Consider the following 56,676-nt stretch of genomic DNA (forward strand, 5'->3'; position numbering starts at 1 on the left):
CGGCCAGGAACAGCTCGCGGCGCGGCGGCGCCCCCGGCCCGCGCGCCCAGCCGCGGACGAAGCCCTCGTGGCCCAGCACGACCTCGACCGGCAGCAGCCCGGTGCGCAGCGTCAGGCGCGGGCCGTAGAGATCGGCGAGGAGCCGGTCGAGCAGCTCCGCCCGCTGGGCGACGGCCCGCTCCAGCCCGCTCCACTCGTCGGCGGCGAGCAGCAGGGGCACGGGGTCCAGCGCCCACGGCTGCTCGTCGTCGACGCCGGGCGGGCGGTACCCGACGCCGTCCTCGGCGAGGAGCCTGCGGGTGTGGGCGTCACGGGCGGCGAGACCGGCCGGGCCCGCGCGCCCCAGCTCGCCCGCGAGCGGGGACCACGCCCCGCGGACGGCCCCGTGCCCGTCGAGCATCTCGTCGTGCCCGCCCGGTGCGTAGCCGGTGTCGGCGTGCCCGCCGGCCCGGATCGTCACCGGCCCATCCTGCGCCATCCGCGGCGCGCGCGGGAGGTGCGACGGCTCGACCGGCCCGGCGCCGCCGCCGACTAGCCTGGTGGGGTGCAGCCACCGACCGTCCTCGTCGTCGACTACGGCGCCCAGTACGCCCAGCTCATCGCCCGCCGCGTGCGGGAGGCGCAGGTGTACTCCGAGATCGTGCCGGGGGACACGTCGGTCGAGGAGATCGTGGCCCGCAAGCCCGCCGCGCTGATCCTGTCGGGCGGGCCGTCGAGCGTGTACGCCGAGGGGGCGCCCGCCGTCGACCCGGAGCTGTTCACCGCGGGCATCCCGGTGCTCGGGCTCTGCTACGGCTTCCAGGCGATGGCCCGGGCACTCGGCGGGGAGGTGGCCCCGGACGGCACGCGCGAGTACGGGCGCACCGAGCTGACGGTCACCGACCCGGGCACGCTGCACGGCGGGCTGCCGACCACGCACCCGGTGTGGATGAGCCACGGCGACTCCGTGGTGCGGGCGCCGGAGGGCTTCACGGTCACGGCGTCGAGCGAGCGGGCGGCCGTCGCGGCGTTCGAGGACACCGGGCGGCGCCTCGCCGGCGTGCAGTACCACCCCGAGGTCGGGCACTCGCCGTACGGGCAGCAGGTGCTGAGCCGGTTCCTGCACGAGATCGCCGGCATCGCGCCCGGCTGGACCACCTCGTCGATCATCGACGACACGGTCGCCGCGGTCCGCGCCCAGGTCGGCGACGGCCGCGCCATCTGCGGGCTGTCGGGCGGCGTCGACTCCGCGGTGGCCGCCGCACTCGTGCAGCGGGCCATCGGCGACCAGCTGACCTGTGTGTTCGTCGACCACGGCCTGCTGCGCGCGGGGGAGCGGGAGCAGGTCGAGCGCGACTTCGTCGCCGCGACCGGCGCGAAGCTGCACACCGTCGACGTGGCCGACCGGTTCCTCGCCGCGCTCGCGGGCGTCACCGACCCCGAGACCAAGCGCAAGACGATCGGCCGGGAGTTCATCCGGGTGTTCGAGGCCGCGACGACCGAGGTGGCCGCGGAGGAGCACGTCGGGTTCCTGGTGCAGGGCACGCTCTACCCGGACGTCGTGGAGTCCGGCGGCGGCTCGGGCACCGCCACGATCAAGAGCCACCACAACGTCGGCGGGTTGCCCGACGACATCGAGTTCGCGCTGGTGGAGCCGCTGCGCGCGCTGTTCAAGGACGAGGTCCGCCGCGTCGGGCGCGAGCTGGGCCTGCCCGAGGCGATCGTCGGCCGCCAGCCGTTCCCGGGGCCGGGCCTGGGCATCCGGATCATCGGCGAGGTCACCCACGACCGGCTGGAGACCCTGCGCGCCGCCGACGCGATCGCCCGCGAGGAGCTCACCGCCGCCGGGCTCGACGACACGATCTGGCAGTGCCCGGTCGTGCTGCTGGCCGACGTGCGCAGCGTCGGCGTCCAGGGCGACGGGCGGACCTACGGGCACCCGATCGTGCTGCGGCCGGTCAGCTCCGAGGACGCGATGACCGCCGACTGGACCCGCCTGCCCTACGAGGTGCTGGAGCGCATCTCCACCCGCATCACCAACGAGGTGGCCGAGGTCAACCGCGTGGTCCTCGACGTGACGAGCAAGCCGCCGGGCACCATCGAGTGGGAGTGACGGTCACACGGGAATGACGGCGGGCGGTTCCGGGTCCCCCGACCCGTCACCGCCCGCCGTCCGCCGCCCGGCCCCGGTACGCTCCCCAGCTCCCGGGACGGGCCGTCCTACCCCCGCCGCGTCAGGCTCCCCACCAGGAGTACCAGGCCGACGACCGCCGCGCCGCCCGCGAGGAGCCAACGGGGGTCGATCGCCGGGAGTTCGCCGACGAACGCGAACACCGACAGGACGAGCGCGAGGACGCCGGTCACCAGCGTCAGGGCGTCGGGCCGGCGACGGCCCGTCTGCAGCTCAGCCACGGAGCACCTCCACGTCACCGGCGTTCGCGTTCACGGCGATCTCCAGCGGGCGCCCGCCCGCGACGCCGTCGGCACCCAGGTCGCTGACGTCGAGCCGGACGTCGAGCCCGTCGCGCACCTCCTCGCCGTAGCGGATCGAGCCGACCCCGAGCGCGCCGGTGAGCGTCAGGTCCGCATCGGCGGGAACGGTGATCGTGACGTCCCCCGCGCCGAGCCGGACCTCCGTGCGGACCGGGTCCCCCGGCCCGGAGAGGTCGAGCCCGCTCAGGTCGAGGTCGACGTCGCCGGCCGACCGGGTGTACACCGGCGCGAGCTGGGCCGGGGTCGTCGGGTTCGCGACCAGGTCGCCGACGCCGCCCGCGGGCCAGTCGAACGACGCCGTCGCGAGCGAGCCCCAGGTCAGCAGCCCGACGAGCACCGCGACGGGGACCAGGCCGCGCCCGGCCCGCAGGAACGAGCCGACGACGAGCCCGAGCCCGAGCACCGCGAGCACCACCCCGAGCAGCACCGGGGTGTTCGCGAGGGTCAGTACCCCCAGCGCGAGCATCAGCAGGGCGGTGGCCCCGCCCGCCAGCAGCGCGACGCCGAGCGTCACCGCCGTCACCGGCGGGCGGCGCCGCTCGGGGACGGGCGGCGGACCCCCGGGTTCGGGCAGGTCCCAGGCGAAGGGGGCGGCCCCGAGGGGGTCCCAGGCCGGCGGGGCGTCGCCCTTGACGAGCGAGACGGTGCCGGGCTCCTCCACCGGCGCCGCGACCGGGGCCGCGGTGACGGGGGCGCGGTCGCCGCGGCTGCGGTGCAGCAGGAACAGCAGCCCCAGCGCGACGACCAGCGGCAGGATCCCGAAGCCCTGCCCGTCGAACAGGGACCCGACGCCGATCGCGCCGACCACGGCCAGCCCCACCAGCGCGGCGCCGCGCGGCCCGCCCCGCGAGACCGGCGCGTCGGTGCCGTCGGGCAGGGCGATCCAGCCGGCGACGTAGAGCAGGACGCCGACGCCCGAGAACGCGGCGACGACGAACGCCACGCGGATCAGCACCGGATCCACGTCGTAGCGGCGCGCGATGCCCGCGGCCACGCCGGCGACCTGCCGGCCCTCCCGCGGCCGTGCCGGCCGCGTGTCCCACATGTCGCGGAGGCTCGTCCGCAGCTCTGTCCCGTCCATGTCCACCACCCTGCTCGCCGGTGACCCCCGAATCATGGGGGATGACCCCGGCCCACCCCCGAGTTTCCCCCGATGACCACCCACCCGGTGCGTGTGACGATGGTGCGGTGAACACGCCGACCCCTCCGCTCGTCCGCCGTCGCAGCGGGCGCATCGTCGCGGGCGTCGCGGGCGGGGTGGCCGACCACCTCGGCGTCCCGGTCACCTGGGTCCGCGCCGCCTTCATCGCCCTCGGGGCCATGTGGTGGGCGGGCGCGCTGGCCTACGGGCTGCTCTGGGTCTTCGTCCGGCAGGAGAGCGCCGAGGTCACCCGCGCCACGCCGCGCCGCGAGCGCCAGCAGGCCCTCGGCCTCGCCGCGCTCGGCGTCGCGGGGGCGCTGGTGGCTGCCGCGCTCGGCAACGACCTGGTCGGCTGGATCGCCGGTCCGCTCGGGGTGGCCGCGGTCGGGGCGGCCCTGGTGTGGCGCGAGGCCGACGAGGGGCAGCGCCGCCGCTGGACCCGCACCGGGGGCCGCACCGCGCTGTGGCGGACCGTCGCCGGTGCGCTGTTCGTCGCCGCCGGGATCGCGGTGTTCCTGTTCGGCCAGCTCCAGCTCGGGCAGGTGCAGTTCGCGCTGCTCGCGGTGCTGGCCACGCTCGTCGGCGTCGGGGTGCTGACGGTCCCGTGGTGGGTGCGGCTGGTCCGCGAGCTCACCGAGGAGCGCCGCGAGCGGATCGTGGAGACCGAGCGCGCCGAGATCGCCGCGCACCTGCACGACTCGGTGCTGCAGACCCTGGCGCTGATCCAGCGCCAGTCCGACCAGCCCCGCGAGGTGGCCCGGCTGGCCCGCGGGCAGGAGCGCGAGCTGCGGACCTGGCTCTACGGGGCGGGCGGCTACGGCATCCCCGCGTCCGACGCCGGCCTCACCGCCGCGCTGGCCGCCGCGGCCGCCGAGGTGGAGGACACCTACGCCGTCACCGTGGCCCCCGTCGTCGTCGGCGGCGACCGGCCACTCGACGAGCACCTGCGCGCGCTCGTGCTCGCCGGGCGCGAGGCGATGGTCAACGCGGCCAAGCATGCCGGGGTCGCCGAGGTGTCGGTCTACTGCGAGGTGGAGGACGACGAGGTCAACCTGTTCGTCCGCGACCGCGGATCCGGCTTCGACCCCGCCGACGTGCCCGACGACCGGCACGGCCTGGCCGACTCGGTGCACGGCAGGATGGACCGGCACGGCGGTACCGTCCGCCTGCGCAGCACGCCGGGCGAGGGCACCGAGGTGCACCTGGCGATGCGGGCACGCACCCACGAGGAGGCGGCGACATGACCGAGCCGGAGAACACGATCAAGGTCGTCCTGGTCGACGACCACGCCCTGTTCCGCTCCGGGGTGCGCGCCGAGCTCGACCGCGCGGTCCCCGACGTCTCGGTCGTCGGCGAGGCCGGGTCGGTCGACGAGGCGGTGGCCGCGATCCGCCACCTCCGCCCCGACGTCGTGCTGCTCGACGTCCACATGCCCGACGGCGGCGGCGCGGAGGTGCTGCGCCAGCTGCGTCCCGAGCTGCCGGACGTCGTGTTCCTGGCGCTGTCGGTGTCCGACGCGGCCGAGGACGTCATCGCGGTGATCCGGGCCGGCGCCCGCGGCTACGTCACGAAGACCATCTCCGGGCGGGAGCTGGCCGACGCCGTGCGCCGCGTGCACGGCGGCGACCCGGTGTTCTCGCCGCGGCTGGCCGGGTTCGTGCTCGACGTGTTCTCCCAGAAGCCCGGAGCGGCCCCGCCCGGCGACCCGGAGCTCGACCTGCTCACCCGCCGCGAGCGCGACGTCCTGCGCCTGCTGGCCCGCGGGTACGCCTACAAGGAGATCGCCGGGGAGCTGTTCATCTCGGTGAAGACGGTGGAGACGCACGTGTCGTCGGTGCTGCGCAAGACGCAGCTGTCCAACCGCTACGAACTCTCGCGCTGGGCCTCGGACCGCAGGCTGGTCTGACCGCTCAGAGCAGGCCGCTGGCCAGCCCGCCGACGAGGCTGGGGCTGCCGCCGCCGAGCGCGTCGCCGACGCCGCTGACGGCCCCGCCGAGCCCGCCGACGACGCCGCCGACCGGCCCGCCCACGGTCTCGCCGACACCCTCCACGGCGCCGCCCAGACCCGACCGCTCCCCGGTGGGCGCGGGGTCGGCGTCGCCGCCCTGGTCGCCGGAGCCGGACCCGCCGCCGGTGGACGACCCCGCGGAGGTGTCGCCACCCGTGCTGCTGCCGCCGCCACCGGCGGTGCCCGAGGACCCCGAGGAGGCGGCCGTGCCGCCGGTGCCGGAGGCGGCGGGCGCGGCCGACGCGCCGGACGGGGCGGTGGCGCCGGACGCGGCGCGGGGGAACGCGACGTCGGTCCAGGCCATCGGCGCGGCCTCACCCGGGTCGAGCGGGTCGGTCTGCGCGGTGTTGTCGACGACGGTGGGGATCGCGCGGTCCTGGCCCTGCGGGAGGTCGAGGCGCCCCTCGCCCGCGTAGCCGCCGCCGGAGGACCGGGAGTCGTCGGCGGTGTCGGTGACCGAGGAGTCGGTCATGACGGCCGCACCGAAGACCGAACCCGCGGCGACCAGCGTGCCGGCCGCGATCGCGCTGCGGCGCACGAACGCGCCGGACCCGCGCCGGGGTGCGTCGTCGTCGGGGTCGTGCCCGCCGCGGGCGCGGACCGGGCGGTCGACGGCGTGCGGGGCCCGGCCCTCCCGGCGCAGCAGGGTGCCCACGGAGACGGGGGCGGTGGACGGCTCGGCCTCGATCAGGGGGTCCGGCGCGTAGCGGTGGAGCAGATCGGCGACCGAGACGACGCCGGTGGGCGGGGTCAGGGTTCCGGCGCGGGACACCATCTGGGGCACGGCGGCGTCGTCCTCCCTTGGAGTGAACGGGTTGCGGACTGTCTACCGGATGCCGCAGTCACGGGCCAAGTGCTACTCGCCCGCTCACCGTCGTTCACCCGTTCAGAGCAGTGCCACTCGTCGAAGGTGACGGACCGCTCATCCCGTTGCCGTGCTCAGACCTGCCCGCGGAACCGGCCCCGGGTCTGGTCGAGCGCGCCCTTGGCGAGCACGCCGGCCCCGCCGCCGACCAGCAGGCCGAGCACGTCGAGCGGCAGGCCGCCGCTGGTGAGCAGCAGGGCGAACGCCGCGGCCGCGGCCGTGCCGCCCGCGACCTTCCAGCGGCCGGAGACGTAGTCGGCCGTCGCCCCGCCCGCGACGCCGCGCTTGGCGGCCGCGCTGTTGAGCATCGCCAGGTACCCGACGTGACCGAGCGCGACGAGCAGCCCGGCGAGGGCCACGAGGAACGCCACCAGACCGAACACATCACCCATGCCGTCCAGAGTGCCACGGCCGGCGCGGGGTCAGCGTCCGCCGAGCCGCCCGCGCCCGAGCCGCAGCAGCAGCATGCCCAGCTCGCGGCCCTCGACACCCAGGTCGCGGAAGCGGGCGAGCACGGCCATCTCGCGGTTGTAGACGATGCGCGGGCCGCCCGCGGCCATCCGGGCGCGGCCGATCCGCTGCGACACCTCGCTGCGGCGCATCACCATCCGCAGGATCTCGGCGTCGAGGTGGTCGATCTCCTTGCGCAGTTCCTGGATCTCGGCCTCGGCCGGGACGTCGTCCTGGGGTGGGGTCTGTTCGACGCTCATGGTCACGGTCTCCTCCTCATCGCCGGCGCCCGACCCGTGACACCGCACGACACCTGACACGAAGGAGCCCCGGGTCACGTGGACACCGGGGCTCGTGGTCGGTCAGCGCAGAGCTGCCACGGGCACCGGAATCCGGTACCCGTAGGAAAATCGCCAGCTCTGCGATCGCACCGTCGGAGTGTGCCACAGCGGGGCGCCGTCGGGGGGCGGCGGTAGCCTGTTCGACACGATGAGCGCGCTGTTCGAACTGCCCCAGACCACCGTCACCACACCCCGCACGAAGCGGGGTGCGGCCCTGCTGGAGGGGCTCAACCCGCGCCAGCGCGAGGCCGTCGTGCACGCCGGGTCGCCGCTGCTGATCGTCGCCGGGGCGGGGTCGGGCAAGACGCGGGTCCTCACGCACCGCATCGCGTGGCTGCTCGCCGAGCGCGACGTGCACCCCGGCGAGGTCATGTCGATCACCTTCACCAACAAGGCGGCGGCCGAGATGAAGGAGCGGGTCGACGCGCTGGTCGGGCGCCGCGGCAACGCGATGTGGGTGTCCACGTTCCACTCGATGTGCGTGCGGATCCTGCGGCGCGAGGCCCAGCACCTGGGCGTGCGCAGCGCGTTCTCCGTCTACGACGCCGACGACACGCGCCGGCTCGTCGGGATGGTCACGCGCGACCTGGAGCTGGACCCGAAGAAGTACGCGCCCCGCGCGGTCGGGGCGCAGATCTCCAACCTCAAGAACGAGCTGCTCTCCGCCGACGACGCCGCCGAGCGGGCCACGAACGAGTTCGAGCGCAGGGTCGCCGAGGTCTACGGCGTCTACCAGGCGCGGCTGCGCACGGCCAACGCGTTCGACTTCGACGACCTGATCATGGAGACGGTCTCGCTGCTGGAGCGGCTGCCCGCCGTCGCGGAGTACTACCGGCGCCGGTTCCGGCACGTGCTCGTCGACGAGTACCAGGACACCAACCACGCGCAGTACGCGCTGGTCCGGGCGCTGGTGGCGCCGGCGGTCGAGGGTGCGCAGCCCGCCGAGCTGTGCGTGGTCGGCGACTCCGACCAGTCGATCTACGCCTTCCGCGGCGCCAACATCCGCAACATCGTGGAGTTCGAGAAGGACTTCCCCGACGCCCGCACGATCCTGCTGGAGCAGAACTACCGCTCCACGCAGACGATCCTCACCGCGGCCAACACCGTCATCGCCCGCAACCCCGACCGCCGCGACAAGCGCCTGTGGTCCGAGGCGGGCGACGGGGAGAAGGTCGTCGGCTACGTCGCCGACAACGAGCACGACGAGGCCGCGTTCGTCGCGCAGGAGATCGACCGGCTCGTCGACACCGGGGAGTACCGCAACTCCGACATCGCCGTCTTCTACCGCACCAACTCCCAGTCGCGGGTGTTCGAGGGCGTGTTCGCCCGGGTCGGGATGGCCTACAAGATCGTCGGCGGGGTGCGGTTCTACGAGCGGATGGAGGTGCGCGACGCGCTCGCGTACCTGCGGGTCCTGTCCAACCCCGACGACACGGTGAGCCTGCGGCGCATCCTCAACGTCCCGAAGCGGGGGATCGGCGAGCGGGCCGAGGAGATGGTCGCCTCCTACGCCGACCGCGAGCGGATCTCCTTCGCCACGGCCCTGCGCGTCGCCGCGGAGGACCCCGGCAGGGTGCCCGGCCTGGTCACGCGCTCGCAGCGGGCCATCGCCGGGTTCGTCCGGATCCTCGACGAGCTGGGCGAGCTGGTGGAGCGCGGCGAGGAGACCGCGGAGCTGCTGGAGGCCGTCTACGCGAAGACCGGCTACACCGCCGAGCTGGAGGCCAGCGAGGACCCGCAGGACGGCTCCCGGCTCGACAACCTCGCCGAGCTGGTCACGGTCGCGCGCGAGTTCGCCGGCGACGCCGCGGTGGCCGACGCCGCGGTCGCGCCCGAGTTCGACCCAGCTGGTTTCGACGGGGGCCTGCCGGAGCCCGGCGTCCCGGACCCGGGGTCGCTCGCCGCGTTCCTGGAGCGGGTGGCGCTCGTCGCCGACGCCGACTCCATCCCCGACGACGACCAGGGCATGGTCACCCTGATGACGCTGCACACGGCGAAGGGGCTGGAGTTCCCCGTCGTGTTCCTCACCGGCTGGGAGGACGGCGTGTTCCCGCACATGCGGGCCATGGGCGACCCGGCGGAGTTGGCGGAGGAGCGGCGGCTGGCCTACGTCGGCATCACGCGGGCGCGGCAGCGGCTCTACCTGTCCCGGGCCATGATCCGCTCGGCGTTCGGCCAGCCCAACGCCAACCCGGCGTCGCGGTTCCTCGCCGAGGTGCCCGACACGCTGGTCGACTGGCGCCGCTCGGAGCCGGAGCGGTCGGCGCCGGTGGGCCGGTTCGGCTTCGGGCGCCGCAGCACGGCCACCGACCGGGGCAGCTGGAACGTCCCGAAGGCGTCGATGGCGCCCACCCTGAGCCTCGACGTCGGCGACCGCGTCAACCACGACAAGTACGGCCTCGGCACCGTCACGGCGTCCGACGGCACGGGGGCGCGGGCCACCGTCACCATCGACTTCGGCAGCGCCGGAACGGTCCGGCTCATGCTCATCGGCGGCGTGCCGCTGCAGAAGCTGTAGGCCCGCCGTGGACGCCGACCCGGGGGACGCCGCCGAGCGCTACGCCGCCGTCGTCGCGGCGTTCGAGGACGACCCGCACGTCGAGCCGCCCCGGCCGGGGGCCCGCGGGTTCGGGTCCACCGCGCTGCGCACCGGCGGGTCGATCTTCGCGATGCTCGACGTCTTCGGGCGGTTCGTCGTCAAGCTCGATGCCGCGCGCGCGGCGGAGCTGATCGACGCGGGCGTGGGCGCGCCGTTCGACGACGGCCACGGCCGCGCGATGCGCGCGTGGCTGGTGCTGGGGCCCGAGCAGGACTGGCCGGCGTACGCGCGGGAGGCGCGGGCCCGGGCTCAGTAGCCGTCGATGCCGTGCTGGTCGAGCCAGGGACGCGGGTTCATCGGGTTGTCGTTCGCGTCGTGGATCTCGAAGTGCAGGTGCGGCCCGGTGGAGAAGCCGCGGTTGCCGAGCTCGGCGATCTGCTGGCCGGCCGAGACCTCCTGGCCCACCTGCACGAGCGAGCGGTTGATGTGGCCGTAGACCGACTTGCTGCCGTCGGGGTGCCGCAGCACCACCCACAGCCCGAAGCCCGACGCCGGCCCGGACTTCTCGACGACGCCGTCGGTGACCGCGTAGATCGGGGTGCCGATGGCGTTGGCGATGTCGATGCCGTTGTGCGAGGTGCCCCAGCGGCCGCCGAAGCCCGAGGTGAAGCGGCCCAGCGCGGGCTGCACGAACGCCCGGTCGCCGACGACGTGGGCGAGCGGGGCGCCGAAGGACAGCGCGGAGGTCAGGATCGCGTCGCGGCGGGCCAGCTCCTGACCGATCTCCACGGCCTTCGTGAGGTTCTCGACGTCGACGGCGGACTCGGCGTCGAGCCCGGCGACCGACAGCGACTCGGGGAGCAGCTGGTCACCGCCGATGGCGTCGACCGCGAAGGAGGCGGTGCTCACCTCGGCGACGGGCACCAGCGCGCTCAGCGCGACGGGCGGGGCCTCGGTGGCCTCGAGCAGGGGCTCGACGGCGGTCTGGCCCGCCGCGACGACGGCTCCGGTGGCCACGGCGGCGACCGTCACGCGGCCGCGGAGGGACGCGGTGGGTGGCGCGGGCAACCGGTGCACCCCGGGGACGGCGACGACGCGCAGCGGCGTGGTCGCGTCGCTGAGGTGGTCCGGTGCGCCGCTGGGGGAGCGATGGCGCGCCACGACCTGCCCTTCTCGACGGATGTGGGGTGCCCGCGTCGTGAGCCGGTCGGCGTGGGCTGGGGAACCCGTCGGGCACCTCGGGGGGTGCTCGGCTGCCGTCGTGACCGGTCCGTGATGCGGACGGGCGAAACGTAGCGGTGGTCACGCGCCGTAGGCAAATCGGGTGGCGGCGTGTCGGCGTCCGGGTATCGGAGCTCAGGACGCGGGAGACGAGCGCTCGCCGTACGTGGTCGTCCGGCGCCGATCGAGGCCCTGACCTCGACGGAACGGGTGACGGCGATGGTCCGATCGGGCGAGTGCGCTGACCACCCAGTGCACCGATCGTGGGTCGATCGGGAGCGAAAGGTGACCGACGTCACGCAACTCCAGGTGTTCGACGTGCAGGTCGTCGTGCGCGAGGCGCGCGTTGCGCTGCGGGACGATCATCTGGTCCATCCGGCTCCACACCACCAGGAACCGGGTGGGGCAGCCGGGTGCGGGCTCCGCGAGCTCCGTCAGCAGCTCCGATCCCGGCCGCAGCTGCGCCGCCAGCGGCGTGGGCATCAGGTAGGCGCTGAGCGTGCCGGTGTGCGGGCTGCCCAGGGTGACCAGGGTGTCGACGACGTCGGAGCCGCCGAGCCGCTGCACGTAGTAGCGGGCGATCATGCCGCCGAGCGAGTGCCCCACGATGTGCACGTGCTCGGCGCCGGTGAGCTCGCGCAGCCGCTCGACGTGCCCGCGCAGCTCGTGGGCCGCGGTGCGCACGTCGCCGGTGAACAGGCTGTAGTTCACCGCGTGCACCGTGCCGAAGCCGCGGCGCCGCAGCGCGCGGCGGAACACCGTGAACACCGAGCGGTTGTCCATGATCCCGTGCACCAGCAGGACCGGGTAGCCCGCGCCCTCGACGTCCTCGACGAGCCGGCCGCGCCGCTCGGGGGGCAGGGTGTCGGTGCGGTAGCCGTCGCCCGCGGCCACGAACGTCTCGTGGACGAGCCCGGCCGGGTACACCGCCATGTGCGCGGCGAGCCAGGCCCACTCGACGGCCAGGCCGCGCAGGCCGGCGGGGCTGCCGAAGGTGCGTGCGGTGTAGGCGCCCGCCCGGCCGACCTCGGCCGCGGCCCGGCCGACCGTCCCGGCGGCCGACGCCAGGCGGTCGAGTCCCTCGCGGAACAGCGCCATGTACCCGACGGTAGGCCAGCCGCCGCGGTCGCGCTGTCCCCGATTGACACACCGTGCGGGACGCCCCGGTCCGATCGGGGGTGACAGCGGTCACCGGGGCAGGTCAGGGCACCTGCGCCCGGCGTCGCTAGGGTCGTCGCAGCAGACTTTCCGCGAGCCGGAGAGCGGCTCGCACGCACAGCGTCGTGACAGATGAGGGAGCGGGACAGCCCATGGATCTCTACGAGTACCAGGCGAAGGACCTCTTCGCCGCGCACGGTGTCCCGGTGCTTCCGGGGAAGACCGTCGAGAACGTCGAGGACGCCAAGGCCGCCGCGGCCGAGCTGGGTACCGCGGTCGTCGTCAAGGCGCAGGTCAAGACGGGTGGCCGCGGCAAGGCCGGTGGCGTCAAGCTCGCGAAGACCCCGGACGAGGCGGCCGAGAAGGCCACCGACATCCTCGGCCTCGACATCAAGGGCCACACGGTGCACCGCGTGCTCGTGACCACGGCCAGCGACATCGCGGAGGAGTACTACTTCTCCTTCCTGCTCGACCGCTCCAACCGCACCTTCCTCGCGATGGCGAGTGCCGAGGGCGGCATGGAGATCGAGCAGCTCGCCGTGGAGCGCCCCGACGCGCTCGCGCGCATCCCGATCGACGCGATCGCGGGCGTCGACCGCGCGAAGGCCGCCGAGATCGTCGCCGCCGCCAAGTACCCGGCCGTCGTGGCCGACGAGGCCGCCGACGTGATCGTGAAGCTGTGGGAGACCTTCGTCTCCGAGGACGCCACGCTCGTCGAGGTCAACCCGCTGGTGCGCGACCCGCAGGACAGGGTCATCGCGCTCGACGGCAAGGTCACCCTCGACGAGAACGCCGGCTTCCGGCACCCCGAGCACGCGGCGCTGGTCGACGAGCGCACCGAGAACCCGCTCGAGGCCAAGGCGAAGGCCAAGGGCCTCAACTACGTCAAGCTCGAGGACGGCCAGGTCGGGATCATCGGCAACGGCGCGGGCCTCGTCATGAGCACCCTCGACGTCGTCGCGTACGCGGGCGAGAAGCACGGCGGCGTCAAGCCCGCCAACTTCCTCGACATCGGCGGCGGCGCCTCGGCGCAGGTCATGGCCGACGGCCTGGACGTCATCCTGGGCGACCCCGACGTCAAGTCGGTCTTCGTCAACGTCTTCGGCGGCATCACCGCGTGCGACGCGGTGGCCAACGGCATCGTCGAGGCGCTGAAGATCCTGGGCGACGGCGCGACCAAGCCGCTGGTCGTCCGGCTGGACGGCAACAACGTCGTCGAGGGGCGCAGGATCCTCGACGACGCCAACCACCCGCTGGTCACGCAGGTGGACACGATGGACAACGCGGCCGACAAGGCCGCCGAGCTCGCAGCGGCGGGGGCCTGAGACATGTCGATCTTCCTCAACGAGAACAGCAAGGTCATCGTCCAGGGCATCACCGGTGGTGAGGGCACCAAGCACTCCACCAAGATGCTCGCGGCGGGCACGAACATCGTCGGCGGCGTGAACGCGCGCAAGGCGGGCACCACCGTCGAGATCGGCGGGAAGACGCTGCCGGTGTTCGGCACCGTCGAGGAGGCGATGAAGGAGACCGGCGCCGACGTCAGCGTCGCCTTCGTGCCGCCGAAGTTCACCAAGGACGCCGTCATCGAGGCGATCGACGCCGAGATCCCGCTGCTGGTGATCATCACCGAGGGCGTGCCGGTGCACGACTCCGCCTACTTCTGGGCGCACGCGGTGGCCAAGGGCAACAAGACGCGCATCATCGGCCCGAACTGCCCCGGGATCATCTCCCCCGGGAAGTCCAACGCCGGCATCATCCCGGCCGACATCGCGGGCCCCGGCAAGATCGGGCTGGTGTCGAAGTCGGGCACGCTGACCTACCAGATGATGTACGAGCTGCGCGAGATCGGCTTCTCCACCGCCATCGGCATCGGCGGCGACCCGGTCATCGGCACCACGCACATCGACGCGCTCGAGGCCTTCGAGGCCGACCCCGAGACCGCCGCGATCGTCATGATCGGCGAGATCGGCGGCGACGCGGAGGAGCGCGCGGCGGCCTACATCAAGGCCAACGTGACGAAGCCGGTCGTCGGCTACGTCGCGGGCTTCACCGCCCCCGAGGGCAAGACGATGGGCCACGCCGGCGCCATCGTCTCCGGCTCGGCGGGCACCGCGCAGGCGAAGAAGGAGGCCCTCGAGGCCGCCGGGGTCAAGGTCGGCAAGACGCCGAGCGAGACCGCCGACCTGATGCGGGAGATCGTCGCGGGCCTGTAGCCGCACCCGTTCCGCGCAGAGCCGCGCCCCGGACCGGGGCGCGGCTCTTCGCGTCCGGGGACGGCACCCGGGCCCGATGGTCTAGCGTTCGGCACGCCCGTACGCCGGACCGCGGGAGTCCGCACGGAGGGGAGCACCTGACGATGACGCAGCAGCCCGAGTCGACCACGACGGCCGCACCGAAGACCCACCAGCTCGCGCCCGGACCGGCGCGCCTGCTCGCGCTCGGCGCCGCCGCGCTCGTGGTGGTGATCTACATCCTCGGCTTCTTCGACGAGTTCACGTTCACCGGCAGCCTGGCCGGCGCGCTCGTGATCGGCGGCGGCCTGCTGGCCGGCGCCGCGGTGCTGCCGAAGGTCGGGCGCGTGCTGGTCCCCGCCGTGGTGCTGCTCGCGACCGGCACGCTGCAGCTGCTGCAGGCCGTCACGGGCACGGCGGGCCAGGAGTTCGGCGACGGCCCCGGCGCGGTCCTCATCGTCGGCCTCGTCCTGTCCTTCGTCGCGCTCGCGCTGGCCGCGGGCGCGATGCTGATGGACGCCGGCATCATCAAGGCGCCCGCGCCCCGCCCGGCCACGCCGCCCGGCTACGGCCAGTACGGCGGCTACGGCCAGCAGCCCGGATACGGCGGCCAGTACGGCGGGTACGGGCAGCAGCCGCCCGCGTACGGCCAGCAGTCCGGCTACGGCGGGCAGTACGGCGGCCAGCCCGGCTACGGCCAGCAGCCCGGCGGGCAGCCGTCGGGGGCCCAGTCGACCGGGCAGCCCGGCTACGCGCCGGGCTACGCCCAGGCCGCGGGCTACGGCGGCCCCGGCTACCCGACCGGCTACGGCGCGCCCGGACAGCAGCCCGCCGACCCGGGCCAGGGCTCGGAGGCCACGACGTCGATGGCCACGCCGGGCTCGGCCGCCCCCGAGGCCGGTCAGGGCTGGTACAGCGGGTCCGGTTCGGCGGCGCCGTCGTCGGCCCCCGCGCCCGACGTGTCGTCGTCGGCCAGCACCCCGGCGTCCGGATCGCCGGTCACGCCGGCGGAGGGCGCCCACGCCGCCGGTGAGCAGCCGGCCGAGCCCGGCCAGGACCGCGTCGAGGAGACGCGCTTCATCACGCCGGGCGAGCAGTCCAAGCCCGGCTGATCCACCCGGCCGAATCACCCGGCCGGACCTCCGCGCGCCTGCTCGATCCGCGCGGGCCGCGCTGCGACCCTGCTGGGGTGACTCGCACCCTCGACGCCCCCGATCACGAGCCGGGTGAGGTCGTCGCGCGGCCCGACGCCGACGGGTTCGACCGGCTCCGCGTCCTGATGGCGGGCGCGATGGGCACGGTCATCGTCAGCTACGCGCTGCTGGTGCCGGCCGCGGCGGCGGTGGTGCTCACCGCCGGGGCCGGCATCTCGCTCGACGGCGCGTTCGCCGCGGCGATCCCGCTGTGGCTCGCGGCCCACCTGATCCCCCTCGTGCTCGGCGGCCAGCCGCTCAGCGTGCTGCCGCTGCTGTCGACGGCGGTCGTGGTCGGGGTGGTCGCCGCCGGTGCGGGATGGGCCGTGCGCCGGCTCGGCGGGCGGTGGCGGACCGACGCGGGCGCGGTGCTCGCGACGTTCGCCGGCGCCCACTCCGCCGTCGCCGTGCTGGGCAGCGCGCTGCTGCCCCGGGCCGCGGAGGTGGCGGCGGCGCCGTGGGCGGCGCTCGTCTCGTCCGGGCTGGTCGCGGGAGGGGCCGCGACGATCGGGGTCGGGCGGGTGTGCGGCCGCCCCGGCGACCACCGGATCCCGGCCTGGGCCGCCGACGCCGTGCGGACCGGGGCCGTCGCGCTCACCGGCCTCCTCGCGCTCGGCGCGCTCGCGCTGTTCGCCGGCCTGCTGCTCGGGGCCCCCGACGTCGGCGAGGCCTACGCCGACCTGGCCCCGGACCTCGGCGCCGGGGTCGGCGTCACGCTGCTCGCGCTGGCCTACCTGCCGAACGCGGTGGTCGGCGGGCTGTCCTGGGTCGCGGGACCCGGGTTCACCGTCGGGACCGCCGCGGTGTCGCCGTTCGGCGTGACCGCGGGGGAGCCGTCGGTGTTCCCGCTGCTCGCCGCGCTGCCCGCCGGATCGCCCCCGGCGTGGGCCGCGCTCGTGCTCGCCGGGCCCGTCGCCGTCGGCGTGCTGACCGGGACGGTGGCCCGCCGCTCCGGCGACGACGCGCTGCCGGTCGCCGGGGTGGGGGTCGCCGGGGCCGCCGCGGTCGTCGGGCTGCTCGGGGCGCTCGCCGGTGGCCGGCTCGCGGCGGGCCCGTACGACCCGGTCCGGATCCCGGTGGAGCTGCTGGTGCCGTCGGTGCTGCTGCTGGTCGGCGTGCCCGCCCTGCTCGTGGTGTTCCTGGGGAAGGGCCGGGCGCCGGGGGAGGACCCGTACGAGTACGAGGACGACTACGTCGACGAGGCGGCGGAGCCCGTCGCCGCGGCGCCGGTCGCCGCCTCCCCGGACGCGGCCCACCCGGACGCGGCCCACCCGGACGACGCCCACCCGGACGACGCCCACCCGGACGACGCCCACCCGGACGACGCTGCGCAGGACGACGGTGCGGAGGCGGCGGAGCCGGACGAGGACGTCGCGGTGACGGTCGGCGAGTCGGGTCCCGCCGCCGAGCCCGCCCCCGACCCCGATCGCGTTGCCGACCCCGACCCCGATCCCGTTTCCGACACCGCCCGCGCTTCCGACACCGGTACGGCTGCGCCCGCCGACGCCGTGGACGTCGACGAGCCGGACGTGACCGAGCCGGACGCCGCCGCCGCACCCGCCGCCGCACCCGCCGCCGCACCCGCTGCCGCGCCTGCCGACCGGGCGCCCGCCGATCGGGCGCCCGCCGCCCCGGACCCCGCCCCGCGGGAGCTCCCCGACGCCGCTCCCGACGCGGTCGGCGACGGAACCCCCGCGGCCGCGGCACCCGCCGGGTCCGGAGCGCCCGCCCGGCCCCGGGCCGTCGACCGGATCACCCGCCAGCGACCCCCCGTCCGCGACCGCCGGGGCATCCGCGAGCGCTCCCGCGCCGCCCGGACGGACGAGGGTGCGGTCGAGCCGGAGCGGGCCGGCCGCGCCCCGGCTCCCGACCGCCCCGCGGTCACGCCACCCGGAGGGCCCGACGCGACCCCGGCCCCGCGCACGGTCGGCGAGCTGGTGGCGCTGCGGGCGCGGGAGGCCGCCGAGCGGGCGGCCCGCGAGCAGGCGGACGAGGGGCCGTCGGACTGACGCCGGGGGCTCCGGCATCGGTGTGACCTGCGCCGCCGCCTAGGCTGGGCGGGTCCCGCCGATGACCGCCGAGCGCGAGGAGCCCCTGCGTGTCCGTGTCGCCGAGTCCTGCGCCACGCAGGATCGAGATCGCGGACCCGGCCCGCGTCGTCGTGCTGGTCTCCGGGTCCGGCACCCTGCTGCAGGCCCTGCTCGACGCGGGGGTGCAGGTGGTGGCCGTCGGCGCCGACCGGCCCGGCATCGAGGGGCTCGCCCGCGCCGAGCGCTCCGGCGTCCCGACCTTCGTGCTCCGCGTCGCCGACCACCCCGACCGGGCCGCCTGGGACACCGCACTGGCGACGACCGTGGCCGCGCACCGCCCCGACCTCGTCGTCAGCGCCGGGTTCATGAAGATCCTCGGGCCGGCCTTCCTGTCCGGGGTCGGCGTGCCCGTCGTCAACACCCACCCGGCGCTGCTGCCGTCGTTCCCCGGCGTCCACGGCGTGGCCGACGCGCTGGCCTACGGCGTGAAGGTCACCGGCGCCACCGTCCACCTCGTCGACGAGGGCATGGACACCGGGCCGGTGCTCGCGCAGGCCGCGGTGCCGATCGAGGACGGCGACACCGTCGACACGCTGCACGAACGCATCAAGATCGAGGAGCGGCGGTTGCTCGTGGGCACCGTCGCCGCGCTGGCCCGACACGGGGCCACCGTGACCGGACGAGAGGTGACCATCCCGTGAGAAGGCCCGTGAAGCGCGCGCTGATCAGCGTCTACGACAAGGCGGGCCTGCTGGAGCTGGCCACCGGGCTGCACGCGCTCGGGGTGGAGATCGTGTCCACCGGGTCCACCGCGCAGCGCATCGCCGACGCGGGCGTGCCGGTCACGCCCGTCGAGCAGCTGACCGGGTTCCCGGAGTGCCTCGACGGGCGGGTCAAGACGCTGCACCCGCGGGTGCACGCCGGCCTGCTCGCCGACACCCGCAAGCCCGAGCACCTCGCGCAGCTCACCGAGCTGGGGATCGCCCCGTTCGACCTGCTCGTGTCGAACCTCTACCCGTTCACCGAGACGGTCGCCTCCGGCGCGACCCCGGCCGAGTGCGTCGAGCAGATCGACATCGGCGGGCCCGCGATGGTGCGCGCGTCGGCGAAGAACCACGACAGCGTGGCCGTCGTCGTCGACCCGTCCCGCTACGAGTGGGTGATCGAACAGCTGAAGAACGGCGGGTTCTCCCTGGAGGACCGCCGCTTCCTCGCCGCCGACGCGTTCCGGCACACCGCCACCTACGACGTCGCGGTGGCGTCCTGGATGGGCAGCGTGCTGGCCCCCGACCCCGACGGCGGCATCTTCCCGTCCTGGGCCGGCGCGAGCTGGGAGCGGTCGGCGACCCTGCGCTACGGCGAGAACCCGCACCAGGCCGCCGCGCTCTACGTCTCCGGCGGCCCGGGCCTCGCGGCGGCGGAGCAGCTGCACGGCAAGGAGATGTCCTACAACAACTACGTCGACGCCGACGCGGCCTGGCGCGCGGCGCACGACCACGGCGACGCCGCGTGCGTCGCGGTGATCAAGCACGCCAACCCGTGCGGGATCGCGGTCGGCACCGACGTCGCCGACGCCCACCGCAAGGCCCACGCCACCGACCCCGTCAGCGCGTTCGGCGGGGTGATCGCCACGAACGGCGAGGTCAGCGTCGAGATGGCCGAGCAGGTCGCGGAGATCTTCACCGAGGTCGTCCTCGCCCCGTCCTACGCCGACGGCGCACTGGAGGTGCTGACGCGCAAGAAGAACGTGCGCGTGCTGCGCCTCCCGGAGGCCCCGTCGCGCACCGGTGCGGAGCTGCGGCCGATCACCGGCGGGCTGCTGCTGCAGCAGCGCGACGCGATCGACGCCCCCGGCGACGACCCGGCGTCCTGGACCCTCGCCACCGGCGATGCGGCCTCCGAGGAGGTCCTCGCCGACCTGGCGTTCGCGTGGCGGGCCTGCCGGTCGGTGAAGTCGAACGCGATCCTGCTCGCCTCCGGCGGGGCGGCCGTCGGAGTGGGGATGGGGCAGGTCAACCGGGTCGACGCGGCCCGGCTCGCGGTCACCCGCGCCGGCGACCGGGCCCGCGGCTCGGTGGCCGCGTCCGACGCCTTCTTCCCCTTCCCGGACGGGCTCGAGGTGCTCCTGGAGGCCGGGGTCCGCGCGGTCGTGCAGCCCGGTGGATCGGTGCGCGACCCGGAGGTCACCGCGGCCGCGGAGGCCGCGGGCGTCACCCTCTACCTCACCGGCACCCGCCACTTCGCGCACTGAGCCCGCGGCGCGCCGGCGGCGACCGGCTGCTGTCCGCGCCGCGCGGGCGGCCCGGGGCTCGGCCGCGTGACCGACCGCGCAGGACCGGGCCGTCCCGCACCCGGGTGACCCCTCTTGAACGGTGTCGCCGCCGCCGGTAGGATTCGAACAGACGTTCGAGCACGCCGACTTCCCCCCGGCGCGAGTGGCGCGACACCGTGACGGGGAGGCATGCCGTGGCCGAGGCCGCTGTCCGAGGCGTGCCCGGGGGCGAGCCCCGGGCCGACGTCGCGAGCCGGTTGGAGCTGGCCCGCGGGGTGCTGCGCGGCCTGGAGGACCGGGCCGCCGGTGTCCGGCCCGTCGCGGGACCGGAGGCCGACGGGCGGGTGCTGCCGGTGGCCGGTCCGCTGGCCCGGTTGCTGCCGGCCGGCGGGCTGCGCCGGGGGTCCTCGGTGGCGGTGCTGGGCGGCCCGGGGTCCACCTCGCTGCTGCTGGCGCTGGTCGCCGAGGCGTCGGCGGAGGGGGCGTGGGTGGGGGTCGTCGGACGTCCGGAGCTCGGGCTGGTCGCCGCGTCCGAGGCGGGCGTGCGGCTCGACCGGCTCGCGCTCGTGCCGCGTCCGGGCCGCGACCTGCTCGCCGTCACGGTGGCCCTGCTCGACGGGATGGACGTCGTCGCGGTGGCGGGCGGCGGGGTGCGGGCGGCCGACCGGCAGCGGCTCGCGGCCCGGGCCCGCCAGCGCGGTGCGGTGCTGCTCGCGCTGGGGCCGTGGCCGGGCGCCGACGTCGAGCTGAGCTGCGCCGACGCGCAGTGGCAGGGGCTGGAGGGCGGGTCCGGGCGGCTGTGCGCGCGGCGGCTGCGGGTGGAGCTGCGGGGGAAGGGGCTCGGTCCGGGGCGGGCCGGACGGCTGCTGCTGCCGACCGACGGCGGGGGCGTCGGCGGCCCGCCCGAGGTGGTCGTGCCGGAGCGGGTCGCCGCGGTGGCGGGATGAGGACGGTGCGGGTGCTGGCGCTGTGGTCGCCGGACTGGCCGGTCACCGCGGCCGCCCGCGCGGAGGGGGTGGCGTCGCACCGGCCCGCGGCGGTGGTGGTGGCCAACCGGGTGCTGGCGTGCTCGGCGGTGGCCCGCGCGCACGGGGTCCGGCGCGGGCTGAACCGTCGCGAGGCGCAGGCGCGCTGCCCCGAGCTGGTGGTGCTGGCCCGCGACCCCGACCGCGACGCGCGCGCGTTCGAGCCCGTCGTCGTCGCGGTGGAGGAGTTGGCGCCGGGCGTCGAGATCGTCCGGCCGGGGCTGCTGGCGATGCCCGCGCGGGGCCCGGTCGGCTGGTTCGGCTCCGAGCTCGCCGCGGCGGAGCGGCTGGTCGACCAGGTGGCCGCGCGCACGGGCGTCGAGTCCCAGGTCGGGGTGGCCGACGGGCTGTTCGCCGCGGTCCTCGCGGCCCGGCGCGGGCTGGCGGTGGGGCCCGGCGACACGCCGCCGTTCCTCGCCCCGCTCGGCGTGGAGGAGCTCGACCGCGAGCCCGACGCCGGGCGCGCCGACCTCGTCGACCTCCTGCGCCGCCTCGGCCTGCGCAGCCTCGGCGCGTTCGGGGCGCTCGACGCCGACGACGTCGCCTCCCGGTTCGGCGCCGACGCCGTGCTCGCGCACCGCCTCGCCCGCGGTCTCGACCCGCGCCCGCCGCTGCGCAGGCGCCCGCCCGAGGAGCTGGCCGTCGAGATCGAGCTGGACCCGCCGGTCGACCGCGTCGACGCCGCCGCGTTCGCCGCCCGCGGGCTCGCCGAGCAGCTGCACGCCGCGCTGGCCGGGCACGGGCTGTCGTGCACCCGGCTCGGGATCGCGGCACGCACCACGGGAGGGGAGGTGCTGCACCGGATCTGGCGCTGCGCCGAGCCGCTCACCCCGTCCGGCACCGTCGACCGCGTCCGCTGGCAGCTCGACGCCTGGCTCGCGCGCGGCAACGCGGGTGCGGTGGGGTGGCTGCGGCTGACGCCGGAGGAGACGGTCACGGCGGGGGCGCTGCAGCTCGGGCTGTGGGGCGAGGTCGGGGAGGCCGACGCACGGGCCGGGCGGGCGATGGTGCGGGTGCAGGCGCTGCTCGGGCCCGACGGCGTGGTCACCGCGGTGCTCGCCGGCGGGCGCGACCCCGCGGAGCAGGTGCGGCTGGTGCCCTGGGGCGACGAGCGGGAGCCCGCCGTCCCGACGACCCGGGCCCCCGCCCGTGCCGCGCGGTCCGGAGGACGTTCCGGGTCGGGCGGGACGACGGACCGGGACCGGGGCGCCGGGCGGGAGGTCGGGGCCGGTGTCGGGGCCGGGGCCGGGTCGGCGGCGGGTGCGGGGTCGGTCCCGGGGCCGGACGAGTCCGGGGCGTGGACGTGGGGGGCGCCCCCCGGCGACGGCGGGCCGCACCGGGCGCCCGCGGGCTGGCCCGACGACGTGCTGCGCGCCACCGGGCGGGTGAGCGCGGTCGACCGTCCCGAGGGCGGGCACCCCCGCCCCGGCAACGCGCGCCGCCGCCCGGCCGCGCGGTCGGCGCCGATCGGTCGCTCCGCGGTCCCGGAACCGCCGCCGTCGTGGCCGGGGCGGGTGCCGGCCCCGTCCCCGGCGACGGTGCCCGTCGAGCCGCTGCCGGTGGAGCCGGTCGACGTCGACGGCGCCCCGGTGGGGCTCGCCGCCCCCGACCGGCTCACCGCGGCGCCGCACCGGGTCGCGGTCGACCGCGGCCCGGTCCGCGAGGTGCGGGGGTGGGGCGGCCCGTGGCCGCTGGAGCAGCGCTGGTGGGCGGGCGCCGAGCCGGTCAGCCGGATGCAGCTCGCCCTCGACGACGGCACGGCGCTGCTGCTGGCCCACCGCGGGGGGCGGTGGTGGGTCGTCGGGGTCTACGACTGAATCCCCGACCGGGAATCACTGACCGCAGCTGTCAGGGACGGCGGGCAGTGTGCCGGACATGCGGATCGCCGTCACCACCCCGACCGGTCACGTCGGCCGGCACGTCGTCGCGATGCTGGTGCGCGCCGGCCTGCGCCCGCTCGCCCTGCTGCGCGACCCCGCGCGGCTGCCCGGGGCCGTGCGCGGCCACGTCGACACCGTCCGGGTCGACCTCGGCGACGCCGACGCGGTCGTCGCCGCGACGAGGGGGGTCGACGCCCTGTACTGGGTGAACCCCTCCGACACGGGCGACGACCCGGTCGCCGACCACGCCCGTCTCGGTGCGCACGCGGCCCGCGCCGTCACCGAGAACGGCATCGGCCGCACCGTGTTCCAGAGCAGCGTCGGCGCCGAGCTGCGCCACGGGGCCGGGGAGATCGACGGGCTCGCCCGCGTCGAGGAGCTCCTCGACGCCACCGGCGCGCCCGTGCTGCACCTGCGCTGCGGCTACTTCTTCACCAACCTGCTCCTGCAGCCCCTCTCCGACGTCGTGCCGGTGGTGCTGCCCGTCGACCGCCCGATGCCCTGGGTCGCGCCGCGCGACATCGCGGAGGTCGCCGTCCACCGCCTGCTCGCGGGCTGGACCGGGCGGCGCGTGCAGGCGGTGCACGGCCCCGAGGACCTGAGCTGGGAGCGGGCCGCCGCGGTCGTCGCGCGGGCCACCGGCCGTCCGCTGCGCGCCGAGCGCGTCCCGGACGGGGAGATGCGCGGGATGCTGCGCGGGGCCGGGCTGGGCGAGCGGCAGGTCGACGCGGTCATGGGGATGTCCACCGGCCTGCGCGACGGCTTCGTGCCTGAGCAGCCCCGCGACGCCACCACGACCACCCCCACGACGCTCGCCGCCTGGGCGCACGACGAACTCCGGGCTGGCCTTGACGTCGACGTACGGGTCTAGCGTCGCCGTCATGCGGATCGGGGAGCTGGGGCGGCGCGTCGGCGTCAGCACCCGCACGCTGCGCCACTACGAGTCGCTCGGGCTGCTGCCCGCCCGGCGCGACGGCCACGGCCACCGCCGCTACGACGACGCCGACGCGCGCGCCGTCACCGAGATCCGGACGCTCGTCGGGCTCGGGTTCGCGCTGGAGGAGACCCGCCCGTTCGTCGAGTGCCTGCGCGCCGGGCACGCCACCGGCGGGAGCTGCCCGGACTCGATCGCGGTGTACCGGGCCAAGCTCGACGAGGTCGACGCCTACCTCGCCCGGCTGCACGACGTCCGCGCGGAGCTGCACGCGCAGCTGAACGCCGCACTGCTCGCCCGCGCCCCCGAACCGCGGTGCGCGCTCGACCTGCCGGAGGGACCCCGATGATCGCCCTGACCGACGCCCTGTTCGACGAGCTGGTGCTGCGCGCGCCGCACCCCGTGCTCGTCGACTTCACCGCCGACTGGTGCCCGCCCTGCCGGATGATCGAGCCGGTGCTGCGCGAGATCGCGGCCGAGCAGGAGGGTCGGCTCGTCGTCGCGCGGCTCGACGTCGACGCGAACCCGCTGGCCTCCCGCGCCGCCGGGGTCATGGGGATGCCCACGCTGAACCTCTACGTCGACGGTGAGGTGGTGGCGCAGGTCGTCGGCGCCCGGCCGAAGGCGGCGCTGCTGCGGGTGATCGAGCCGCACCTGCCGGTCCTCACCGGTCCCTAGGCCCGGCGACGATCCACGGCCCCCGCCACGCGCCGACGACCGGGGCCGCCACGAGGGTGGTGCCGCCGGACATCCACCACCAGGCGCCGCTCGTCCCCACGGCGTGCAGCACGCCGGCGACCGCGGCCGCGACGGCCAGGCCGAGCAGCCCGCCCAGCAGCGCGACCCTGCTCCGCGGGGCCCCGCGGAGCAGGGGGAGCAGCGGGAGGAGGCCGATCCCGAACGCCGTGCCGACGGCGCCGCCCGCGACCGCCCCGACCGCGCAGCCGTACAGGAGGAGGGCGAGCAGGCCGAGCGGCAGGTCCGGGGGGACCCGGTCGGCGCCGCCGCCCAGCACGGTGCCGACCACGAGGACGACCGGCAGCAGCGTCCCGGCGAGCGCCCCGTTCGCCACTCCCGCACCCACGGCCCTGGCGAGCACCGGGCCGGGGGAGGAGGTCACGCCGCCAGCCTGTCCCCACCGGCCCGGTGCGGGCATCCGTCGTTCCACGCAGACGTGGCGCGCGTGACGTTGAGCCGATCATCGAACGTGTGTTCGACTGTGCGCATGGGCTGGAACAACCCGGACGTCCCGTGGTCGGTGCTGGAGGCGGCGCTGTCCGGGCGCACGCGCGACGGATCGAGCCTCACCGGCGGCCCGGAGGCCGACGGCGGCGACTCACCGGCCTGGTCGCGCAAGCGCGGGCCGTACGCGCCGCCCGACCTGGAGCGGCCGGAGGAGCGCGTCCCGTTCGCCGAGCTGCACTGCCACTCCAACTTCAGCTTCCTCGACGGCGCGAGCCACCCCGAGGAGCTGGTCGAGCAGGCGGCGCGCCTGGGCCTCGACGCGCTGGCGCTCACCGACCACGACGGCATGTACGGCGTGGTGCGCTTCGCCGAGGCCGCGGCCGAGGTGGGCATGCCGACGGTGTTCGGCACGGAGCTGAGCCTGGGCCTCTCCGCCCCGCAGAACGGGGTGGCCGACCCGGAGGGCGGCCACCTGCTGCTGCTCGCCCGGGACCCCGAGGGCTACGCCGCGCTGTGCCGCTCGGTCAGCGCGGCGCAGCTGCGGGGCAGGGAGAAGGGCCGCCCGGTCTACGACCTCGACGAGGTCGTGGCCGAGACCGCGGGGCACGTGGTCGCGCTGACCGGCTGCCGCAAGGGCGCGGTGCGGCGCGCGCTGGAGACCGGCGGCGACCCGGCGAAGGAGCTCCGCCGGCTCACCGAGTGGTTCGGGGCGGACGGGGTCGCCGTCGAGCTCACCCACCACGGCCTGCCCACCGACTCCGAGCGCAACGACGCACTGGCCGCGCTCGCCCGCGACGCCGGCCTGCCCACGATCGCCTCCACGGCGGCCCACTACGCCACGCCCGAGCGGTTCCCGCTGGCCACGGCGCTGGCCGCGGTCCGCTCCCGGCGCAGCCTCGACGAGATCGACGGCTGGCTGCCCCCCGCAGGCACCGCCCACCTGCGCTCGGGGGCGGAGATGGCGGCCCGGTTCGACGCGCGGTACCCGGGCGCGGTGGCGCGGGCGGCGGAGTTCGGGCGGGCGTGCGCGTTCTCGATCCGCCTGGTCGCCCCGGACCTGCCGCCGTTCCCGGTGCCGCCGGGGCAGACGGAGGCGAGCTGGCTGCGGCAGCTCACCTGGCGCGGGGTGGCCCGGCGCTACGGCAGCCACGCCGAGTACCCCCGGGCCGTCGCCACGGTGGAGAGGGAGCTGGAGATCATCGAGGCGAAGAACTTCCCCGGCTACTTCCTGATCGTCCACGACATCGTGCAGTTCTGCCGCCGCGCCGACATCCTCTGCCAGGGCCGGGGCTCGGCCGCCAACTCCGCGGTCTGCTTCGCGCTGGGCATCACCGCGGTCGACGCCGTGGCGATGGGCCTGCTGTTCGAGCGGTTCCTGTCCCCGGCGCGCGAGGGCTACCCCGACATCGACCTCGACATCGAGTCCGGCCGCCGCGAGGAGGTCATCCAGTACGTCTACGCCACGCACGGTCGGTGGCGCGCGGCGCAGGTGGCCAACGTGATCACCTACCGGCCGCGGTCGGCGGTCCGCGACATGGCGGGCGCGCTGGGGTTCTCGCCCGGCCAGCAGGACGCGTGGAGCAAGCGGATCGAGCGCTGGAACGGGGCGCCGGTCGTCGAGGGCATGCCCGAGCAGGTCGGGGAGCTGGCCGGGCAGCTGCTCGGCTTCCCCCGCCACCTCGGCATCCACTCCGGGGGCATGGTCATCTGCGACCGGCCGGTGTCGGAGGTGGTGCCCGTCGAGTGGGCGCGGATGGAGGGCCGCACCGTCGTGCAGTGGGACAAGGACGACTGCGCGTACGCCGGGCTCGTCAAGTTCGACCTGCTCGGGCTGGGGATGCTCACCGCGCTGCACCTGATGATCGACCTCGTCGCCGAGCACACGGGGAGGAGGATCGAGCTGCACGAGCTGCAGCCCACCGACCCCGAGGTCTACGCGATGCTGTGCCGCGCCGACTCCGTCGGGGTGTTCCAGGTGGAGTCCCGCGCGCAGATGGCCACGCTGCCCCGGCTCAAGCCGCGCACGTTCTACGACCTGGTCGTCGAGATCGCGCTGATCCGGCCCGGCCCCATCCAGGGCGGCTCGGTGCACCCCTACATCGCCCGCCGCAACGGCGCGGAGTGGGAGCACGACCACCACCTGCTGAAGGGGGCGCTCGACAAGACCCTGGGCGTGCCGCTGTTCCAGGAGCAGCTCATGCAGGTCGCGGTCGACGTCGCCGGGTTCACCCCCCGGCGACGCCGACGAGCTGCGGCGCGCGATGGGCTCCAAGCGCTCCACCGAGAAGATGGAGAAGCTGCGCGCGCGGTTCTTCGACGGCATGGCGGCCAACGGGATCACCGGGGATATCGCGGACGGGATCTTCGCCAAGATGCTGGCCTTCGCCAACTTCGGCTTCCCGGAGAGCCACTCGATCAGCTTCGCGTCGCTGGTCTACTACAGCGCCTGGTTCAAGCGGTACCACCCGGCCGCGTTCTGCGCGGCCCTGCTCAACTCCCAGCCGATGGGGTTCTACTCGCCGCAGTCGCTGGTGGCCGACGCCCGCCGGCACGGCGTGCTCGCCCGCGGGCCGGACGTCAACCTCGGCCGGTCCGAGGCGCTGCTGCAGCCCGACCCGCGCAGCGACGGGGGGTTCGCGATCCGGCTGGGCACCGCCGAGGTCCGCGGGATCGGGGCCGACCTCGCCGAGCTGATCGACGCCGAGCGCGACCTGCGCGGGCCCTTCCGCGACCTCGCCGATCTCTCCCGCCGCGTCCGGCTCACCGTGCCGCAGGCCGAGGCGCTGGCCACGGCGGGGGCGTTCGGGTGCTTCGGGGTGGACCGGCGCTCCGCGCTGTGGGCGGCCGGGGTCGTCGCGTCGGTGCGCCCCGACCAGCTCCCGGGCAGCGCGGTGGGGCTCGACGCTCCCGCGCTGCCCGGCATGACCGACGTCGAGCTCACCGTCGCCGACGTCTGGGCCACCGGGGTCTCCCCGGACAGCCACCCGCTGCAGCACCTGCGCGAGCGGCTCGACCGGCTCGGCGCGCTGCGCATCGACCGGCTCGCCGCGCTCGACGCCCCGACCGACCCGGAGCGCCGCCCGCCCCGCGTGCTGGTCGGCGGGGCCGTCACGCACCGCCAGCGCCCGGCCACGGCGAAGGGCGTCACGTTCCTCAACCTGGAGGACGAGAGCGGGATGCTCAACGTCACCTGCTCGGAGGGGCTGTGGGCGCGCTACCGCACGGTCGCGGTCGGGAGCGCCGCGCTGCTGGTGCGCGGGCGGCTGGAGCGCAGCGAGGAGGGGGTGCTCAACCTCGTCGCCGACCGGCTGCAGCGGCTCGACCTGGCGGTGCCGGTGAAGAGCCGCGACTTCCGGTGAACGACGGAGGCCCCCGCCGCACGGGCTGTGCGGCGGGGGCCTCCGGGCCGAGCGCGGGGCTGCTTCTGGACGGGCTGTTCCTGGACGGACTACTTCTGGATGGGGTTGCCCATCGACATGGCCTTGCCGCCGAGCTCCTGGCTCATCCCGTCGAACCAGATGTAGGCGAAGATCGCGCAGAAGATGAACACGCAGACGCCGGCGAGCGTCGAGAAGATCGCCGCACCGGTGAGGACGTTCGCGAGCACCAGCGCCACCGCGATGGTGACGAACAGGAAGCCACCGGTGAAGGCCAGCGGCAGGCGCAGCGTGGCCAGCGTCAGCGCGGCGAAGACGATCAGCCACGACAGCAGGTAGGTGGGCAGCGCCGCGCTGGTCGCGGTGAGGCCCAGCACCCCGGGGGCCTCGGCCCCGGCGTTGGTGATCGCCGTCAGGATGACCCCGAGGCTCAGCCAGAAGGCCGAGAAGGTCCCGAAGATCGCGGCGACCGCGCTCCCGCCCAGGCGCGCCGCCCAGAGGCAGGAGATCAGCAGGAACAGGCCGTTGGAGAAGACCACGGCCGGGACGATGGCGCCCACGTCGGCGGCAGGAAGGTAGCCGACCAACCAGAGGCCGAGGGACAGGGCGCCGGGCAGGAACGTGGCAAGGCCCAGCAGCGCCGGGTTGCCTGCTGGGGCTGCTGGGGCCGGCGCTGCGGCGGCGTGCGCTCCGGACTGGACGTCGCTCTCCACACTCATGGACCATGCCTCTCGTCGGTGGCTCGTCCGGCGTCTTTGCCGGTCACAGCGCCGATTGTGCGCGCCGTCACAGGATTAGACACCTCTCCGATCGGCCAGATGGTCGTCCTGTACCGGAATGAGACACCGTGACCGTGCCGAGATCATGGTCGCGGGCCGTCTGGGATGATGGCCGCGTGACGGCGAGACTGATGGACGGCAGAGGGACCCTGGCCTCGATCCTCGACGAGCTGCGCGGTCGCGTCGAGAAGCTGACGGCCGCGGGGGCCACCCCGGGGCTCGGCACGGTGCTCGTCGGCGACGACCCCGGCTCCCACTCCTACGTGCGCGGCAAGCACCGCGACTGCGCACAGGTCGGGATCACCTCGTTCCAGCGAGAGCTCCCGGCCGACGCCACGCAGGCGCAGGTCGAAGCGGTCATCGACGAGCTGAACGCCGACCCGGCGTGCACCGGCTTCATCGTGCAGCTGCCGCTGCCCCGCGGGCTCGACGCCGGCGCGGCCCTCGAGCGCGTCGACCCGGACAAGGACGCCGACGGCCTGCACCCGGTCAACCTCGGGCGGCTGGTGCTGGGCGAGCCCGGGCCGCTGCCGTGCACGCCGCGCGGGATCGTCGAGCTGTGCTCGCGCTACGGGGTGGAGCTGCCGGGCAAGCGGGTCACCGTCGTCGGGCGCGGGGTCACGGTCGGGCGCCCGCTGGGCCTGCTGCTCACCCGCCGCGCGGAGAACGCCACGGTCACGCTGTGCCACACCGGCACCCGCGACCTGGCCGCCGAGGTGCGCCGGGCCGACATCGTGGTCGCCGCGGCCGGCGTGCAGGGGCTGATCACCGCCGACATGGTGGCGCCGGGCGCCACCGTCCTCGACGTCGGCGTCACGCGCACCGAGCTGGGCCTGGTCGGCGACGTCGACCCGGAGGTCGCCGAGGTCGCGGGCCTGCTCGCGCCGATGCCGGGCGGGGTGGGGCCGATGACCCGCGGGATGCTGCTGACCAACGTCGTGGAGGCGGCCGAGAAGGCGGCCGGCCGGGGCTGAGCGTGCGCACCCGCCTGCCGGTGTGGGCCCCGACGGGGCTCGTGCTGCTCATCGCCGCCGCGGGGATGGTGCGCGTGCTCATGGAGCACTGGCGCCAGGGCGGGGTGCTGCTGGGCGGCGCCCTGCTCGTCGCCGCGACGCTGCGGGTCGCGCTCCCGCCGGACGAGGTCGGGCTGCTCGCGATCCGCAGCCGCGTCCTCGACGTCGTCTGCTACGTCGTGCCGGGCGTCGTGCTGATCCTGCTCGCGATCACGATCACCCGTGGCCAGCTCACCCTCGCCTGAGCGGCGCCTGCCGCCGCTGCGCCCCGCCGAGCTCGACGACGAGCAGCGGGCGCTGCGCGAACGCCTGATGACCCCGGCCGGGCGGGTCGAGACCGCGCCCGACGGCACCCTGCACGGCCCGTTCGACGCGATGCTCCGCGCGCCCCGGTCCGGCACCGCGCTGCAGGCGCTCGGCGCCGCGCTGCGGTACTCCGGCGTGCTGCCCGACCGGGTCCGCGAGCTGGCGATCCTGCGTGTGGCCGCCCACCACCGCAGCGCCTACGAGTGGCACGCGCACGCCCCGGTCGCGGCCGCGCTGGAGGTCGTCGACCCGCACGCCGAGCGTGTCGCCGTGGCCGCCGTCGACGAGCTGCTCGGCACCGGCGACCTCACCGACGACGCCTGGTCCCGCACCGTCGACGCGCTGGGCGAGGCCGGGGCCGTCGAGCTGACCACCGTCGTCGGGTACTACGCGCTGCTGGCGATGCAGCTGAGGGTTCTGCGCGTGCCCCTCCCGGACGGGGCCCCACCCGCTACGTTCTGCACATGACCGACGCCTCCACCACCCGTTCGGCGCGCATCGTCGACACGCTGGTCGACGCCTTCGACGACCTCATGGCCGCGAACCCCGCCGCGTTCCGGACGAAGTTCCGCAAGATGGCCGCCGACCCGTTCGCGTTCTACCGCGGCAGCGCCTGCCTGTTCTACGCCGACGTCGCCGAGCAGGACGACCCGTGGGCGAACGAGCAGACGAGCCGGGTGTGGATCCAGGGCGACCTGCACGCGGAGAACTTCGGCACCTACATGGACGGCGACGGCGTCCTGATCTTCGACGTCAACGACTTCGACGAGGCCTACGTCGGGCACTTCACCTGGGACGTGCTGCGGTTCGCGGCGAGCATGGCGCTGATGGGCTGGCGCAAGGCGATCTCCGACGACGACATCACCGAGCTCGTCCGGGGCTTCGTGCGCGGCTACGTCGACCAGGTGCGCACGTTCGTCGAGTCCGACGACGACCGGAGCTTCGCGCTGAACCTGCGCACCGCGGAGGGGGCGATCCACCAGGTCCTGCAGCTCGCGCGGCTGCGCACCCGGGTGGAGCTGCTCGACGACATCACCGAGGCGGAGGGCTTCGACCGGATCCTGCGCGACGGGCCCGGCGTGCGCCGCCTCGACGACGACGAGCGGGCGAAGGTCGTCGACGCGTTCACCCGCTACCTCGACTCGATCCCGGAGTCCAAGCGGTTCCGCGGCGTCGCCTACACGGTGAAGGACGTGATCGGCCGCTCCGGGTTCGGCATCGGCAGCGCCGGGCTCCCCGCCTACACCGTGCTGATCGAGGGGCTCAACGAGGCGCTCGACAACGACGTCGTCGTGTCGATGAAGCAGGGCAACGTCGCGGCGCCGTCGCGGGTCGTGACCGACCCGGAGATCGCCGCGGCGTTCCGGCACCACGGGCACCGCACCGCGGTGTCGCAGCGGGCGCTGCAGGCCCACGCCGACCGGCTGCTGGGCTGGACCGACCTCGACGGCGTCGGGTTCGTCGTCAGCGAGGTCTCCCCGTACGAGAACGACCTCGACTGGAGCAACCTCACCGAGCCCGACGAGATCCTGCCCGTCGTGGAGTACCTGGGCCGGGCGACGGCGAAGGTGCACTGCGTCGCCGACTCCGACGCCGACCACACCCTGGTCCCGTTCCAGACCGAGGACGCCATCCTCGCCGTCCTCGACGGGCGGGAGGGGGAGTTCGCCGACTGGGTCGTCGAGTTCGCCCACTCCTACGCCGCCCGCGTCCGCGAGGACCACGCCCTGTTCGTCGAGGCGTTCCGGGGCGGGGCGATCCCCGGGGTCGCCTCGACGGGCCAGCTCGGCTGAACCGGGCTCAGCCGAACGGGACGCGGTCGGGGGCGCAGGTCGCGCCCTCGACCGGCAGCGTGCCCTCGGTCAGGTAGGTGCCCGCGGCCTGCACCACGCACGCCGACTGCTGCGCGGCCACGTGCCCGACGCCCTCGTGCACCAGCAGCGCGCTGCCCGGCAGCAGGTCCTGCAGCCGCTGCGCCGCGGCGAGCGGGGTGGCCGGGTCGAACCGGCTGTTGACGATCAGCACGGGCTCGTCGGTCGCGGCGTCCCAGGGGCCGCGGTAGCCCTCGACGGTCACCGGCCACCGGCTGCACACGCTGTCGCCCCAGGCCCGCAGCGCGCCGAAGTGCGGCACGGCGGCGTCGCGGTCGGCGGCCGCCGCGGCGAACGCGTCGGGGCCGTCGGGGAACTCGTTCTCCGCGCAGTTGACGCCGAACGCGGTGGCGTTGAGCGCGCCCGCGTAGGGCGCGGCGATGAGGTCGGCGTCGTCGCGCAGGCTGACCAGGACCTGCGCCATCAGCGTGCCCGCCTCCCCGGTGGGGTCGGCGAGGGCCTGCTCGGCGAGGGCCAGGAACGACGCGCCCGCGATCGGCTGCTCCCACAGGCTCGGCTGGTAGAGCCAGTTGCCCGCCCACGACACCACCTCGGAGTACCCCAGGCGCACGGTGCGCCCGTCGGGGGCGGTGAGCGTCACGGGGGCCTCGCGCAGCGCCGCGGTGAGGCGGTCCCAGGCCCCGGCCGGGTCGCCCGCGCCGAACGCGCAGCGCTCGCCGCCCGCCGCGCACAGCCGCAGGAACTCCGCCATCGTCTCCGCGGTCGCCGCGTCGCTGCCGAGGCGGGTGCCGCGCAGCGGCTCCGCGCCGGCGATCGCCGCCGGGTCCACCACGCTGTCGAGGACGAACCGGCCGACGCGGTCGGGGAACAGGTTCGCGTACACCGCACCGAACAGGGTGCCGTAGGACTGCCCGACGAAGCTCAGCCGCTCCTCGCCGAGCCCCGCCCGCAGCGCGTCCAGGTCGCGGACGGCCTCGTCGGTGGAGAGGTGCTCCATGATCCCCCCGGAGGCCTCGACGCAGGACCGCGCGAACGCCTCATCGGCGGCGAGGCGGGCGGCGCGCTCGGCGTCGTCGACGGGGAGGGCGGGGACGTCGGGGGCCGCGTCGCCGCACACCATCGCGGGCTGCGAGCCGCCCGCCCCGCGCTGGTCGAGCGCGATCACGTCGTAGCGGGCGTAGACCTCGGGCGTCAGCGGGTCGGGGACCGCGCCCGAGCGGATCCCGGTGAGGTAGTCGACGACGCTGTAGCCGGGGCCGCCGCGGTGCAGCACGAGCGCGCCGATGCGGTTCCCGGGGTCACCGGCCGGGATCCGGACGACGGGCAGCGCGAACGCCGGGCCGCCGGGATCGGCGCGGTCGACCGGCACGGTGAGGGTGGCGCAGTCCAGCGCGGCGTCGGAGGCGCAGTCGGACCACTGCAGCCCGGGGGCGGGGGGCTCGGCGGCGTCGGGCCCGGGGGCGGCGCAGGCCGTCGCGGCGAACAGACCGGCCAGTGCGGCGGCGACACGCGTGGATCGGATCATGGCCCGAGCATCGCGAGCCGGGGGTGGGCCCCGGCAGTCCCGACGATCACCGGGATCGATGACACCCGTCACGAGGTGGCGTACAGCGTCCGCACCAGGTCCTCGATCGACGGCTCGTCGACGGTGACGTCGCGCAGCTCCACCCGCCGCGCCACCTCGGCGATGAGCCCGGCGGCCGTCGCGGACCCGTCGAACTCCAGCCGCTGGCGCAGCCCCTGCGCCTCGACGGTGACCCCGACGACCCCGGGCAGCCCGTGCAGCGGGCCCGCGGGCTCCACCAGCTCGACGACCAGCGTGCGGTTCCCGGCGAAGCGCCGCCGCAGCGCCGCGAGGTCGTCGTCGACGAGCACGCGCCCCCGGTCGACGACGACGACGCGCCGGCAGAGCCGCTCGACGTCGGGCAGGTCGTGCGTGGTGAGCAGCAGCGTCACGTCGCCGCGGGCGTTCACGCCCGCCAGGAACGTGCGCAGCCGCTCCTTGCTGGCGAGGTCGAGCCCGATCGTCGGCTCGTCGAGGACGAGCAGCTCGGGGGAGTGCAGCAGCGCCGCGGTGACCTCGCCGCGCATCCGCTGGCCCAGCGAGAGCTGGCGGACCGGCGTGGCCAGGAACGCGGCCATGTCGAGCAGCTCGACGCACTCGTCGAGCCGCTCGCGGTGCCGCGCGGCCGGGACGCGGTGGATCGCGCCGTGCAGCGCGAAGCTCTCGGCGAGCGGCAGATCCCACCACAGCTGGCTGCGCTGCCCGAACACCACCCCGATCCGCCGGGCCAGCGCCTTCCGTTCGCGCACCGGGTCGAGACCGCACACCCGCGCGGACCCCGCGCTGGGCACGAGCACGCCGGTCAGCATCTTGATCGTCGTCGACTTCCCGGCGCCGTTGGGGCCGAGGAAGCCGACGGCCTCCCCGCGGGCGACCTCGAGCGTCACGTCGGCGACGGCGGTGACCCGGGTGCGGCGCAGCCTGCTCCCGACGAGGAAGTCGCGCCCGAGGCCCTGCGTCCGGATGATCATGATCCTGTTCCCTGGTAGCGGCGGACCCCGGTCCGCCAGACGAGTGCCGCTCCGCCCACCGCGAGCGCGGCGACGAGCGGCGCGGCGTACTGCAGCCACACCGGGAACCCGAGCGGGTCGGGGCGGCCGAGCAGCGCGAGCGCCGGGAAGTAGGCGACGAACGCGCCGGGCACCGCGAAGCACAGGACCCGGCGCAGCCACGGCCCGTAGACGGTGATCGGGTAGGAGGTGGCGAAGTTCGAACCGTAGGTGACGGAGTTGGCGACCTCCCGGCCGTCGACCAGCCAGAACGACACCGTGTTGGCCGCCACCCAGACCGCCGCGAAGATCACCGCACCGGTCGGCGGCGCGGTGGCCGCCACGAGCACCCGCACGGGCGTCCACTCGATACCGCTCGTCGCGAGGGCGTAGCCCAGTACCGCGAGCCCGGCGACGACCCGGCCCACCCGCTTGAGGGCGACGTCGGCGGAGAGGATTTGGGCCAGCGTGCCGAGCGGGCGCAGCAGCAGGACGTCGAGCTCGCCGGTGCGGATGTAGGCGGGCAGCTCCTCGATCTGGCCGACGGCGAGGTCGGCGATGCCGAACGCCGTGGCGGCGAGGGCGTACATCAGCACCACCTCGCCGCGGTCGAACCCGCCGAGGCTCGTGACCTGCGTGAACACCACCAGGATCGCCACCAGCTCGATGCTCTGCCCGATCAGCTGCGCGACGACGTCGAGCGCGAAGGAGGCGCGGTAGGCGAGCTGGCTGCGGATCCGCGAGGCCACGATCGTCGGGAAGACGCGTTCAGCCACCCTGCACCACCAGCCGCTTCGACCCGCGGTGCAGCACGACCCGGCCGACGGCGAGCAGCAGCACCGCCCAGAACGCCTGCCCGGCGAGCGCGCCGAGCGGGGCGCTGCGCTCCAGGAACACGTCGATCGGGGTCTGGAACAGCGACGGGGCGGGGGTGAACGCCAGCGCGGTCCGGGCCCAGCCGGGGAACCAGGCCAGCGGGACCAGCAGCCCGGACAGCACCCCGCCGACCACGCCCCACACCGCGAGCACCCCGCGCGCGTCGAGCAGCCAGAACGCGCTGGCGTTGAGCAGGAACCGCACCCCGAAGCTGACGACCACCCCCAGCACCACCGACGCCGCGAAGAACGCCCAGGTGGCGGGCCGCTCGGGCCAGCGGATCGGGAAGAACAGGGCGCCGAACACCACCGGCGGGACGAGGCGGGCGAGCACCGCGAACCCGGCCCGGCCGAGGTCGGTGGCGAGCAGCGCGGCCTGCAGGTCCCACGGGCGGCCCAGGTCGACCACGACGTCGCCGGTGCGGATGCGGGTGGCCAGCTCGGTGTCGCCCCACAGCACGACGACGGTGAGCAGCCCCTGCCCGAGCCAGACGAAGGTGACGGCGGCGGCCACGTCGTAGCCCGCGACGACCGGCCGCTCGGCGAGCACCGCGACGAGCACGGCGGCGCGCAGCAGCCCGAAGACGACGTTGGTGGTCAGGCCCGCGAGGGCGGCCTGGCGGTAGGTGGCGTAGCGGCGGAACCCGGCGATCACGAGCTGCGGATAGGGCGACAGCACGTCTGTCCACGCTACGACCGCCCGCAACCCGTTTCCCCGGCGCGGGCGCCCGGACCCCGGAGGGCAGGATGGGGGCGTGGAGGAGCCGCGCCCGATCGACCCGGTGGAGCACGCCCACCTGCGCGACGCCACCGGGTTCAGCCCGCCGGTGCACCGCTACGCCCCCGGCCCCGGTCTGGCCGACCTCGTGCGGCGCTACTGGGTGCCGGTGTGGTCGCTGCCGCCCGGCACGGTGTCGCGGCAGCGGGTCCTGCAGTACCCCGTGTGCCTGGTCGTCGTGGCCGACTCCTACGCCCGGGTCTACGGCGTGCGGACCGGCCTGTCGGTGGTGGAGCTGAGCGGCACCGGCTGGGCGGTCGGGGCGATGCTGCAGCCGGCCGCGGGCGCGCTGGTGTGGGGCGCGCCGGTCACCGGGCTGACCGACCGCCACGTCGAGCTGACCGAGGCCCCCGGCCTCGACGGGGCCGGGCTGACCGAGCGGATCCGGGAGGCGATGGGACCGGATCCGGACGCCGCGGCCCGGCGCGCCGCCGTCGCGCACCTGGAGCGGGAGCTGGAGCGGCTCCCGCCCGTCGACGACGAGGGCCGGCTGGTCAACGCGATCGTCGAGTACGTGGAGGGCGACCCGGAGGTGCGGCGGGTGGGCCAGGTCTGCGCGAAGTTCGACATCGGCGACCGCACCCTGCAGCGGCTGCTGGCCCGGCGCCTGGGGCTGCCGCCCAAGTGGCTGATCCAGCGCCGCAGGCTGCAGGAGGCCGCGGCCCGGCTGCGCACCGGCCCCGGGACGCTCGCCCGCGTGGCCGCCGAGCTCGGCTACGCCGACCAGGCCCACTTCACCCGCGACTTCCGCACCGTCACCGGCCTGACGCCCGGCGACTACGCCGCCGAGCCCCGGGTCCCCTGACCGCGCGTCAGTCGCGGGCGTCGGGCTGGTCGAGCGCCCACAGCCAGTGCCCGCCGGGCTGACGGCGGGCCACCTCGCAGGTGACCGTGCCGTCGGCCCGGACGGCGGAGGTCAGCGCCAGGTTGCCCCGGCGCACCGTCGGCCGCGGCCGCCCGCGCTCCACCCGGGTGCCGCTCTCCACGAGGAACGCGTAGACCTCGCGGATCTCGGCCGCCCCGCTCGCCGTCTCGCCGTCGGGCAGGCCGAGCGCGGCGTCGGGCTCGTAGAGGGCGACCGCGCCCTCCACGTCGCCCGCGCCGACGCGCTCGGCGAGCAGCCGGCCGAGGTCCTCGGGCGTGCGGGCCCGCTCGTCCGCCACGGCGGGGTCAGAACTCCGTCAGCGCCGCCGTGAACGTGGCGGACGGGCGCATGACGGCGTCGGCCTTCGCCTTGTCGACGTGGTAATAGCCGCCCAGGTCGACGGGCTCGCCCTGCACCGCGGCCAGCTCGCCCACGATCGTCTCCTCGTCACCGGCCAGGCGGGCGGCGAGGTCGGTGAACAGGCCGGCGAGCTCGGCGTCGTCGGTCTGCGCCGCCAGCGCCTGGGCCCAGTAGAGCGCCAGGTAGAAGTGGCTGCCGCGGTTGTCGATCTCGCCGACCTTGCGCGAGGGCGACTTGCCGTTCTCCAGCAGCGTGCCGGTGGCGTCGTCGAGGGCCTTGCCGAGCAGCCCGGCGCGCGGGTTGTCGGTCTTCTCGGCCAGGAACTCCAGCGAGACGGCCAGCGCGAGGAACTCGCCGAGGGAGTCCCACCGCAGGTGGTTCTCCTTGACGAGCTGCTGCACGTGCTTGGGCGCCGACCCGCCCGCCCCGGTCTCGAACAGCCCGCCGCCGTTCATCAGCGGGACGATCGAGAGCATCTTGGCGCTGGTGCCCAGCTCCAGGATCGGGAACAGGTCGGTGAGGTAGTCGCGCAGCACGTTGCCGGTGACGGAGATCGTGTCCTCGCCGCGCTTGGCCCGGTCCAGGGTGTAGCGGGTGGCGGCGGCGACGTCGAGGACCTCGATCGTCAGCCCGTCGGTGTCGAGCTCGTCGAGCTGCGCGCGCACCTTCTTCAGCACCTCGGCGTCGTGGCCGCGGGTCTCGTCGAGCCAGAACACGGCGGGGGCGCCGGTGGCTCGGGCGCGGGAGACGGCCAGCTCCACCCAGTTGCGGATCGGCGCGTCCTTGGTCTGGCAGGCGCGCCAGATGTCGCCGTCGGCGACCTCGTGCTCCAGCAGCGTCGACCCGTCGCCCGCGACGACGCGGACGGTGCCCGCGGCCGGGATCTCGAAGGTCTTGTCGTGGCTGCCGTACTCCTCGGCCTTCTGCGCCATCAGGCCGACGTTGGGGGTGGTGCCCATCGTGGTCGGGTCGAAGGCGCCGTTCTCGCGGCAGAAGTCGATCGTCTCGGCGTAGAGCGCGGCGTAGGAGGAGTCCGGGATGACGTACTTGGTGTCCTGGAGCTCCCCGGCGGCGTTCCACATCTGCCCGGACGTGCGGATCGCGGCCGGCATCGACGCGTCGATGATGACGTCGCTGGGCACGTGCAGGTTGGTGATGCCGCGGTCGGAGTCGACCATCGCGACCGACGGGCCCGACTCGTAGGTGGCCGTGATGGCCTTCTCGATCGACTCGCGCTTGTCGGCGGGCAGCTTCTCCAGCGCGGTGAGCACGCTGGCGAGGCCGTCGTTGGGGTTGGCGCCGACGGAGGCGAGGTCGTCGCCGTACTGGGCGAACACGTCGGCGAAGTAGGCGGTGACGGCGTGCCCGAACAGGATCGGGTCCGACACCTTCATCATCGTGGCCTTGAGGTGCACCGAGAACAGGACGCCGCGCTCGCGGGCGTCGGCGACCTGGGCGGCGAGGAACGCGTCGAGGGCCTCGCGGCGCATCACCGCGGCGTCGACGATCTCGCCCGCGACGACCGGCAGCGACTCCTTGAGCACGGTGACGGTGCCGTCGGCGGCGACGTGCTCGATGCGCAGGGTGTCGGCGGCGTCGAGGGTGACCGAGCGCTCGGAGTGCCGGAAGTCGCCGTCGTCCATCGTGACGACGTGCGAGCCCGACCCGGCGGACCACTCACCCATCGAGTGCGGGTGCGCCTGCGCGAACCGCTTGACCGACGCGGGGGCGCGGCGGTCGGAGTTGCCCTCGCGCAGCACGGGGTTGACGGCGCTGCCCTTGACGGCGTCGTAGGCGTCGTGCGGGTAGCCCGGGACGTCGAAGCCGGCCTTCTGCAGCTCGGCGATCGCGGCCTTGAGCTGCGGGATCGACGCGCTCACGTTGGGCAGCTTGATGATGTTCGCCTCGGGCGTCTTCGCCAGCTCGCCCAGCTCGGCGAGCGCGTCGGGCACGAGGTCGAACGCGGCCAGTACGCGGGCGGCGAGGGAGATGTCGCGGGTCTCGACGTCGACGCCGGCCTTGCCCAGGAACGCCTCGACGACCGGGAGCAGCGAGTGGGTCGCCAGTGCCGGTGCCTCGTCGGTGTAGGTGTAGATGACCTTCATCGGGTTCTGCGCCTGCCTCGGTGATCGGGTACGCGGGGACGTTGCCGTCACGCTATACCGTACGCCCGTTCTGTTAAAACCCGCCTGCGTGGGCGATGCCCCGGCCGTCACCGGGCGGCTACCGTGGGTCGGTGCCACTGGGAATCAAGCGCCCGGCCCTCAAGCGCCCGGGCGTCGAGGCGTACCGGAGCTGGACGTTCGTCCTCATCCTGGGCGTGATCCTCACGGTGCTCGCGATGATCGACCGCGGCACGGGCACGGCGGGCGCCGACGGGTCCACCGGCTGCCAGCTGGAGGTCACGACCGACCAGCTCAACGTGCGTGCCGGGCCCGCCGAGCAGTCCGAGCTGCTGGGCACGCTGGACCGCGGCACGCTGGTCGACGGCACCCGCACCGTCACCGACGGCTTCCGGGCCCTCGAGGACGGGCGCTTCGTCTCCGACACCTACCTGACCCCCGTGCCGGGCACCGACTGCGGCTGAGGGATTCTGCCCAGGTGGATTCATCGGGGCTGCTCGTCGTCACCTCGGTCAACGTCAACGGGATCAGGGCGGCCGCGGGCAAGGGGTTCGCGGCGTGGCTGGCGGGAACCGCGGCCGACGTCGTCTGCCTGCAGGAGACGCGCGCGCAGCCCGAGGAGGTCCCGGCTGGCCTGTTCGACGGCTGGCACGCCCGGTTCGCGCCGTGCCTGTCGGCGAAGGGTCGCAGCGGGGTCGCGATCCTCAGCCGCGCCGAGCCCGAGGCCGTCCGCACCGGCATCGACGACGACGAGTTCGCCGGCTCCGGCCGCTACCTCGAGGTCGACCTGCCCGGCGTCACGGTCGGGTCGCTGTACCTGCCCAACGGCACCGTCGGCACGCCGAAGCAGGACGAGAAGGACCGCTTCCTCGCCTCCTTCGCGCCCTACCTCGCGCTGCGGCGGGCGAAGGCGGCCGCGGAGGACCGCGAGGTGCTCGTCTGCGGCGACTGGAACATCGCCCCGGCCGAGGCCGACATCCGCAACTGGCGCGGCAACGTCGCGAACTCCGGGTTCCTGCCGCACGAGCGCGAGTGGCTGGCCGGGCTGTTCGGCGGCGGCTGGGTCGACGTCGTCCGCGCGCAGCACCCGGGCGTCGACGGGCCGTACTCGTGGTGGTCCTACCGCGGCCGCGCGTTCGACAACGACGCGGGCTGGCGCATCGACCACCACGTCGCGACGCCCGGCCTCGGCGCCCGCGCCCGCTCCGCCGTCGTCGAACGGGCCCCGAGCCACGCGGAGCGCTGGTCGGACCATGCTCCGGTGACGGTGGTGTACGGCCCGTGATCCCCACGCGCGTCATCGGCGGCCGCTACGTCGTGCTCGCCGAGCTGGGCCGGGGTGGCATGGGCATCGTGTGGCGCGCCGAGGACCGCGTGATGGGCCGGCACGTCGCGGTGAAGGAGCTGCACCTGCCGGCCGGGCTGCCGGCGCCGGAGCGGCAGCTGTTCCGGGAGCGGCTGCTGCGCGAGGCCCGCACGGCGGGCCGGCTCAACGACCCGGGCATCGTCACCGTCTACGACGTCGTCACCGACGAGGGCGTCGACCACATCGTCATGGAGCTGATCGAGGCCCGGACGCTGGCGCAGGTCGTCGCGGAGTCCGGGCCGCTCGACGAGCGCGACGCCACCGCGATCGGGCGTCAGCTGCTCGCGGCGCTGCGGGTGGCGCACGAGGGCGGGGTCGTGCACCGCGACGTCAAGCCCAGCAACGTCATGCTCGCCGGGGGCGGCCGGGTGAAGCTCACCGACTTCGGCATCGCCCACGCCGCCGAGGATCCCCGCCTGACGACGACGGGCTCGCTGATCGGCTCGCCCGGGTACATGTCGCCCGAGCGGCTGGAGAGCGGGTCGGCGTCGCCGTCGTCGGACCTGTGGGCGCTGGGGGCCACCCTGTTCCACGCGGTGCAGGGCCACGGCCCCTTCGACCGCGAGACGACCGCCGCCACGATCTCCGCGGTCCTGCACGGCGATCCGCCGCCCACGCGCACCCGCGGCCCGCTCGGGTCGGTGATCGCCGGGCTGCTGCAGCGGTCGCCGCAGGCGCGGCTGTCCGGGATGCAGGCCGAGGCGCTGCTCGCGGCGCCGGGCGGGGCCGCCGTCCCGGACGTCGCGACGACCCCGCTCGCGTCCGCCCCGCGGCGCAGCGCCCGGCCGTGGCTGATCGGCATCGCCGTCGCGCTGGTGGCCGGGCTCGTCGGCGGTCTGGTCGGCGGCTTCGCCCTGGCCAGGGCGGGTGACCCCGACGTGCGGACCCTGACCTACGGCGAGGGCGGCGACATCCCCGTCTACGACGTCTCGTTCCTCTACTGCCTGCAGGTGCGCCCCGATCCCGGCCAGCAGATCGCGAGCAGCGCCACCGTCTCCTGCGACGCCCCGCACGCCTCCGAGGTGTTCGCCGTCGTCGACACGTTCGCCGCCTCCAACGTCGTGCCCTACCCGGCCCGCCTGCCGGAGTTCGCCGCGGCGGCCTGCGCGCTGCGCTTCGACTCCGGGCTGATCGCCGACCCGGGCGGGGTCGCGGTCACCGCGCTGCTGCCCACCGAGGCGGAGTTCGGCCGCGACAGCGGCAGCGGCTCGTTCCAGGACCGGGACGTCTACTGCCTGCTCAGCTCGGCCGACGGCACCTCCCAGCTCAGCGGGTCACGGCTGGCGGAATCGGGTTGACCGGCCCTGATGGGATGACGCCCGTGCACCGCAACGTCGAGCTCGTCACCGCCGCCCTGCGCACGGCCGGGGCCGATCCCGCCCGCGTCGCCCGGCTCCGGGTCCTCTCCGACGCCGTCACCACCGCGGCGTCGGCGGCCGCCGCGCTGGGCGTCGAGGTCGGGCAGATCGCGAACTCCCTGGTCTTCTCCGCCGACGGGGAGCCGCTGCTCGTGCTCACCTCCGGGGCCCACCGCGTCGACACCGGGAAGGTCGCGGCGCTCGTCGGCGCGCGGCAGGTGCGCCGGGCGTCGGCGGAGTTCGTGCACGCCGCGACCGGCCAGGTCATCGGCGGCATCGCCCCCGTCGGGCACCCGGCCCCGCTGCGCACGCTCGTCGACCGCGCGCTGGCCGCCCACGACGAGGTGTGGGCGGCAGGGGGCATCGCGCACGCGGTCTTCCCGACCACGTTCGACGAGCTGGTCGTCGTCACCGGAGGGCAGCCCGCCGACGTGGCCTGAGCGGCGTCAGCGGATCCGCGCGTACCGCAGGTACACCGCGCCGGAGTCGAAGGTGCGCTGCTCGAGCCGCCGCAGCCGCAGCTCGGTGCCGAGCGGGAAGTAGGGCGTGCCGCCGCCGGTGAAGGAGGGCAGGACGGTCATCCGGAACTCGTCGATCAGGTCGAGCAGCGAGGCGGCCAGTGCGGCGCCGCCGACCGCCAGATCGCCCTCCGTCTCCTCCTTCAGTCGGACCACCTCGGCCACCGCGTCGGCCCGGCGCACCAACCGGCACCCGGGCGCGACGGAGGTCAGCGAGTCGGAGAACACGATCCGCGGCGTCTCGACGTAGAACCGGGCGAACTCCGCCGTCACGTCCTCCTCGTCGGCCCGTGCGGGCGCCGTCCAGTAGTCCTCCATGACGTCGTAGAGGCCGCGGCCGAACAGGAACGCGGCCGTGTCCCGGGTCTGCTGGTTCGCGAAGCGGTGCACCTCCTCGTCGGGCTCGGAGAAGTCGATGCCGCCGGTCGGGTCCTCGACGTAGCCGTCGAGGGAGGTGTTCATCGCGTAGACGAGGGTTCCCATGGGGAGGTGGACCGCGCGGCGCGCGAAAACTCATCGCCCGCTGGTCGCGTTCGCGGCGGATCGGGCCGGGGTGTCCGTCCCGGTGGCGCGGCTCGCGGCCGTGACCCGGCGGTTCGGCGGCGTTCCATCCTGACTCGGTCGGTGGCGGGCGGGCGGTCGGGACGCGTGGCGGCCCGGTCGTGGGACGGGTGCTGTGGGTCGGGTGTGCCGTGTGATGGGAGCCGGCCTCGGGGACCGGGTGTCGGGGACCTGGGGCCGGGGCCGGGGATCTGGTGCCGTGGCCGGGGATCTGGTGCCGTGGGCTGTGGCTCGGGACCTGGCGCTGTGGGGTGGGGATCTGGCGCCGTGGGTTGTGCGTCGGGGATCTGGTGCTGTGGGCCGGGTGCTGGGTGTCGTGGGCCGTGTGGACGCTGTGGTCGGGGACCGGTTCCCGAGTGGTGGGGTCACCCCGCAGGTCGCTCCGGGCGGGTCGGCGACCGATGCGGGCTCATCCGGTTCGCCCTGCCCGCGGCGGCCGGTCAGCGGTTTCGCGGCACCTCGGCCGCGACGGGGGGCCGCCAGAAACCATCCGCCCTGTCCGCGGCGCACCCTCTGTCGTGGGTGCGACCTCGAACCGGTCCACGGTGTGTGCGACCTGCGATGCACCCTGCCGGCCGGAGTGGCCGTTCGCGGCCGCAGGACCTGACTGATGATCACGACCGCCTCCCGGGATCGAGTGCACAGATCGAGATGCGCACCCGACCTCGTCATCCCGCGATGATCTGCGGGACGCCTTCTCCGGTGTGCGGCCGAAGGGTGGATGTGTACGTCCGGCCGACGGGAGTGGTGGTCGCGATTCCTGTCGGCGCGGTTTCCGCCCGCCATCCCGGCACTTCCCGGACGTGGTTGTGGAATGCGCACAATCCGCGGCCATTGGTGAACTCGGTGCGGCCGCCGTCTTTCCAGCGGTGGATGTGGTCGATGTGGCGGATCGGGGCGTCGCAGTACGGTTCGCGGCAGCGGTGGCCGTCCCGGGCCCGGATCGACGCGGCCAGTCGCCCGGTGAACAGCCGACTGCGGGAGTCCCCGCCGATCACCACTCCGTCGCGGGTGATCAGCCGTCGCCAGGTCCTCCGGCCACCGCCGGTGGTGAGGAACTGGACCGGGACGGGTCCGTGGCCGGCGATCTGCGCGGGCAGCGGGCTGGCGGGGTCGATCAGTGCCTCGACCGGGACCGTCACCTGGATCTCGATGTTCACGTCGCGGGCGGTGGCCTGTCCGGTGAGGCGTTCGACGAGGGTGTCGGCCATGATCTGCCCGCGCCCGCGGGTGAGGGGTTCGGGCTGTACGGCGACCTCGTTCACTGCGGCGGCGAGGGCGGCGTAGCAGGCCACGGCTTCCTCGACGGGCAGGTGGGCGGTCAGATCGGCCATCCCGTCGGCGGCGGGGCGGACCGACACCCGGCGGCCGGTGCGGGCGGCCCGGCAGCGGGCGGTGAACTTCTCCGGGGCGACCTGGGCGGCGAGGGACCGGGTGAGGTCGTGGATCCGGCGCACGCCGAGGGCCTCGACCCGGCGATCGGCCAGCTCCTGATCGACCTCGGCCCGCTCGGCTGGTGAGAGGTGCGCGGTGGCCGCGACGATGGTCGCGGTCTGGTACTCGCTGAGCCGTCCGGCGGCGAAGAGTTCCCGGACCCGCGTGTGCCCGGAGTGCAGGTCCCGGGCGATCCGGACCCGGCGTCGACCTTCGGTGGGCGACACCCGGCAGGCGAGTCCGACTTGGGCGGCGATGCTGCGTTCGAGCATCTCCGGGTCGACGTCACCGGCCGCGGTCTGCGATTCGGCGTGTGCTGTCGCAAATGCGAGAACAGCCTCGGACTGCTCGGCCGCGATGGCCGCTTTCCGTTCCTCGAGCTGCGCGATCCGCTCGATGAGCAGCGCCTCGGAAGGCGCGCTGGAACGGGTCGAAATCATGACTTGATTGTAGCGAAGAATCCGTCCGAGAGCGAACGTTTGTTCGAACATCGAAGGTCGCGATCGGCTGTACCGCCTCTCTGCGAACTCCGGCGGGGCGGATGAGGTAGCCGGGTGGTTCGTCCCCACGGGTGCGGTCGCGGGCGTACGGCCCGGTCGGCGTGGTGGCGATCGCCGACGGATGCCGGCTCGGAGGGCCTCGATGTCATCAGCACGGGATGCAGGCCTAGACCCGGCGTGAGGTCTGGTGGTCTGCCGGCTCCCGGCCTCCACCCGAGTCGCCTCCACCCGAGTCGCCTCCACCCGAGTCGCCTCCACCCGAGGCGCCACCCCGGAGCTCCACTCAGTCGATGTCCCAGCCGCCGTTCCCATCCGCCGCCCCCCATCCGCCTCGTGAGTCGTTGCCTCGTGAGTCGCTGTCTCCCAGTCGAGGCCCCGTCCACCGTCTCCCATCCGCCGCCCCGTGAGTGGCCGCCCGAGAGTCGCCGGTCCTTGAAGTCGCCGGCCCCGAAGTCGCCGGCCCCGAAGTCGCCGGCCCCGAAGTCGCCGGCCCCGAAGTCGCCGACCCCCGGGAACCGCCGACCCGCGGAACCGCCGCCCGCGAGCCATCGCTTCTGGAGCGTCGCTCCTCGGGTCGTTGCTTTCTGGCTCCTGGCTCCTGGCTCCTGGCTCGTCGCCCCCGGCCTGTCGATTGCCGGTGCCCCGCCGACTCCGGCACCCCGCGCTCCGGGCGCACTGCGCCGCCCACGTGATTGCCCCTGCCCGAGCCGCCGCCCCCGAGCCGTCGTCCTCAAGCCATCGCCCCCATCCGCCGCCCCGAGCCGCCGCCCACGACACCGCACCGACTCCCGACATCACCTACGACAGCGCGCGCTCCGGGTGGCCCGAACCGCCGTCGCCACCAGCGGCCCCGGCCGCACCACGACCAGAGCCCGGCCACCGCACCGGCACAGCACCGAGCCGGGCGTCCGGCGATCAGTCCGGCCGCACCACCGTCCGCAGCCGTTCCCACAGCAGGTCGGCGGTGCCGGGCCGCCACTCGTGCCCGACGCCGGGCAGGACGATCCGCTCCGCGCCGGGGAACGGGGCGAGGGACTCGTCGAGGGAGGGGTAGTCGTAGCCGGTGGCGCTGCGGGGGCCGACCCCGCCGCCGATCCGGACGCTGGCGTCCGCGTCGCCGTGCACGGCGACCACCGCGACGGGGCCGGGGTCGGGGCAGGGCGCCACCCGGGCCCCGCCGACGACGCCGATCCCGGCGAGCGTGCGCGACCCGCACGCCCACGCGTAGGCCATCATCGCCCCGTTGGAGAACCCGACGGCGTACACGCGGCGGGGGTCGACGCCGTCCTCGGCGACCATCCGCGCGACGAGTGCGTCGAGCCGGGCCACGTCGTCGACGCCCCGCTCGTGCGCGCCGCCGCAGCAGCCGCCGGCGTTCCAGGACCGGTCGACGCCGTCGGGGTACGCGACCGCGACGCCCTCGATCGCTTCGAAGCCGAGGCCGTGCGCGTCGGCCCCGGTGCCGCCGAGCCCGTGCAGGACGACGACCAGCGGAGTGAGCACGCTCACCCCCGGCCTGGCCACGGCCGGGGCGCACGCGGTGACCAGTGTCGTCACCAGGGCGGCCGCGACCGCCACCCGTTCCCACCCCCGTCGCACCGCGTCCAGTGGACACGCCGGAGGCCCGGCTGTCGAGAGCCGGTCGACCGCGCGCCGGAGTCGACCTAGTGTCAGTGCCATGGCCCAGACGCTCCCCGAACCCGCACCGACCGACGCCTCGCTCCGGCGCGCGCTGCGCCGGGTCCGCGACGGGGCCCAGCTCGACGCCGCCGAGGCCGCCGTCCTGCTCGCGGCCCGCGGCGAGCACCTCGACGAGCTCCTCGCCGCCGCCTCCCGCATCCGCGACGCCGGCCTGGCCGCGGAGGGCCGCCCGGGCGTCGTCACGTACTCGCGCAAGGTGTTCGTCCCGCTGACGCGCCTGTGCCAGGACCGCTGCCACTACTGCACGTTCGCCACGGTCCCGCACAAGCTGCCTGCCGCGTTCCTGGAGCGCGACGAGGTGCTGGAGATCGCCAGGGCCGGGGCCGCGGCGGGGTGCAAGGAGGCGCTGTTCACCCTGGGCGACCGCCCCGAGGCCCGCTGGCCCGCCGCCCGCGAGTGGCTCGACGCCCGCGGCTACGACTCCACCCTCGACTACGTCCGCGCCTGCGCGATCGCGGTGCTCGAGGAGACCGGGCTGCTGCCGCACCTCAACCCGGGCGTCCTGTCCTGGGAGGAGCTGACGCGGCTCAAGCCCGTCGCCCCGTCGATGGGGATGATGCTGGAGACTACCGCGACCCGGCTGTGGAGCGAGCCCGGCGGCCCGCACTACGGCAGCCCCGACAAGGAGCCCGCGGTCCGGCTGCGCACCCTTACCGACGCCGGGCGCGTCGGCGTCCCGTTCACGACCGGGATCCTCATCGGGATCGGCGAGAACCGCACCGAGCGCGCCGAGTCGATCTTCGCGATCCGGGCGGCGTCGCGGGCGGCCGGGCACATCCAGGAGGTGATCGTCCAGAACTTCCGGGCGAAGCCGGACACCGCGATGCGCAACGACCCCGACGCCGACCTCGACGACCTCGCCGCCACCATCGCCGTCACCCGCATCGTGCTCGGTCCGAAGATGCACGTGCAGGCCCCGCCCAACCTCGTCGGCGACGAGTTCGCGCTCATGCTGCGCGCCGGCATCGACGACTGGGGCGGCGTCTCGCCCGTCACCGCCGACCACGTCAACCCCGAGCGGCCCTGGCCCGCGATCGACGAGCTGGCCACGCGGTCGCAGGCCGCCGGGTTCACGCTGCGCGAGCGGCTCACCGTCTACCCGAAGTACGTGCGGGCGGGGAGCCCGTGGATCGACACGCGGCTGCACGCGCACGTCGCCGCGCTCGCCGGCGACGACGGGCTCGCCAACGAGAGCGCGGTCGTGACGGGGCGGCCCTGGCAGGAGCCGGACGGCGGGTTCGCCTCCACCGGCCGCACCGACCTGAACTCCTCGATCGACACGACCGGGCGCACCGACGACCGGCGCGGCGACTTCGAGTCCGTCTATGGCGACTGGGACGCCCTCAAGGACGAGCTGGCGGCGTCGCGGCAGGCCGCGCCCGTCCGCCTCGACTCCGACGTCCGCGCGGGCCTCGCGCTGGCGGCGTCCGACCCGTCGGCGCTGCTCGACCCGGCCCACCACGACGCCGCGATGGCGCTGATCCTCGCCGACGGCCCGGCGCTGGAGGAGCTCACCCGCCTCGCCGACGACGTCCGCCGCGACGTCAACGGCGACGAGGTCACCTACGTGATCAACCGCAACATCAACTTCTCGAACGTCTGCTACGTCGGCTGCCGGTTCTGCGCCTTCGCCCAGCGCGAGCGCGACGCGGACGCGTTCCGGCTCTCGCTCGACGAGGTCGCGTCGCGCGCGGTCGAGGCGGCGCGCGACGGCGCCACCGAGGTGTGCGTGCAGGGCGGGATCGACCCGCAGCTCCCCGTCACCTTCTACGCCGACCTCGTCCGCGCGGTGAAGGCCGCCGTGCCCGGCATGCACGTGCACGCGTTCTCGCCGATGGAGATCGTGTCGGCGGCGGCGAAGGCCGGGGTGTCGATCGAGGAGTGGCTCACCGAGCTGCGCGACGCCGGGCTGGGCTCGATCCCGGGCACCGCGGCGGAGATCCTCGACGACGAGGTCCGCTGGGTGCTCACCAAGGGCAAGCTCCCGGCGGCGCAGTGGCTGGAGGTCGTCGGCACGGCGCACCGGCTGGGGATCGCGTCGAGCTCCACGATGATGTACGGCCACGTGGACGAGCCGCGGCACTGGCTCGGGCACCTGCGCACCCTGGCCCGGCAGCAGGACGAGAGCGGGGGGTTCACCGAGTTCGTCCCGCTGCCGTTCGTGCACCACAACGCCCCGATCTACCTGGCCGGGCTGGCCCGGCCGGGGCCCACCGAGCGCGACAACCGCGCGGTGCACGCCGTCGCCCGGCTCGCCCTGCACGGGCGCATCGACCACATCCAGTGCTCGTGGGTGAAGCTCGGCGACGACCTGTCCGCCGACATCCTCCGCGGCGGCGCCGACGACATGGGCGGCACGCTCATGGAGGAGACGATCAGCCGGATGGCGGGATCGGAGAACGGCAGCGCCCGCACGGTCACCGAGCTGACGGCGATCGCGCACGCGGCGGGGCGACCGGTGCGCCAGCGGACCACGACCTACGTCGGCGAGCCGTCGCGCCTGGAGCCCGCCGCGGGTGCGGGGCCCCGGCTGCTGCCGCTGGCGTAGCGTCGGGGCATGGGTGTTCTGGGCAGTCTCTTCCCCGGTCCGGAGATCAGCGACGAGGGCGGCGAGTCCGGCGACGGGCAGAAGTGGCGCCTCGGGCCGATCGACCTGGAGAACGGCACGGTCGAGGTCGTCCGCGCACCGGAGCCGGAGCCCGAGGCGGAGTAGGCCGTGCGCGGAAACGGTCGCCGGGGCGACCGTTTCCGCTCACGAGGGCGATCGGAGCTGGTCGGCGCGCACCCAGGTCGCGTGGAACCCGACCGGTACGCGCTGCGGCAGCAGGACGCGCGCCACGGGCCCGGCCGCGAGGTCGGACGCGTCCAGGACCTCCACCTCGCTGCGCCCGGTGCGCTCGTCGGTCACGAACGACACCAGGTAGCCGTCGTCCTCGCCGGTGCTGCCGTCGCGCGGCGCGAACGGGGCCTCGCTGCCGTAGCGGCCCGGTCCGAAGCGGTGGTCCTGGCGCTCGCCGGTGACGCGGTCGCAGCGCAGCAGCCCGTCGAACAGGACGGTCTCGGTGTCGGCGATGTGCACGGTGTAGGCGTAGCGGGCGGGCCGCCCGGTCATCCGCGCGTCGATGGACGGGAACTCGGTGTTGGCGTCGTCGAGCCGGGCCTCGGTGGTGGTGCCGGTGTCGAGGTCGAACACGTAGCGGTGCAGCCGGGCGTCGAGCCGCAGGTAGCCGAGCAGCTTCCCGAGCGGCCCGGGGCGGGTCGGCCGGGGCTCGGGGCGGGTGACGCGGCAGACGTCGAGGACGATCGTGCGGCCCTCCTCGAACGCGTTGACCACGTGGTAGATGTAGCAGGGCTCGGCCTCGAACCACCGGACCTCCGTGCCCCGGCGGGGGATCACCGCGAAGCGCGAGGGCGTCTCCCGGTCGAAGTGCAGCTTGTAGCGGCCCTGCCGGGCGGCGTCCAGGTCCTGCACGAGCGGCAGGTCCATGAGGATCGAGAAGTTCTCCGTGATCGCCATGTCGTGCGGCAGCCGCGGGCCGGGCAGGTCGATCGCCACCTCGTGCTCGACGCCGCCGGACGGGCCCACCACGCCGTAGCGCAGCAGGGGGTCGCGGGCGCCGTAGTCGAACCACATCAGCTCGCCGGTGCGCTCGTCGGACTTCGGGTGCGCCATGACGTCCCCGCGCAGCGTGCCGAGGAAGGTCTCGGCCCCGATCGTCTCCAGCGACAGCGGGTCCAGGCTCATCGGCTGCCCGCACAGGTACCAGGTGGCGAGCACGCGACCGTCGTGGTGGACGAGGTCGGTGTTGGCGCTGTCCTTGAACGGCAGCCCGCGCGCGGTGCCGACGGGGTTGCCGCGCGGCGACTCCATGACCCCGCTCCACAGCGCGTGCCCGGCGGCCTCCTCGGCGGTGAGCGCCGCCGTGCGGACGTACCGGTTGCGGTAGCGCGCCGTGCCGTTCTCGAACGCCATCGCGTGCACCATGCCGTCGCCGTCGAACCAGTGGTAGCGGCCGGGGGCCTCGTAGCGCCGGTTGGGGCCGTTGCGCAGGTACACACCGTTGAGGTCGCGCGGGATCTCGCCGATCACCTCGAGGTCCTCGGCGGTGATCTCGTCGCGGACGGGGGCGTGCACCCCGAGCAGGTAGGGGTTGTCCTCGGTACCGGTCTCCTGGGCGACGAACAGCGTCACGGCTTCCTCCTCGAACGACCTGGGTCGGACGCTACGCGCGACCCGCCCTCCCGCCCAGTGCGTCCGCCGCCAGCCCCGCGACGACGGCGAACTGGATCGCCGACGCCACCAGCAGTCGCACCGGCAGGCCGTCCGGGTCGGGCCAGGCCGCGACGAGCAGCGACCCCGCCACGCCCGCCGCGGTCAGCCCGGCCCGCGCCCACTGCCGGCGGGCGGCGGAGCGGCGGGTGAAGACGACGGCGGCCGCGGTCCAGCCCAGCATCGCCACGCCGAACCCGGCCTCGTGCAGGAGGCCGTGCCAGCTCGTCTCCGGAGCCCCGGCGGGAGCCCCGGCCGGGAACCCGGCCCCCGCGTCGGTGACGAAGACCCCGGCCGCCACCAGCCCCGCCCCGAAGACGCCGAGCAGCCGCGGCCCCCACACGCCCGCGGACGGGACGCGGCGCAGCCCGGCGGCGCACGCGGCCGTCAGCGCCCCGGTGGCGACGAACGTGGCCACCTGCACCCAGCCCCCGTCGCCGAGCGCGAGCAGGCTGACCGGGTGGCGGGTCAGGTCGAACCCCTCGCGGGTGGCGGCCTGCGCCAGCGCGGACCCGACGAACAGCGGCCCGGCGAGCAGGCCCGCGGCGAGCAGGCGGTGGGTGGGGGTGGTCTGGGTGGTGGTCATGACGGCTCCTCCTGGGGCATCGGTCCCCGGGGACGTCGGAGCGGCCCGCCGGGACCGGACATCAGAGCCGGGCGGCCCGGGCGTGCAGGTAGCGCTGCTGCGGCAGGCTCATCGTCAGCCGGGCGGCGGTGAGGTAGGCCGCGTGGGCGCCCTCGCGGTCGCCCGCGGTCTCCAGCAGGTGGGCGCGCACGGCGTGCAGGCGGTGGTCGGCGTCGAGCGGGAGGCCGTCGACCAGGGCCAGCCCGGCGCGCGGCCCGTCGACCATGCTGACGGCGACGGCGTGGTTGAGCCGCACGAGCGGGGTGTCGGTGACCCGCAGCAGCACCTCGTAGAGGGCCCGGATCTGCGGCCAGTCGGTGGCCTCCGCGCTCGGGGCCTCGCCGTGCACCGCCGCGATCGCCGCCTGGAGCTGGTACGGGCCGACCGGCCCGCGCGGCAGCGCCCCGGTGATCAGCGCGACGCCCTCGGCGATGCGGCCGGCGTCCCACAGCGCGCGGTCCTGCTCGGCCATCGGCACCAGCGCGCCGTCCGCGGCGGTCCGGGCCGGGCGGCGGGCGTCGGTGAGCAGCATGAGGGCGAGCAGCCCGGCCACCTCCGCGTCCTCGGGCAGCAGGCGGTGCACCACCCGGGTGAGCCGGATCGCCTCGGCCGCGAGCTCCGCGCGCACCAGGTGCGGGCCGGCCGTCGCCGCGTAGCCCTCGTTGAACACGAGGTAGAGCACGTGCAGCACGGCGGTGAGGCGTCCCGCGTCGGCCGGCATCCCGAACGACTGCCCCGCGACGGCCCGCTTCGCCCGGGTGATCCGGCGCGTCATCGTCGCCTCCGGCACGAGGAACGCCCGCGCGATCTCGGCCGTGGTGAGGCCGCCGACGGCGCGCAGCGTCAGCGCGATCTGCGACGACGGCGACAGGACCGGATGGCAGCACAGGGCCAGCAGCACGAGCGTGTCGTCGGCGTCGATGACCGGCCCCGGGGCCACGACGAGCCGCGCGTCGGCCTCCTCGCGGCGGCGCCGGGCCTGCTCGCTGCGCAGCAGGTCGGTCAGCCGGCGCGCCGCCACGGTGATCAGCCAGGCCCGCGGGTCGTCGGGGACGCCGTCGACGGGCCACTGCCGCGACGCCGCGAGGAGCGCCTCCTGCACGGCGTCCTCGGCGGTGTCGAAGTGCCCGTAGCGCCGGACGACCGCGCCGAGGACCTGCGGCGCCAGACCGCGCAGCAGGTCGTCGGACACGGCCTCAGACCTCCAGCTCGGCGACGTCCTCCAGGACGGGCCGCACGTCGACGTACTCCCCGGGCACGGCCGGGTTCACCAGCCCCGCGGCGATCTCGACGGCCCGGTCGACGCCCGCGCAGTCGACGATCGTGTAGCCGGCCAGCACCTCCTGCGTCTCCGGGTACGGCCCGTCGGTGACGGCCGCGACCCCGCCGCGCAGCTGCACCCGGCGGGCGAGGACGGGGGCGGTGAGCCCGCGGGCGTCGACGAACTCGCCGGAGTCGACGAGCCCCTCGTGGAAGGACCGCATGTGCTCGTGCATCGCCGCGAGCTCGTCGGCCGACATCGCCGGACCGTCGCCGGGACGCCCGGCCATCGCGTCGTAGTCCCGCTGGGACCCGTAGAGCAGGATCATGTACTTCACGGCTCGCTCCTCCGCTCGTGCCGACGCCCCGTGGCGCCGCCCGGCGGGGACGTCGGAGCCGCGCACCGGCACCGGACATCGAACCCCGTCGACGCACCCGGAACAATGGCCGCCATGAGCACGCCCACCGACCGCCGCCCGCGGGTGCTGTCCGGCATCCAGCCGACCGCCGACTCGTTCCACCTCGGCAACTACCTCGGCGCGGTGCGGCAGTGGGTGGCGCTGCAGGACGACCACGACGCGTTCTACTTCGTCCCCGACCTGCACGCGATCACCGTCGAGCACGATCCGAAGACGCTGGCCGCCCGCACCCGCAACGGCGTCGCGCAGCTGCTGGCGCTCGGCCTGGACCCGGAGCGCTGCACCGTGTTCGTGCAGTCGCACGTGCCCGAGCACGCCCGCCTGGAGTGGGTGCTCGGCTGCCTCACCGGGTTCGGCGAGGCCAGCCGGATGACGCAGTTCAAGGACAAGGCGGCCAAGCAGACGGCCGACCGCGCCACCGTCGGCCTGTTCACCTACCCGATCCTGCAGGCCGCCGACATCCTGCTCTACAACGCCGACCGGGTGCCCGTCGGCGAGGACCAGCGCCAGCACGTCGAGCTGACGCGCGACCTCGCGCAGCGCTTCAACTCCCGCTTCGGCCGCACCCTCGTCGTCCCCGAGCCCTACATCCTCGCCGGCACCGCGAAGATCCAGGACCTGCAGGACCCGTCGGCGAAGATGAGCAAGTCGAACTCCGCGCCCGGCGGCATCGTCAACCTGCTCGACGACCCGAAGGTCAGCGCGAAGAAGATCCGTTCGGCCGTCACCGACGCCGAGCGGGAGATCCGCTACGACGTCGAGAACAAGGCCGGGATCTCCAACCTGCTGACGATCCACTCGGCGCTGTCCGGCCGCACCATCCCGGAGCTGGAGGGCGACTACGCGGGCAAGGGCTACGGCGACCTGAAGAAGGATCTCGCCGAGATCGTCGCGGACTTCACTGCACCGCTCGCAGAACGGGTACAGGGCTATCTGGACGACCCGGCCGAACTCGACCGGGTGCTCGCCCGTGGAGCCACCCGGGCGCGTGAGGTCGCCGGCGCGACACTGGCCGCCGTCCACGACAAGATCGGGTTCCTGCCCCCGACCTGACACCGAACAAGATGAGGACGTGAGCCGCGTGGCTGTTGCCGTCGACAAGGACGCGGACATCGTCCGCGCGAAGGCGGCGGAGGAGCCCGCCGAGCCGACGAAGTTCGAGCAGCTGCGCGCGAAGTACGAGTGGCTCGACCACGTCGTGCGCGCGGGTGTGCGCTACACCGAGCGGCACGGCGACCACTACGCCGCGGCGATCACCTACTTCTCCGTGCTGGCGCTGTTCCCGCTGATCCTGGTCTCGGTCGCGGCGCTCGGGTACGTGCTGTTCCTCCAGCCCGACCTGCTCGACCAGCTCAAGGCCGGCATCAGCGCCAACGCCCCGGCCGGGCTCGACGCGCTGGTCAACCCGATCGTCGACAACGCCATCGAGTCGCGCGGCACGATCGGGGTCATCGGTCTGCTCGGCGCGCTCTACACCGGGATCGGCTGGATGTCGAACCTGCGCGAGGCGCTCTCCGAGCAGTGGGGCCAGCCGCCGACGGCCCCGCCGATCGTCAAGAAGACGCTGTTCGACCTGCTCACCCTGATCGGCCTCGGCACCGCGATGGTCGGCTCGTTCGCGATCACCGGGCTGGTGTTCGGCTTCACGGGCACGATCCTGGAGTTCGTCGGGCTCTCCGAGCAGGGCTGGGCGAAGTTCCTGCTCGGCCTGTTCGGCGTCCTGCTCGGCCTCGCCGCCAACTGGCTGATCTTCTTGTGGGTGATCGCCCGGCTGCCCCGCGAGCACGCCACGCTGCGCAGCGCGGCGAAGGCGGCCGTCCTCGGCGCGATCGGGTTCGAGGTGCTCAAGCAGGTCATGACGGTCTACCTCGCCTCGGTCACGGAGTCGCCGACCGGCCAGATCATCGGTCCGTTCATCGGTCTGATGGTGTTCGCGTTCTTCACCTCGCGGTTCATCCTGTTCGTCACGGCCTGGGCGGCGACGTCGAAGGAGAACGAGCAGGAGGAGGCGGTCGAGGTGCCCGGGCCCGCGGTGATCCACTCCGAGGTGACGGTCCGCTCGGGCCCCGCCGCGGGCACCGCGGCCGGGCTCGTCGGGGCCGGGGCGATCGCCGGGGTGCTCGGGTTCGGCCTGCTGCGGGGACGGCGGCGGGACTGACCCGCCTCAGCGTCGGCGACGGACCACGGCGGCCGCGGCCAGCAGCAGGAGGACGGCGGCCGTCCCGCCGACGAGCAGCGGGCCGACCGGGGCGGGACCGTCCGGAGCCGGGCCGTCCGGCGTCGGGGCCGGCAGTGCGTCGGTCACGGGTGGCGGCGCGGGCGCCCGGTCCACCAGCACCCCGAGCGGCTCGACGTCGGCGGGCAGCGCGAAGCCGAGGTCGAGCAGGGCCGCGGCCTGCGTCGTCATCGGGACGGGGGACTGCTCGCCCCGCACCAGCGCCACGACGAGCCGCCTGCCGCCGCGCTCCGCGGCCCCGACGAACGTGTGCCGGGCGGCGTCGGTGAAGCCGGTCTTGCCGCCCAGCGCCCCCGGGTAGCGGGTGAGGAACCGGCTGGAGTTGGACAGCACGAACCCCGGCACCTCGCCGTAGCCGGGGAACGGGACCGACGCCGTCGCGATCGTCGCGGCGAACAGCGGGTCGCGCAGCGCCACCCGGAACAGCAGCGCGAGGTCGTAGGCGCTCGACGCGCCGCCCGGGCCGTCGAGCCCGGACGGGGTGGCCGGCCGCGTGTCCAGCGCACCCAGCCCCCGGGCGGTCGCGGTCATCTCCGCGACGGTGGCCGCGTCCCCGCCCAGTGCCCTGGCCAGCGCGGCCGCGGTGTCGTTGCCCGAGTTGAGCAGCATCCCCGCCAGC

At 75.1% G+C, this 56,676-nt stretch carries 53 protein-coding genes and 1 pseudogene (2 of these 54 only partly in view); 30 read left to right on the forward strand and 24 right to left on the reverse strand.

Going from position 1 to position 56,676, the window contains the following annotated elements; genetic code table 11:
• Positions 1 to 460, reverse strand: partial view of a circularly permuted type 2 ATP-grasp protein gene (locus H6H00_RS12540; RefSeq protein WP_185721436.1) — the 5' portion only. It extends 2,000 nt beyond the left edge of the window; only the first 460 of its 2,460 coding nucleotides appear in the window; it begins with the start codon at positions 458 to 460; its stop codon lies beyond the left edge, outside the window.
• Between the two features lie 84 nt (positions 461 to 544).
• On the opposite strand from H6H00_RS12540, the gene guaA reads away from it, so the two are divergent.
• The gene (gene guaA, locus H6H00_RS12545; protein ID WP_185721437.1) at positions 545 to 2,092 is read left to right on the forward strand and encodes a glutamine-hydrolyzing GMP synthase; all 1,548 of its coding nucleotides are present in this window, start codon (positions 545 to 547) and stop codon (positions 2,090 to 2,092) included.
• Between the two features lie 107 nt (positions 2,093 to 2,199).
• On the opposite strand, the gene H6H00_RS12550 is transcribed toward guaA, so the two are convergent.
• Entirely contained in the window at positions 2,200 to 2,391 is a 192-nt protein-coding gene (locus tag H6H00_RS12550) for a hypothetical protein (protein WP_185721438.1), read from the reverse strand.
• Complete coding sequence (locus tag H6H00_RS12555) at positions 2,384 to 3,553, reverse strand: PspC domain-containing protein (RefSeq protein WP_185721439.1); 1,170 nt, start codon at positions 3,551 to 3,553, stop codon at positions 2,384 to 2,386. Before H6H00_RS12555 ends, H6H00_RS12550 begins: the two co-directional genes overlap by 8 nt.
• 107 nt (positions 3,554 to 3,660) lie before the next feature.
• Between H6H00_RS12555 and H6H00_RS12560 the strand changes: the two genes are divergently transcribed.
• The gene (locus H6H00_RS12560; RefSeq protein WP_255425713.1) at positions 3,661 to 4,857 is read left to right on the forward strand and encodes an ATP-binding protein; all 1,197 of its coding nucleotides are present in this window, start codon (positions 3,661 to 3,663) and stop codon (positions 4,855 to 4,857) included.
• Positions 4,854 to 5,519: a response regulator gene (locus H6H00_RS12565; protein WP_185721440.1), complete on the forward strand. Its 666-nt coding sequence runs from the start codon at positions 4,854 to 4,856 to the stop codon at positions 5,517 to 5,519. Before H6H00_RS12560 ends, H6H00_RS12565 begins: the two co-directional genes overlap by 4 nt.
• A 4-nt stretch (positions 5,520 to 5,523) precedes the next feature.
• Here H6H00_RS12565 and H6H00_RS12570 read toward each other — a convergent pair whose 3' ends face one another.
• The 3 genes from H6H00_RS12570 to H6H00_RS12580 all read right to left on the reverse strand — a co-directional run bounded on the left by H6H00_RS12570 (position 5,524) and on the right by H6H00_RS12580 (position 7,196).
• Positions 5,524 to 6,405, reverse strand: coding sequence for a hypothetical protein (locus H6H00_RS12570; RefSeq protein WP_185721441.1), 882 nt, complete (start codon positions 6,403 to 6,405; stop codon positions 5,524 to 5,526).
• A 155-nt stretch (positions 6,406 to 6,560) separates the two neighbouring features.
• Positions 6,561 to 6,878 (reverse strand): hypothetical protein, encoded by a 318-nt coding sequence (locus tag H6H00_RS12575; protein ID WP_185721442.1) that lies wholly within the window; start codon positions 6,876 to 6,878, stop codon positions 6,561 to 6,563.
• Between the two features lie 30 nt (positions 6,879 to 6,908).
• Positions 6,909 to 7,196 carry a chorismate mutase gene (locus H6H00_RS12580; protein ID WP_185721443.1) on the reverse strand — a complete coding sequence of 96 codons (288 nt, stop codon included), beginning with the start codon at positions 7,194 to 7,196 and terminating at the stop codon, positions 6,909 to 6,911.
• Between the two features lie 229 nt (positions 7,197 to 7,425).
• On the opposite strand from H6H00_RS12580, the gene pcrA reads away from it, so the two are divergent.
• Both pcrA and H6H00_RS12590 read left to right on the forward strand, forming a co-directional pair.
• Positions 7,426 to 9,795 (forward strand): DNA helicase PcrA, encoded by a 2,370-nt coding sequence (gene pcrA, locus H6H00_RS12585; RefSeq protein WP_185721444.1) that lies wholly within the window; start codon positions 7,426 to 7,428, stop codon positions 9,793 to 9,795.
• Between the two features lie 7 nt (positions 9,796 to 9,802).
• Complete coding sequence (locus tag H6H00_RS12590) at positions 9,803 to 10,132, forward strand: hypothetical protein (RefSeq protein ID WP_185721445.1); 330 nt, start codon at positions 9,803 to 9,805, stop codon at positions 10,130 to 10,132.
• Here the strand turns inward: H6H00_RS12590 and H6H00_RS12595 are convergent.
• Both H6H00_RS12595 and H6H00_RS12600 read right to left on the reverse strand, forming a co-directional pair.
• Positions 10,126 to 10,977, reverse strand: a complete 852-nt coding sequence (locus tag H6H00_RS12595) for a M23 family metallopeptidase (protein ID WP_255425714.1) — start codon at positions 10,975 to 10,977, stop codon at positions 10,126 to 10,128. The two genes, H6H00_RS12590 and H6H00_RS12595, sit on opposite strands and share 7 nt — an antisense overlap.
• Before the next feature lie 195 nt (positions 10,978 to 11,172).
• Positions 11,173 to 12,135 carry an alpha/beta fold hydrolase gene (locus tag H6H00_RS12600; protein WP_185721446.1) on the reverse strand — a complete coding sequence of 321 codons (963 nt, stop codon included), beginning with the start codon at positions 12,133 to 12,135 and terminating at the stop codon, positions 11,173 to 11,175.
• Between the two features lie 212 nt (positions 12,136 to 12,347).
• Here H6H00_RS12600 and sucC point away from each other — a divergent pair, with 212 nt between their 5' ends.
• From sucC to H6H00_RS12655, 11 genes are all read left to right on the forward strand, one after another.
• Positions 12,348 to 13,520, forward strand: coding sequence for an ADP-forming succinate--CoA ligase subunit beta (sucC, locus tag H6H00_RS12605; RefSeq protein ID WP_185721447.1), 1,173 nt, complete (start codon positions 12,348 to 12,350; stop codon positions 13,518 to 13,520).
• 3 nt (positions 13,521 to 13,523) lie between these two features.
• On the forward strand, positions 13,524 to 14,411 hold the full coding sequence (gene sucD, locus H6H00_RS12610) for a succinate--CoA ligase subunit alpha (protein ID WP_185721448.1): 888 nt from the start codon (positions 13,524 to 13,526) through the stop codon (positions 14,409 to 14,411).
• Positions 14,412 to 14,554: 143 nt separating this feature from the next.
• Positions 14,555 to 15,541: a DUF5336 domain-containing protein gene (locus H6H00_RS12615; RefSeq protein WP_185721449.1), complete on the forward strand. Its 987-nt coding sequence runs from the start codon at positions 14,555 to 14,557 to the stop codon at positions 15,539 to 15,541.
• A gap of 77 nt (positions 15,542 to 15,618) precedes the next feature.
• Positions 15,619 to 17,631, forward strand: a complete 2,013-nt coding sequence (locus tag H6H00_RS32685; protein WP_185721450.1) for a cell division protein PerM — start codon at positions 15,619 to 15,621, stop codon at positions 17,629 to 17,631.
• Positions 17,632 to 17,720: 89 nt separating this feature from the next.
• Entirely contained in the window at positions 17,721 to 18,353 is a 633-nt protein-coding gene (gene purN / locus H6H00_RS12625; RefSeq protein ID WP_255425715.1) for a phosphoribosylglycinamide formyltransferase, read from the forward strand.
• On the forward strand, positions 18,350 to 19,903 hold the full coding sequence (purH, locus tag H6H00_RS12630) for a bifunctional phosphoribosylaminoimidazolecarboxamide formyltransferase/IMP cyclohydrolase (protein WP_185721451.1): 1,554 nt from the start codon (positions 18,350 to 18,352) through the stop codon (positions 19,901 to 19,903). Before purN ends, purH begins: the two co-directional genes overlap by 4 nt.
• 215 nt (positions 19,904 to 20,118) lie before the next feature.
• The gene (gene imuA' / locus H6H00_RS12635; protein ID WP_185721452.1) at positions 20,119 to 20,871 is read left to right on the forward strand and encodes a DnaE2-dependent mutagenesis accessory factor ImuA'; all 753 of its coding nucleotides are present in this window, start codon (positions 20,119 to 20,121) and stop codon (positions 20,869 to 20,871) included.
• Positions 20,868 to 22,766 (forward strand): DNA polymerase Y family protein, encoded by a 1,899-nt coding sequence (locus H6H00_RS32985; protein WP_185721453.1) that lies wholly within the window; start codon positions 20,868 to 20,870, stop codon positions 22,764 to 22,766. Before imuA' ends, H6H00_RS32985 begins: the two co-directional genes overlap by 4 nt.
• 58 nt (positions 22,767 to 22,824) lie before the next feature.
• Positions 22,825 to 23,700, forward strand: coding sequence for an NmrA family NAD(P)-binding protein (locus tag H6H00_RS12645; RefSeq protein WP_185721454.1), 876 nt, complete (start codon positions 22,825 to 22,827; stop codon positions 23,698 to 23,700).
• Between the two features lie 10 nt (positions 23,701 to 23,710).
• Positions 23,711 to 24,112 carry a MerR family transcriptional regulator gene (locus tag H6H00_RS12650; protein ID WP_185721455.1) on the forward strand — a complete coding sequence of 134 codons (402 nt, stop codon included), beginning with the start codon at positions 23,711 to 23,713 and terminating at the stop codon, positions 24,110 to 24,112.
• Entirely contained in the window at positions 24,109 to 24,441 is a 333-nt protein-coding gene (locus H6H00_RS12655) for a thioredoxin family protein (protein ID WP_185721456.1), read from the forward strand. Before H6H00_RS12650 ends, H6H00_RS12655 begins: the two co-directional genes overlap by 4 nt.
• Here H6H00_RS12655 and H6H00_RS12660 read toward each other — a convergent pair.
• Positions 24,428 to 24,883, reverse strand: a complete 456-nt coding sequence (locus H6H00_RS12660; RefSeq protein WP_185721457.1) for a hypothetical protein — start codon at positions 24,881 to 24,883, stop codon at positions 24,428 to 24,430. The genes H6H00_RS12655 and H6H00_RS12660 overlap by 14 nt on opposite strands.
• 105 nt (positions 24,884 to 24,988) lie before the next feature.
• Here H6H00_RS12660 and H6H00_RS12665 point away from each other — a divergent pair.
• Positions 24,989 to 28,307, forward strand: a pseudogene (locus tag H6H00_RS12665) (error-prone DNA polymerase).
• Positions 28,308 to 28,396: 89 nt separating this feature from the next.
• On the opposite strand, the gene H6H00_RS12670 reads toward H6H00_RS12665, so the two are convergent.
• Positions 28,397 to 29,044: a GPR1/FUN34/YaaH family transporter gene (locus tag H6H00_RS12670; RefSeq protein ID WP_185721458.1), complete on the reverse strand. Its 648-nt coding sequence runs from the start codon at positions 29,042 to 29,044 to the stop codon at positions 28,397 to 28,399.
• Positions 29,045 to 29,235: 191 nt separating this feature from the next.
• Between H6H00_RS12670 and H6H00_RS12675 the strand changes: the two genes are divergently transcribed.
• The 4 genes from H6H00_RS12675 to H6H00_RS12690 are packed head-to-tail and all read left to right on the forward strand — an operon-like array spanning position 29,236 to position 32,216.
• Entirely contained in the window at positions 29,236 to 30,078 is an 843-nt protein-coding gene (locus tag H6H00_RS12675; RefSeq protein WP_379539767.1) for a bifunctional methylenetetrahydrofolate dehydrogenase/methenyltetrahydrofolate cyclohydrolase, read from the forward strand.
• Positions 30,079 to 30,080: 2 nt separating this feature from the next.
• Positions 30,081 to 30,362 (forward strand): DUF3017 domain-containing protein, encoded by a 282-nt coding sequence (locus H6H00_RS12680; protein ID WP_255425716.1) that lies wholly within the window; start codon positions 30,081 to 30,083, stop codon positions 30,360 to 30,362.
• A complete protein-coding gene (locus H6H00_RS12685; protein ID WP_255425717.1) occupies positions 30,340 to 30,891 on the forward strand; it encodes a carboxymuconolactone decarboxylase family protein in 552 nt (183 codons plus the stop codon). The genes H6H00_RS12680 and H6H00_RS12685 overlap by 23 nt, the downstream gene beginning before the upstream one ends.
• A complete protein-coding gene (locus H6H00_RS12690) occupies positions 30,888 to 32,216 on the forward strand; it encodes a DUF2252 domain-containing protein (protein ID WP_185721460.1) in 1,329 nt (442 codons plus the stop codon). Before H6H00_RS12685 ends, H6H00_RS12690 begins: the two co-directional genes overlap by 4 nt.
• A 7-nt stretch (positions 32,217 to 32,223) precedes the next feature.
• On the opposite strand, the gene H6H00_RS12695 is transcribed toward H6H00_RS12690, so the two are convergent.
• From H6H00_RS12695 to H6H00_RS12710, 4 genes are all read right to left on the reverse strand, one after another.
• Complete coding sequence (locus H6H00_RS12695) at positions 32,224 to 33,780, reverse strand: alpha/beta hydrolase (protein WP_185721461.1); 1,557 nt, start codon at positions 33,778 to 33,780, stop codon at positions 32,224 to 32,226.
• 68 nt (positions 33,781 to 33,848) lie between these two features.
• The gene (locus H6H00_RS12700; RefSeq protein WP_185721462.1) at positions 33,849 to 34,790 is read right to left on the reverse strand and encodes an ABC transporter ATP-binding protein; all 942 of its coding nucleotides are present in this window, start codon (positions 34,788 to 34,790) and stop codon (positions 33,849 to 33,851) included.
• Entirely contained in the window at positions 34,787 to 35,584 is a 798-nt protein-coding gene (locus tag H6H00_RS12705; RefSeq protein WP_185721463.1) for an ABC transporter permease, read from the reverse strand. The genes H6H00_RS12700 and H6H00_RS12705 overlap by 4 nt, the downstream gene beginning before the upstream one ends.
• Complete coding sequence (locus H6H00_RS12710; RefSeq protein WP_255425718.1) at positions 35,577 to 36,362, reverse strand: ABC transporter permease; 786 nt, start codon at positions 36,360 to 36,362, stop codon at positions 35,577 to 35,579. Before H6H00_RS12710 ends, H6H00_RS12705 begins: the two co-directional genes overlap by 8 nt.
• A gap of 76 nt (positions 36,363 to 36,438) precedes the next feature.
• Here H6H00_RS12710 and H6H00_RS12715 point away from each other — a divergent pair, with 76 nt between their 5' ends.
• Positions 36,439 to 37,266: a helix-turn-helix domain-containing protein gene (locus tag H6H00_RS12715; RefSeq protein ID WP_185721464.1), complete on the forward strand. Its 828-nt coding sequence runs from the start codon at positions 36,439 to 36,441 to the stop codon at positions 37,264 to 37,266.
• A gap of 7 nt (positions 37,267 to 37,273) precedes the next feature.
• Here H6H00_RS12715 and H6H00_RS12720 read toward each other — a convergent pair whose 3' ends face one another.
• Entirely contained in the window at positions 37,274 to 37,624 is a 351-nt protein-coding gene (locus H6H00_RS12720) for a YybH family protein (protein ID WP_185721465.1), read from the reverse strand.
• Positions 37,625 to 37,631: 7 nt separating this feature from the next.
• Positions 37,632 to 39,791: an NADP-dependent isocitrate dehydrogenase gene (locus H6H00_RS12725; protein ID WP_185721466.1), complete on the reverse strand. Its 2,160-nt coding sequence runs from the start codon at positions 39,789 to 39,791 to the stop codon at positions 37,632 to 37,634.
• Between the two features lie 131 nt (positions 39,792 to 39,922).
• On the opposite strand from H6H00_RS12725, the gene H6H00_RS12730 reads away from it, so the two are divergent.
• From H6H00_RS12730 to H6H00_RS12745, 4 genes are read left to right on the forward strand one after another with little or no spacing between them, the layout of a single operon-like run.
• Positions 39,923 to 40,273: an SH3 domain-containing protein gene (locus H6H00_RS12730; RefSeq protein ID WP_185721467.1), complete on the forward strand. Its 351-nt coding sequence runs from the start codon at positions 39,923 to 39,925 to the stop codon at positions 40,271 to 40,273.
• 29 nt (positions 40,274 to 40,302) lie between these two features.
• Entirely contained in the window at positions 40,303 to 41,094 is a 792-nt protein-coding gene (locus tag H6H00_RS12735; protein WP_185722394.1) for an exodeoxyribonuclease III, read from the forward strand.
• Positions 41,091 to 42,473, forward strand: a complete 1,383-nt coding sequence (locus H6H00_RS12740; protein WP_255425719.1) for a serine/threonine-protein kinase — start codon at positions 41,091 to 41,093, stop codon at positions 42,471 to 42,473. The genes H6H00_RS12735 and H6H00_RS12740 overlap by 4 nt, the downstream gene beginning before the upstream one ends.
• Before the next feature lie 14 nt (positions 42,474 to 42,487).
• Entirely contained in the window at positions 42,488 to 42,973 is a 486-nt protein-coding gene (locus H6H00_RS12745; RefSeq protein WP_185721468.1) for a YbaK/EbsC family protein, read from the forward strand.
• A 6-nt stretch (positions 42,974 to 42,979) separates the two neighbouring features.
• Here H6H00_RS12745 and H6H00_RS12750 read toward each other — a convergent pair whose 3' ends face one another.
• The 3 genes from H6H00_RS12750 to H6H00_RS12760 form a co-directional block, all read right to left on the reverse strand.
• Positions 42,980 to 43,534: a dihydrofolate reductase family protein gene (locus tag H6H00_RS12750; RefSeq protein WP_185721469.1), complete on the reverse strand. Its 555-nt coding sequence runs from the start codon at positions 43,532 to 43,534 to the stop codon at positions 42,980 to 42,982.
• 746 nt (positions 43,535 to 44,280) lie between these two features.
• Positions 44,281 to 45,537, reverse strand: a complete 1,257-nt coding sequence (locus tag H6H00_RS12755) for an HNH endonuclease (RefSeq protein ID WP_185721470.1) — start codon at positions 45,535 to 45,537, stop codon at positions 44,281 to 44,283.
• A gap of 924 nt (positions 45,538 to 46,461) precedes the next feature.
• Positions 46,462 to 47,124, reverse strand: a complete 663-nt coding sequence (locus H6H00_RS12760; protein WP_185721471.1) for a CE1 family esterase — start codon at positions 47,122 to 47,124, stop codon at positions 46,462 to 46,464.
• A gap of 100 nt (positions 47,125 to 47,224) precedes the next feature.
• Here H6H00_RS12760 and H6H00_RS12765 point away from each other — a divergent pair, with 100 nt between their 5' ends.
• Positions 47,225 to 49,795, forward strand: a complete 2,571-nt coding sequence (locus H6H00_RS12765; protein ID WP_185721472.1) for a bifunctional FO biosynthesis protein CofGH — start codon at positions 47,225 to 47,227, stop codon at positions 49,793 to 49,795.
• Between the two features lie 9 nt (positions 49,796 to 49,804).
• The gene (locus tag H6H00_RS12770; protein ID WP_185721473.1) at positions 49,805 to 49,960 is read left to right on the forward strand and encodes a hypothetical protein; all 156 of its coding nucleotides are present in this window, start codon (positions 49,805 to 49,807) and stop codon (positions 49,958 to 49,960) included.
• Positions 49,961 to 49,999: 39 nt separating this feature from the next.
• On the opposite strand, the gene H6H00_RS12775 is transcribed toward H6H00_RS12770, so the two are convergent.
• The 4 genes from H6H00_RS12775 to H6H00_RS12790 all read right to left on the reverse strand — a co-directional run bounded on the left by H6H00_RS12775 (position 50,000) and on the right by H6H00_RS12790 (position 53,731).
• Positions 50,000 to 51,439 carry a carotenoid oxygenase family protein gene (locus H6H00_RS12775; RefSeq protein WP_185721474.1) on the reverse strand — a complete coding sequence of 480 codons (1,440 nt, stop codon included), beginning with the start codon at positions 51,437 to 51,439 and terminating at the stop codon, positions 50,000 to 50,002.
• A gap of 31 nt (positions 51,440 to 51,470) precedes the next feature.
• Positions 51,471 to 52,103, reverse strand: a complete 633-nt coding sequence (locus H6H00_RS12780; RefSeq protein ID WP_185721475.1) for a DUF998 domain-containing protein — start codon at positions 52,101 to 52,103, stop codon at positions 51,471 to 51,473.
• 61 nt (positions 52,104 to 52,164) lie between these two features.
• The gene (locus H6H00_RS12785; RefSeq protein WP_185721476.1) at positions 52,165 to 53,334 is read right to left on the reverse strand and encodes an RNA polymerase sigma factor; all 1,170 of its coding nucleotides are present in this window, start codon (positions 53,332 to 53,334) and stop codon (positions 52,165 to 52,167) included.
• A 4-nt stretch (positions 53,335 to 53,338) separates the two neighbouring features.
• A complete protein-coding gene (locus H6H00_RS12790) occupies positions 53,339 to 53,731 on the reverse strand; it encodes a YciI family protein (protein WP_255425832.1) in 393 nt (130 codons plus the stop codon).
• 123 nt (positions 53,732 to 53,854) lie between these two features.
• Here H6H00_RS12790 and trpS point away from each other — a divergent pair, with 123 nt between their 5' ends.
• Positions 53,855 to 54,874: a tryptophan--tRNA ligase gene (gene trpS, locus H6H00_RS12795; protein WP_185721478.1), complete on the forward strand. Its 1,020-nt coding sequence runs from the start codon at positions 53,855 to 53,857 to the stop codon at positions 54,872 to 54,874.
• A 19-nt stretch (positions 54,875 to 54,893) separates the two neighbouring features.
• Complete coding sequence (yhjD, locus tag H6H00_RS12800; RefSeq protein ID WP_344736351.1) at positions 54,894 to 55,979, forward strand: inner membrane protein YhjD; 1,086 nt, start codon at positions 54,894 to 54,896, stop codon at positions 55,977 to 55,979.
• A gap of 6 nt (positions 55,980 to 55,985) precedes the next feature.
• Here yhjD and H6H00_RS12805 read toward each other — a convergent pair whose 3' ends face one another.
• Positions 55,986 to 56,676 carry the 3' portion of a D-alanyl-D-alanine carboxypeptidase family protein gene (locus H6H00_RS12805; RefSeq protein WP_185721479.1) on the reverse strand. Its footprint extends 464 nt past the window's final position, so only the last 691 of its 1,155 coding nucleotides appear in the window; the start codon falls outside the window, past its right edge; it ends in the stop codon at positions 55,986 to 55,988.

This window comes from Pseudonocardia petroleophila (assembly GCF_014235185.1).
Classification (GTDB): domain Bacteria; phylum Actinomycetota; class Actinomycetes; order Mycobacteriales; family Pseudonocardiaceae; genus Pseudonocardia; species Pseudonocardia petroleophila.

Coding starts and splice junctions, on each gene's coding strand:
- H6H00_RS12655 (WP_185721456.1), top strand. CDS start 24,109: ATGATCGCCCTGACCGACGCCCTGTTCGACGAGCTGGTGCTGCGCGCG.
- H6H00_RS12645 (WP_185721454.1), top strand. CDS start 22,825: ATGCGGATCGCCGTCACCACCCCGACCGGTCACGTCGGCCGGCACGTC.
- H6H00_RS12690 (WP_185721460.1), top strand. CDS start 30,888: ATGACCGACGCCTCCACCACCCGTTCGGCGCGCATCGTCGACACGCTG.
- H6H00_RS12695 (WP_185721461.1), bottom strand. CDS start 33,780: ATGATCCGATCCACGCGTGTCGCCGCCGCACTGGCCGGTCTGTTCGCC.
- H6H00_RS12650 (WP_185721455.1), top strand. CDS start 23,711: ATGCGGATCGGGGAGCTGGGGCGGCGCGTCGGCGTCAGCACCCGCACG.
- H6H00_RS12615 (WP_185721449.1), top strand. CDS start 14,555: ATGACGCAGCAGCCCGAGTCGACCACGACGGCCGCACCGAAGACCCAC.
- H6H00_RS12770 (WP_185721473.1), top strand. CDS start 49,805: ATGGGTGTTCTGGGCAGTCTCTTCCCCGGTCCGGAGATCAGCGACGAG.
- pcrA (WP_185721444.1), top strand. CDS start 7,426: ATGAGCGCGCTGTTCGAACTGCCCCAGACCACCGTCACCACACCCCGC.
- H6H00_RS12600 (WP_185721446.1), bottom strand. CDS start 12,135: ATGGCGCTGTTCCGCGAGGGACTCGACCGCCTGGCGTCGGCCGCCGGG.
- H6H00_RS12675 (WP_379539767.1), top strand. CDS start 29,236: ATGGACGGCAGAGGGACCCTGGCCTCGATCCTCGACGAGCTGCGCGGT.
- H6H00_RS32985 (WP_185721453.1), top strand. CDS start 20,868: ATGAGGACGGTGCGGGTGCTGGCGCTGTGGTCGCCGGACTGGCCGGTC.
- H6H00_RS12790 (WP_255425832.1), bottom strand. CDS start 53,731: ATGATCCTGCTCTACGGGTCCCAGCGGGACTACGACGCGATGGCCGGG.
- H6H00_RS12780 (WP_185721475.1), bottom strand. CDS start 52,103: ATGACCACCACCCAGACCACCCCCACCCACCGCCTGCTCGCCGCGGGC.
- H6H00_RS12700 (WP_185721462.1), bottom strand. CDS start 34,790: ATGATCATCCGGACGCAGGGCCTCGGGCGCGACTTCCTCGTCGGGAGC.
- H6H00_RS12580 (WP_185721443.1), bottom strand. CDS start 7,196: ATGAGCGTCGAACAGACCCCACCCCAGGACGACGTCCCGGCCGAGGCC.
- H6H00_RS12575 (WP_185721442.1), bottom strand. CDS start 6,878: ATGGGTGATGTGTTCGGTCTGGTGGCGTTCCTCGTGGCCCTCGCCGGG.
- sucC (WP_185721447.1), top strand. CDS start 12,348: ATGGATCTCTACGAGTACCAGGCGAAGGACCTCTTCGCCGCGCACGGT.
- H6H00_RS12565 (WP_185721440.1), top strand. CDS start 4,854: ATGACCGAGCCGGAGAACACGATCAAGGTCGTCCTGGTCGACGACCAC.
- trpS (WP_185721478.1), top strand. CDS start 53,855: ATGAGCACGCCCACCGACCGCCGCCCGCGGGTGCTGTCCGGCATCCAG.
- H6H00_RS12755 (WP_185721470.1), bottom strand. CDS start 45,537: ATGTTCGAACAAACGTTCGCTCTCGGACGGATTCTTCGCTACAATCAA.
- H6H00_RS12670 (WP_185721458.1), bottom strand. CDS start 29,044: ATGAGTGTGGAGAGCGACGTCCAGTCCGGAGCGCACGCCGCCGCAGCG.
- H6H00_RS12765 (WP_185721472.1), top strand. CDS start 47,225: ATGGCCCAGACGCTCCCCGAACCCGCACCGACCGACGCCTCGCTCCGG.
- sucD (WP_185721448.1), top strand. CDS start 13,524: ATGTCGATCTTCCTCAACGAGAACAGCAAGGTCATCGTCCAGGGCATC.
- H6H00_RS12725 (WP_185721466.1), bottom strand. CDS start 39,791: ATGAAGGTCATCTACACCTACACCGACGAGGCACCGGCACTGGCGACC.
- H6H00_RS12745 (WP_185721468.1), top strand. CDS start 42,488: ATGACGCCCGTGCACCGCAACGTCGAGCTCGTCACCGCCGCCCTGCGC.
- H6H00_RS12750 (WP_185721469.1), bottom strand. CDS start 43,534: ATGGGAACCCTCGTCTACGCGATGAACACCTCCCTCGACGGCTACGTC.
- H6H00_RS12555 (WP_185721439.1), bottom strand. CDS start 3,553: ATGGACGGGACAGAGCTGCGGACGAGCCTCCGCGACATGTGGGACACG.